The following is a 57092-nucleotide window of genomic DNA, read 5'->3' as shown; positions in this document are numbered from 1 at the left end:
CGAGCGCGTTGATGATGATCGGGGATGATTTCGGTCTGCCGCCGCGTGAAATCCCGGCGGCGACAACGGTCATCGAGGTCACGGGTGACGAAGTCCTGGCTGGCGCTCCCTAGGGGAGACTGCGGAGACCACCGGAAACGCCCGTTTTCCCGAAGGAAACTGCATCGCCTGCAGTGCATTTGATACCACCGGAGTGTACCACCGGCAATCGTCTAGATATGGGCACAAGAATTGGCGGCTATACCAAGCGCATTGCGCCGTTGAAGCTTTCGACCGTCCATGTGGGGCCACTTCCGACCACTCGCCGCATGCGGACCATGCCGGCCGCTGTTGGCAGGCGATAGGCCGCGAAGTCCTTCGTCGCCTCTCGGATCGTTTTTTCAATCTCCGGCCGGCGACGAACGTGTGTGCGTTGTGGGAGCCCCGTCGCGTACACGTTGGAGCTTTGTCCCACCAACCAATTCACCTGTTCTTCGTTAGGGATAGCGCTACCAGAGTATTCCGTCACAGCCGCGAAGCAGTCCGGAACCAGCATGTCTGTCCAAACAGCGGGATGCCGAGCGTTAGAAGAGCCGTGGTGTGAGACCTTGAAGAACAATGAAGGTTGTTGAGGGCGAACCTTCGACGCAAGCACCGCTCGCCAGCCTGTGTGGACTGAGGACGTGACTTCTAGGTCCGCGCCGAAAAGCAATAGTTCACCCCCTATGGCGACCGCTAGGACAACCGAAGCATGGTTCGGATCAACAGACGGCAGCCCAGTTGCGCTTTGGTCCAAAGGGACGAAATATCCCGCAAATGCTTCCAGCGCTCGCAGGTAGTCCTCGTCGGAGGGCGACAAGGCCTGAATAACTATCGGGCCGTTCGAACTCTTGTACGAGGCAATCAATCTATTCGCGCCGGCGAAAATGGGCGGCACGTATCCCACAAGGGAGGCCTTCTTTCGCCCGGCCAATATCTCGAAGCACTTCCTAATCTCGGATAGGGGCGGCGTAGCACCCCCGACATCTTGGCTGCTGAACCTAGCTACGATCTGCTTGAACTCAGCGGCCCGCAAAGCGGCTGAACACACGAACTGCGCCGAAGGACAGCAATGAAGAAGTTCGGCCAATCCTTCGACGTGATCCCTGTGCCAATGGGTCGCGACGATCAGCTTCACCTTGTCGAGAGGGATTCCTAGCTGGCGTAGATAAGCCAGTGGGATGCTCTGCCGTTCGGACAGCGCGCTGTCGATACACAGCCAATCACCGTCTCCGACGTGAACAAGAATACTCTCGCCTTTTCCCGGCCCGAACAGCGTAACTTCAATCTCATTCGATGCAGGCGGCGTTTTCGGTATCCCGCTCAAACTCCCCCCAGACTTCATCCACGGCTTGCAGTTCGTGCTGGAATTTTTCTCGGGACATGCGTCCACCGCGGCGCATGAATATCACCGACTGGCGCTCACGCTGACGCGAGCCGTGATCCTTGTAGCCAACCATCCAGTAGAAATTAGCGCCCGGCCGCAAGGCCGCAAGCGATTCTTCCGACAGCTCCGATTTGGAAAAGTGGGTAATCTCCAAAACATCCGGGTGCGCGGGGTCCGTTAGCTTAACTCTGAAGTCCTCCAGCCCGACAGCAAGGACTTCACCGTGCCACCGATTAAGAAGCCAAAAACGAGGCTCTACCGAACCACGGGGGGCCCGACGCACTGACCGCCTAGGGCCCCTTTTCCGATGACCTAGCTCGTGGGTCGACAAAATCGATACAGCTTCCGTATTCGCAGCCGAGTTATCCTTAGGGACGTCGACTAGCAATACGTCCTGCTTTGGATCGTCAGCCTGAACACCTCCGGTGATACTAGCAACAGACTGCTCAAGAACATTGGGCGAGCGGCTGGCAACCTTCAGAACGTGCCGACGCTTAAACTGCGCCGCGCGGCTGGCCTCGAAATCGCTAGATGTGTCAGTTAACGACATCTGCCAGACCCTTCAGATCAGCCACAATTCGGTCTAATCGCGCTTTCGAGCTATCCCACTGATCTTCCAGCACCCCAATGAGGAAGTCAGGGTCTTCGTTCGGCACGGGCGCGTCGAAGTGATCGTTCATATTCACATATACGCCGGGCTTTACGCGAACCGAGGGTTCTACGCGGACGGTGAGCGCGCCCAGCAGGTCACTGTCCAGCCGTTTTCCTTGTACTGCGACTGACGCCATGCCCGGCGCTGTCATAGTTGCGCTCCAAACATGATCCTTCGGAACTAGTGTGTTGCCAATCTTGTGCCAGCCTTGCTCGTCTGCAATTCCGAAGTGGAGGGAGTGATTGATGCCGAGAGCGGTGAAGCTCTTGTTTGTTAGCGCGTCGCAGTAGGCCAGAACAAAATCCCGCATCGGTTCGCCCAAAGGCGTTTCTAGGGTCGTTGACGCTACCAATTTGGTCGTTTCCGCGACGATCTGTATCCACGGCAAACGTAGGACGGTGATGTCAGCGCTCAAGATGTCGTACCGAAGCTGTGCTGCATCGGCTTCAGTGATTAGGCCCTGTTCCGTGAGGTTTTTGGGCTGAAACGATGCCGGATCGCAAGGACCGACGAACACAACGTTGGTACCCACGAAGTCCGCGGGAGCTGCAGACGCCGACACTGATGACACAACTATCCCCCTAGGCTCCCCCGAACAATGGCCGACAACCAGTAAAAAGCCAATGACGACCGTTAGGGTAAGCCTCAACGGACAGCCGAGATGGCTAAGAACAGATGTCCGCTAGGGTTGACTTCAGTTCAACGGACGTCATATTTACGGACACCACCCTAATGAACACAGGGCTCTTGCTATGGCCACCATCCTCTACGCCCGCGTTTCCACCGTCGAGCAGACCATTGAACACCAGCGCACTCAGGCCGAGGCCGCAGGCTTCAAGATCGACAAGGTTGTCTCTGATGACGGAGTGTCGGGAGTGAACGTCCCGCTTGCTGAGCGCTCTCAGGGCAAGCGTTTGTTCGACATGCTCCGCTCCGGGGACACTTTGGTGGTCCGGTGGGTAGACAGGCTTGGACGAAACTATCAGGACGTTTGCGACACCATCCGCACCTTTATGCGCCAAGGCGTCGTGATCCGCACCGTCATCAACAGCATGACATTCGACGGGGCCACGAAAGACCCCATGCAGATGGCCGTCAGAGACGCGCTGATTGCGTTTATGGCCGCAACGGCTCAGGCCCAGGCTGAGGCCACCAAGGCCGCTCAGAAAGCCGGGATTGCGCACGCCAAGACTTCCGCTGAGGCAAAGGCATACAAGGGGCGGAAGCCGAGCTACACACGGGACCAACTGGCGACCATTAGGGACATGCTGAGCGAGCAAGCCGGGGTCGCACAAATTGCCGCCGCCGCGAATGTCAGCCGACAGACCGTCTACAGGGTCATTGAGAACCCGGTGGCCGCTGAGGCTGCGTTGGCGACTTGGGGACTCTAACGGCCCTTACTGGGCGCATAAGGCCCACAAGTGGCGTTGTGCCCGGTTACGCCAAGGGTAACCAGCAACGGCCTGTCCTCCTACTACCGTCCGAAGTACGGTTGCCCTCGAGGAGGACAATTCAAAAATGCTCATCCGACATGGCTTCGCTCTGTTCTGTGTGCTGAGCTTCACCGCGTGCAGCAGCATCGCGTTCAGAGACCCCAACGAAGTTGCAGCCCTTCCTGAGCAGTCTACAACTACACCACACCCCAACTCTCTGGCCGCCCAAATGGCAGCGCAGTGGCATCACGTCCCCAAGCCGGTCAGCAAAGAACAATTTGAGAGGGACAAAAGCCGTTGCGCCATGTACGGCCAAATCGCCCCTGTAGGCGCAGGCACGCCCGAGATAAAGTCCATGGCTGTCTTTATCGAATGCATGAAAGCGAAAGGATATCAACCTGCTGTCGGGTCAGAATAGCGAGCAAACAGCCATTATAATCCTTGAAGGGAGTGGAGCTATGGGGGTTTGGAAGGTGTTTTTGAACAAACGAAAGTGGGACCATGACCCGGTCCAACGGCGGCTAGCCGAACTCATCATCGAAGGCGCTCAAGGACCAATGGGAAGTGTTGTGATCCGCACCTTTGTCTTGGATCAAAATTGGTCTGCTTCTGAAGAAACCGATAGGCTTGCTCATGCCGTGACACTCGTCAGAGCCCAACGTCCCGATCTGTACCACGAGGCCGCTCAAATAGCGGGCGAGTTCATTGCATGGTCATCCGCCGACTGAAACGTCTGCGGCTTCGGAAGTAGACCCTCGAGAGACCTGCATTCTCCTCCTCTGCTTGCGGACAATCTTTGACGTCGGAGTGCGAAACGTTCTGTGACGCTGTTGTGGCGCTGCGGCGAAGCGGCAACGGGTCCCTCCGAGCCGGGAGAATGCCCCAGAAATTGGCCCCACCCCACTTCGCAAAGAGAACCTAAAGCCTTGGCCAACGTCGGCTCACGGCAGCGGTGTCAGGGCCGAGAAATAGCAGCCCAACCTATAGACGAGTTGTTCTGGGTCCCCCCCTGCGGGGCCCTCCCGGCTACTCGCTCGGCTGGAGTTTTCCTGCGCGCCTTCGAAGCAGGCGCCCTCTGCTTTCGGCAGTACCGGTGGGCTCCCATAACGGCGCGCACCAGCAATTTGCATAAGGCACCCAGAGCCGAATTGTGGCGCTGTTCGACCTCTTATCTCGCGTTCACAAGGGCTTAATCCGAGTTCCCCACACCTACACACAAGACCGCGCCTGCGCCTGTGATCGGAAACGGGCGAAATAGAACCAGAGTTGTGCAGCATCAACTGTTTAGCCTGAGTTCCCCACACGTACACACAAGAGGCCGTTCGATACTCCTCAGCAGCGCCCACTCAGTCCTGTGGACCGCATCCGCAACGTAGCTTTCGCCGCTGCGCTCGCTCAGCGCCACGCACCGGGACAAGCCAGTGATGGCAGGCGTGACGCGGCGAATAAGCAAGCATCGCAAGGTTGTGGCCCGCGTCTCTCTTGGTATTCCTATGCGCTTCATAGGTGAGCGGGGGGTGCTGGGGGCACCACGGGCCGCTTCATTCCCTAGAGACATGCCGCGCGGACTCCTTCAGGACTCCACTGGTGCGCTCTTCTCGCCTGCCCGCTACCCACATAGCGGACGCCTTCTGAAATCGAACCTCAGGCCCTCTGTGAGTCACAAGGGCCTAACCTTTTGCGAATGCAGTGCCCCGTGCGCCTCGAGCGCCACCATCGCATTGCGCCCCCGCTCCAATTCACCACCACGCCAACACGGTGCTGGGCTCTGCCCGCGCCTAGGAGAATTATTGGATGCCTACGATACCCGACCGCCAAGCGCTTCGCGCGCGCTACGACGAGGCGGTCAATCAGATCAACGCCGCCCGGAGCTCGATCAATCTCAGAGACGGCTTCTACGCCAAGACCGGGGACGCGGTGTTTGATGCAGGGCTGCGCGCCCTCGCAAATTCCGCTGCCGGGGGCCCTGCTCTGGTGCACACGATTGCTGCCCCTGTCGGTGGCGGCAAAACCTCCTTCGCCTTCGCGTTGATGCTGGCACTCACACGGTACGCCGATGAGAACCCGGAGGGTCCGTATGGCTGCGCGTTCGTCTGCGATCAGATCGAGAAGGCCGATGCCGCCTTTCGCGAGCTGAACGCTCTCATGCCCGGACGTGTGGCAGTTTGGACCAGCGACCACGACAAGAATAACCCGAGGCGCGAGAAGGTCGCTCAGCCAGCCGCACAGTTCACGCGGGACGAGCTGCCGCACTACCCGGTGATCGTCATCACGCACAAGTTCTTCAGCGACAAGCAGCGCCGCCACAAGGCCCGCAACGTAGTCAGGAAGCATGATGGGAAGTTCTTAGCCAGCCGCTCGTTGTTCATTGTCGATGAGCGCCCCCAGGACGTGACACCCTACGAACTGACGTTCGCAGAAGTGCAGGCCATCAAAACCGCCATGTGCGAGAAGCGGGAGGATCTGAAGGAGCACTGGGAGGCACTGTGGACCCTTCTGTCCCGCTACGAAGTAGGTCACGACAGCAACACCATCAGCAGGCCTTCGGTGGACCTTGGAGATGCCGCGATTGCTGAATGCCTCAGCTGGTACACCTCTCTTGAGGCAGAGCATGTCTTCAAGGTCCACGCAGCCGAAATTGCAGGCCTCGATAACTTCTTCGGGATTGCGCGGGCTCTGATGACGGGCCGCTGTGCTGTGTTCCCCAGTGGCGCTTACGTCTATTTCGTCGGCTATAAGGCCAATGCGCTGGCTCTACCGGGCACAGTGTTACTCGATGCGACGGCAGACGTTGACGGCGTTGCACGGATCGCGCCAAGCCGCGAGTTGGTGCCGGTGCCCACAGCAGACTACGCGAACCTAGAGATTGTCGTGACACCGCATCACACAAGGAAGCGGCTCAAGGATTATCTCAAGACAGCCTCCAATCAGCGAGCCTACGTGGATCACATGCTCAGCGTCATCCGAGCACACATGGCCCCCGGCGAACGCGGCCTAGTTGTCTGCAAGAAGGCGCTGTTTGATGCTGAACAGGTTCCGAACTGGGGACAAGGTGACCCGTGGTTCAAGACGCCTGCCGCTTACACGGAAGGCTACGGATGGAATATCGACGGGAGAGAACTCTGCGCCGTCCACTGGGGCGCTGGCGTCGGCAGCAATGCATGGCACACAGCAGATGTAGTGTTCCTCTTTGACGAGTTCGTCATCCCCCGTAGGACCTCTGCGGTTATCACACAGGGCCTCAGGGACCAGCGAGCCGATGAAGGCGACTTAGGCGCAATGACCACACTACGCAGCAAGGCCAAGCATGTGGACATCATCCAAGATGGACACAGGATCAGCCAGACGAAGCAGCTGGCCCTAAGAGGACGTGCGCGCTGCTACGATCAACACGGCGTGTGCGGAAAGCAGCGCCTCGTTGTCAGCTGTGATCCGAAGAGCTTCCTTGAGCACAAGAACCTCCTGTTTCCTGGCGCACCAGACCCGATCATCGTTCAGGGCACACACAAGCGCACAGTGGCCGATAAGGTCCTAGACTTCCTGAGCAGCGCTAGTCCTGACACCAAAGTGATCAAAACCAAGGACCTGAAGGACAGCCTAGGGAAGCCTTGGGGCGCGGTGTCACGCAACGTGCTCACGGAGCGCTTCCACAGTGCCGCACGCGGTCTTGGATGGGCCTACAGGCAAGGCAAGGGCTGCAAGGGCTCGCAGTTCGCGCGGACCGCAGAGGCCTTCAGAAGGCCTGAGGTAGACAAACAGCCCGCCGTGTCAGCCTTTGGAGCAGCCTAGGACCTGAATGCAGTGAAAATCCTAAGACAGCCGCTAGGAAAAGCACTGCGTTCGCCTGTGGAGCCTTAGGGACCGAATACAGTGAAAATCCTACAAGGACAATTCCTATAGGAAAAACACGGCATTCAAACGCGACCACCACCGACATTTAGAAGAACTCTAGGAGCCATGAGGGCTTGTGCGTCTTCAGCGTGTTCGGTGGTGGTGACTATTATAGGTCTACTTCAAGCCCTGCGAGCCGTTCGGTATCTCTCCTCCCGCGTGAATATTCACTTTTGAGGTAGCCTAGGACTCCTTAGAACCAAGGCTCCCTCCCGGTGTGTGCCGCGTTCGCATTGTGCAGGCCCGGTACTCGCCTGCCGGTGCTCAAGCTCCTTACGAACGCTTGCGTTTGCTCTTGCTTGGCCTGCCAAATTCTCGGGGCAGCTTCAGGCCCTTATAGTTCACGCGCTCAATCGCGTCCTTGAGCGTCTCGATGCCATATCGATGCACGATGTGTTTCGCGCCGTAGCCACGCCCCACGGTCGGATTACTATGTCCCGTCAAGGCATCGCTCAGGTCCTCAGGTGTCCGTGCAGCCCTTAGGGCGTCCTTGAACGTGTGCCGGAACGAGTGGAAGACCTTGCGTGGGTCAGGCACACCGTTCGCACGCATGTAACGGTGAAACCACTTAGTCCATGCCTTGAGCTTGCTAGGAGCGCTTGGGGCAATCTCAGGAAACAGCCAAGCGTGCGTCCCGCCGCTGCGGCTCACGCTCGATACGTACTGGAGCCATCCCCTCTCAATCAGCTGTGGATGCACCGGCACCGTGCGGGCCGATGAACGGGTCTTGAGGGTCTTGCCGGTGTCTCTGTCCGCTCTGAAGGCGAACACATGGACGTCTTGCACGGTGTGGACATCCGCGACCGTGAGGCCAGCAATCTCTGCTCTACGTGCCCCGGTGAACAGCGCCACTAGCGGCAGCCAATAGGCCGCTTCGGCTGCTCCGGGTGCGGGACGTTCTCCATCCCTGAACACAGGAGACGCGAAGAGCGCATTCAGCTCCTCCAGCGTGAACGCCTCGCGTTCTGGCTCCTCACGCTCGAGACGCATGCGTGCGAACGGATCGGCCCACCGCACATCATCCGGCACCATGCCATTGTCGCGTGCCCACACCGCCACGGTCTGCACACCGCCCAGCAACTTGTTCACGGTCGTGCCGGTGATCCTTGGTGCGTCAGGATGCTTGCGGGCCCATTCGACCAACTCAGGCAACGGAGCATCCTTTAGCGCCGCGCCTCTGTGCCGTGGCAAGTCCTGAAGAGCTTCGCGAAACTCACGAGCGTGTGTACGTGTGATCTGAGCCACCGCGATTTCGCCGTGCAATTCCCTGAACAACCGTGTGGCCCGCTCGTACTCGCTGAAAACGCCAACTGATGGGCTACGGTCTTTGCGCCAACCCTCCAAGGCTTCCGTCAGTGTGCCACCGCCCTGATGATTGGCTTCAGGACGACCCAAGGCGGGCGTAGGTATCGGCTCTCCCCGGTGGCGTGCAGCCATGTCACGGATGGCGCGGACATGCGCCCTGAGCACCTCCATCCCAAGGACCCGGAAGTCTGCACAGGAACGGTCTAGCGTGACCTGAAATGCGCTGAGCGCTTCATCGATCTTGTGTTCGGAATACAGGACGTCGCCACGGCCTAGGGCAGCTTCAGCTTCGGCAACAATCGCCGCCTCGTTGTCGCGGATATCGGCCAACTGCCCTCTAGAGAGGCCAAACGCGGGTATCGGGGCCGTCCAACTATGAGGGCCTTCGTCCTCCTCAACCAATTTCCGATAGTCCGCCTCCTCCTCCGGTGCCTCCGCGATGAAGCGGTCGTGCGCGGCCAGCGCTTCGGCGTAGGTGTATTCCGCCATCCGCCTTATCTCGATTGAGCTGAGGCTATTGCGGACGGGCCGCGCCTTCAGCAGCGCCTTGGCGTCTGAGATGATGCGATCCAACTGGACCAGCACAGGCTTCACGAGCACATTCGCTCGACGCAGGTCCTTGGTTCCCAGCGACCGCTTCAGGAAAACCTGGCGCGCTTTGTCATTCCCGAGAACCTGTGCGACCGCTTCTTGCAGCGGCTTCGGCACCTTCACGCGGGCGTAGTAGGTCCCGTGCCGATCCTTGTACATTCCTGTGTATGCCCGCATAGAAAAGCCCACCGAAGGATACCACCGGCAGGCGAATAAACCCTTGTGGGGCGCGTTCTTTCGGAATTATGGGGCTAATCTGAGGCTCTGGCGCTCCCTAGGGGACTCGAACCCCTGTTTTCGCCGTGAGAGGGCGACGTCCTGGGCCGCTAGACGAAGGGAGCTTGGCCAGCGGCCCCGGAGATAGCCTCGATCGCCTGCCCATGCAAGCGCGGTGGACAGCCGGGATCAGGGCGCTGCCGACAGGCGCAGGTGGCCAAGCGGCTTGAGCGTCTGCGCATCGAAGATCATCAGCTCGATCGCGCCGGAAACGTCCAGCGTCAGGACGATGCGGCCGTCGCCGACCGCGGTCGAGACGACCTTGGCGCCGGCCGGCAGTGCGGCGGCAAGATTGGCCGGCGCCGGCGCGGATGCCGGCGACGGCGCGCTTCCCTGCCAGTGAAAAACGCGATAGCCGATCACGGCAATCACGGCGCCGAAGGCGATCGCCGTCGTCAGGCTGGCGATCAGCATCAGCCTGCGCACGCGACCGATCACGGCGGCATCGTCTGGAGCAAGCGGTTTGTCTGGTTCAGCCATGAGTGACGGTACAAGCGAAACGGTGACGGTGCCGGCGGAGGCCGCCGGCGGGCGGCTCGACCGCGTACTGGCCGCGCAGCTGCCGGCGCTGTCGCGTTCGCGCCTGAAGGCGCTGATCCTCGCGGGCCAGGTGGCGGTCGAGGCGCGCACAGTCCGCGATCCGGCCGCGGCCGTCAATTCGGGCGCCGTCATTACCGTCACGCTGCCGGAAGCGGAACCGGCGAAACCGGCGGCGGAAGCGATCCCGCTCGACATCGTCTATGAGGACGATGCGCTGATCGTCATCGACAAGCCCGCCGGGCTCGTCGTACATCCGGCTGCGGGACACGCGAGCGGCACTTTGGTCAACGCGCTGATCGCGCATTGCGGCGACAGTCTCTCCGGCATTGGCGGCGTCAAGCGGCCCGGCATCGTGCACCGGCTCGACAAGGACACCACTGGCCTCATGGTGGTGGCGAAGACGGACCGTGCGCACCGGCGGCTGAGCAACCAATTTGCCAACAAGCGCGAGAGCGCCATCGAACGCGATTATCTCGCGCTGGTCTGGGGCGCGCCGGAGCGGCCGCGCGGCACGATCGATGCGCCCCTCGACCGCCATCCGCATGCGCGCGAGAAGCGCGCCGTACGCGCGGGCGGCCGCGAGGCGGTGACGCATTGGGAGGTGGTCGAGCGCTTCGTCGATGCCGACGGCAAGCCGCTGGCCGCCCTGCTCGCCTGCCGGCTGGAGACCGGCCGCACGCACCAGATCCGCGTGCATCTCGCCCATATCGGCCACCCGATCATGGGCGACGAGACCTACGCCACCGGCTTCCGCACCAAGGCGGCGAAGCTGTCGCCGGCCGCACAGGAAGCGCTCGCCGCCCTTCGCCGTCAGGCCCTGCATGCCGAGCGCCTCGTCTTCGAGCATCCGGTCAGCGGCGACGTCCTCGAATTCCAGGCGCCCCTGCCCGGCGACATCGCCCGGCTGGCCGAGGCCCTGCGGCGCCCTTGAATCGCTGCCACGGGTTCCTATATCCGTCCCATCTCTCCGATCCGCAGCCATTACAATCCTGTCACCCTGGAACGCCGGGCGTTCTCGCATGTTGACGTCCCGAATCCCGGCCCAACGGGCCGGACGGCGCAACCGGGCAAAATAGGCCAATACTCCCAAAGGCTTGGTGTTTTCCCGCAGGGGATACGCCCGGCACACGGCGACGTGACTGGCGAAACTCTTCCGTTCGCTGGGGGGGACCTGTATGCTGCACCTGCGTTCCGCATGTTGCGGGCGCTCACGGAAGGCGCCGTCGGCTCGGGGAGCGGCGGCGTGGTCGCCTGCCGTACACCGGGGGCATTTTGAAGGAGGGCGCTATCATGGCCCGTACCGCCGCACTGCCGGCACTCAAGGCCGAATCCGGCCTGTCGCACTATCTCGAAGAAATCCGCCGGTTCCCGATGCTGGAGCCGCAGCAAGAATACATGCTGGCGAAGAGCTGGCGTGAGCACGGCGATACGCAAGCCGCGCACAAGCTCGTCACCAGCCATCTGCGTCTCGTCGCCAAGATCGCCATGGGTTATCGCGGCTACGGCCTGCCGATCTCCGAGGTCGTCTCGGAGGGCAATGTCGGCCTGATGCAGGCGGTCAAGCGCTTCGAGCCCGACAAGGGCTTCCGCCTCGCCACGTACGCGATGTGGTGGATCAAGGCCGCGATCCAGGAGTACATCCTGCGCTCGTGGTCGCTGGTGAAGATGGGCACCACCGCGAACCAGAAGAAGCTGTTCTTCAACCTGCGCAAGGCGAAGAGCAAAATCTCGGCGCTTGAAGAAGGCGATCTGCGCCCCGACCAGGTCGACATCATCGCCAAGCGTCTGGGCGTCACCACGCAGGACGTCATCGACATGAACCGCCGCCTCGGCGGCGATGCCTCGCTCAACGCGCCGATCCGCGACGACGGCGAGTCGGGCGAATGGCAGGACTGGCTGGTCGACGACGCGCCGACGCAGGAGCGCATCCTCGCCGACAGCGAGGAGAGCGAGAACCGCCATACCGCGTTGATCGGCGCACTCGACGTGCTCAACGATCGTGAGCGGCGCATCTTCGAGGCGCGCCGTCTCGCCGACGATCCGGTCACCCTCGAGGACCTCGCCGCCGAGTTCGGTGTGTCCCGCGAGCGCGTGCGCCAGATCGAAGTGCGCGCGTTCGAGAAGGTGCAGAAGGCGGTGAAGAACCGCATGGCGGCGATGGAGCAGCCGACGCACCAGCCGGAGGCGCTTGCCGCGCACTAAGGTCAGGGCGTATCAGAATTGCGAATGGCCGGGCATTGCCCGGCCATTTTCGTTTCGTGCTCACCACTAAAAGGAGTAGCCGTTTTTCCTTGTGAAATACAAAGAAGCATCTGAATGTAAATATGAATTCCGCTGGCTGATTTTATGACGCCATAGACGCGACAGATATTGTGCAATCTGGGGTGGCACGATATAACTGTTCCACAGCGGGGGCTGGGGAATTGGTTGCGTCATGTGGTTGCTGCTGTGGATCTTTATTTTGGTCTTTGTGATCGCTTGCGGACTATTTTGGTTCCGCGTGGTCCGGCCAAGCCTCGGCTACAGGATGGAAGGCCCTCCGTAAGAGACAGGGCTCACTCGCCCCAGGCGCGGAACGCTTCTGCGAAGGCACGCTCTCCGGGCGTGCCTTTTTCCATGGCCAGGATCGCGCGCTTGCCGTTCGTGTAGACGATCGGGATGTCGAACCAGTCGCGGTTCTTCAACAGGTCGATGTTGCGCTGGACGTCGATGTCGACCGCGGACAGGCCGATGAGAAAATAGCCGTCGGTGACCTTGACCGCGAGGCCGGCCAGCGGAACGCCGCGGGCCTCCTCGCTGGTCTTCATCAGCACGCCGGGCACATTGCCGACGCCGCCCTGGTCGAAGTCCGCGGGCAGCGTGAACATAATCTCGATCGTATGGCTGGCCGGCAGCGCCTTGTCGCTGTTCCGCCGCAGTGACCAGGTCATGCGCAGGTGCCGTTCCGGAATCTCGACGTCGGCGCGCACCGCGAGTTCAGGCGCAAGTCCCGGTCCAGGCGACACGGTCTCGGTGTGCCACACCGCCGAGCCGACATAGCGCTTGCCCTGCGGATTGCTCGGATCTTCCTCGTAGAGCACGACCTTCTGCGCCACCGCCGCCGCGGGCGCGGCCGCCGGCGCCGGGTTGCCGTTGCTCGAGGGACCGATGCGGTCGGCGATCTTCGGCGTCGACGCCGGTTGCGCGGGCGCGGCCGGCTTGGCCGATTGCGACGAGCGCAGGCTGGCGACCATCGTGCCGATGGCGTTACGCTTCCAGTAGACACCGCCGGCAACGGCAAGCGCCACGATCACGAGCACCGCGATCGTCACGATGCGGCGCCAGTCGCGCGGAGTGCGCTTGTAGTAGCTCTCGTCCTCGGGAATTTCGCTGGCCGGCGGCGGCCACGTCGCCTCGGCTTCCGGCGGCGCGAAGGGAGCCGGCTCGGCGAGATCGGGCGGCGGCGGCTCTTCGGCCGGTGGCTCGAAATAATGCGGCGGCGGTTCGCTGACCGGAGGCCGCGGCGCCGGCGGATGCTCCTGTCCCGGCACCTTGTCGTAGACCGACCGCGCCGAGCGGTTGGCTTCGGCAGCGCCGTCGCCGAGACCTTCGGCTTCCGCCATGGTCTCGCGGAAATTGCGCAGAGCGTGGTCGCGCAGCGAAGGCTTGGCTTGCGGAGCGGGTTCGGGGGCCGGCAGCGGCGAAGCTGGCTGCTCGCGCTCGGCCGCGTCCGTTTCGATGCGGCGGATGGCGTCTTCGAGCGCCAGGCGCTCGCGCGTGATCTCTTCCTCATCGAGCGGCGGGTCGACGCCGCGCAATTGGTTGACCAGAGCCGCTCGTGCGCGCTCGTACAAAGCGCGGCGGTTCTCGCCGGTATTGTCGTCGAGACCGCCGACCGCACGGGCGATCAAAGGGTAATAGTCAGCCATTGCGCATCATTATGCTTGAGCCAGAGCGTTCCGGAAACCGTTTCCCCCCAACGGAATCCCTCACTGGCTTCGATTCATGTCTTTTTTCGGCGCTCACTCGAACGGGTTCTTCATCAGGATCGTGTCCTCGCGCTCCGGGCTGGTCGAAAGCAGCGCCACCGGGCAGCCGACGAGTTCCTCGACACGACGCACGTATTTGATGGCCTGGGCCGGCAGTTGCGCCCATGAACGGGCGCGCGCGGTCGGTTCCTTCCAGCCGGCAATGCTCTCGTAGATCGGCTCGACGCGGGCCTGCGCGTGTTCGCCCGCCGGCAGATAGTCGATCTCGCGGCCATCGAGGCGATAGCCGACGCACACCTTGATCTCGTCGAAGCCGTCGAGGATGTCGAGCTTGGTGAGCGCTAGACCGTCGATGCCTGAAGTGCGGACGGTCTGTCGCACCAGCACGGCGTCGAACCAGCCGCAGCGGCGCGGCCGCCCGGTGACCACGCCAAACTCGCGGCCGCGCTCGCCGAGCGTCTTGCCGATGTCGTTGTGCATCTGGTCGGTCGGGAACGGCCCCTCGCCGACCCGCGTCGTGTAGGCCTTGCAGATGCCGAGCACGTAATCGATGGCGCTGGGCCCAAGGCCCGAGCCGGTTGCCGCCTGTGCCGCCACCGTGTTGGACGATGTCACATACGGATAGGTGCCGTGGTCTATGTCGAGCAGCGCACCTTGCGCGCCTTCGAACAGGATGCGCTTGCCCTCGCGCCGCTTGGTATCGAGCAGCGACCACACCGTGTCCATATAGGGCAGTACCTTCGGAGCCAACTCGGCCAGGTAGTCGTACACCGACTGCGGATCGACCTCGGTCATTCCGAAGCCGCGCCGCAGCGCATTGTGGTGCATCAGCAGCCGCTCGATCTTGGTGCCGAGCGACGGCAGGTCGGCGAGGTCCATGAAGCGGATCGCACGCCGGCCGACCTTGTCCTCGTAGGCCGGGCCGATGCCGCGCTTGGTGGTGCCGATGCGGCTCTTGGAATTGTCGGCCTCGCGGATCGCCTCGAGCTCGCGATGCAGCGGCAGGATCAGCGTGGCGTTCTCGGCGATGCGCAGGCTTTCGGGCGTCACCGCCACGCCCTGCCGGGCGATGGCCGCGATCTCGTCGAGCAGCGCCTTCGGATCGATGACGACGCCGTTGCCGATGATCGACAGCTTGCCTTCGCGCACGGCGCCGGACGGCAAGAGCGACAGCTTGTAGACGGTATTGCCGATGACCAGGGTGTGGCCGGCGTTATGGCCGCCCTGGAAGCGGACCACGATGTCGGCCTGCTCGGAGAGCCAGTCGACGATCTTGCCCTTGCCTTCGTCTCCCCACTGGGAGCCGACCACCACCACGTTGGCCATGAATAAATCCCTGCACCGCGCGCCCGGACACTTCAAGCCGGGTGCCACCGGCCAGGTCCGCCCCCCGATAAAGGAAGGAGACCGCGGAGGCAAGCGAAGAGCGCCGCCCGGGCGGACCCGGGCGGCGCCTTCAACAGATTGATGCCATTTGGCTTTTTCAGAAATGCAGCGGCTTGGCCGACTGCACCTGCGGCAGTGCGCGCACTTTGGCGAGCACCGGCTCCGGCAGTTCGCCGTCGATCTCGATCAGCGCCACGGCGTTGGCGCCAGGCGCCTCGCGGCCGACGTGGAAGGTCGCGATGTTGATCCCCGCCTCGCCCAAGGTGCCGGAGAACTTGCCGATGAAGCCCGGCTTGTCGAGGTTGGTGATGTAGATCATCGACGGGCCGAACTCCGCATCCATGCGGATGCCCTTGATGTTGACGATGCGCGGCCGTCCGTCGGCGAACACCGTGCCGGAGACGTGGCGCGTCTGCTGCTCGGTGGTGACGGTGACGGTGATCAGGCTCTCGTAGTCTCCGGCCATTTCGCGCGTGACCTCCTCGACGATCATGCCGCGCTCCTTGGCGATGACCGGGGCCGAGACGACGTTGACGTCGCCCAGCATCGGCCGCAAGAGACCGGCGAGCGCCGCCGAGGTGAGCGCGCGCGTGTTCATCTGCGCCACCGCACCGTCATAGGCGATCTGCACCTTGCTCAAGCCCGTCTCGGTGAGTTGGCCGGCGAAGGAGCCGAGCTTCTCGGCCAATTCGACGAAGGGCTTCAGCTTTGGCGCTTCCTCGGCGCTGATCGACGGGAAGTTAATGGCGTTCGAGATCGCGCCGGTCATCAGGTAGTCCGACATCTGCTCCGCGACCTGCAGCGCGACGTTCTCCTGCGCTTCCGTGGTCGATGCGCCGAGATGCGGCGTGCAGATCACGTTGGGATGGCCGAACAGCACGTTCTCGGCCGCCGGCTCGGTGACGAAGACGTCGAAGGCGGCGCCGGCGACGTGACCGGAATCGAGCGCCACGCGCAGCGCCTGCTCGTCGACGAGGCCACCACGGGCGCAGTTGATGATACGCACGCCCTTCTTGGTTTTGTTGATCGCCGTCGCGTCGATGATGTTTTTCGTCTTCTCGGTCAGCGGCGTGTGCAGGGTGATAAAGTCGGCCCGCTTCAGCAGCTCGTCGAGTTCGACCTTTTCTACGCCGATGTCGACGGCGCGCTCCGGCGACAAATACGGGTCGAAGGCGACCACCTTCATCTTCAGGCCGAGCGCGCGGTCGGCGACGATGGAGCCGATATTGCCGCAGCCGATGATCCCCAGCGTCTTGGCCGTGATCTCGACGCCCATGAACTTGTTCTTTTCCCACTTGCCGGCCTGGGTCGACCGATCGGCCTCCGGGATCTGGCGGGCGAGCGCGAACATCAGCGAGATCGCGTGCTCGGCGGTGGTGATCGAATTGCCGAAGGGCGTGTTCATCACGATGATGCCCTTGGCGGTCGCCGCCGGGATGTCGACGTTGTCGACGCCGATGCCGGCGCGGCCGATCACCTTCAGGTTCTTGGCATTGGCCAGGATCTTCGGCGTCACCTTGGTGGCCGAGCGGATGGCCAGGCCGTCGTAATTGCCGATGATCTCGGCGAGCTTGTCCTTGTCCTTGCCGAGATTGGGCTGGAAGTCGACCTCGACGCCGCGATCCTTGAAGATCTGAACGGCGGCGGGCGACAGCGCGTCGGAAATGAGAACTTTGGGCATGGGTCCCTCGGATTGTCATTCCGGCCGAGCGCGTGAGCCGCGAGAGCCGGAATCCAGTAAAAGAAAACGTTGTCTGTTGAGTGCTGCTCTGGATTCCGGGTGCGTAGGCCTTCAGCCCGCGCCCCGGAATGACCGGCTTGTTACGCCGCCTTGGCGAGCGCGGCTTTCGCCTCGGTGAAGGCCCAGTCGAGCCACGGCGTCAGCGCCTCGACATCCGCCGCTTCGACCGTGGCGCCGCACCAGATGCGCAGGCCCGCCGGCGCATCGCGGTAATGGCCGAGGTCGTAGCCCGCGTTTTCCTTCTCGACGAGGGAGACGAGCGACTTGGCGAAGGCCAACTGCTGATCCGACGACAGTTTCGTCACCGCCGGATCGACCACCTTCAGGCAGACCGAGGTGTTCGAGCGAATCGCCGCATCGGCAGCAAGGAAATCGACCCACGGCGTCTTCGCAACCCAGTCCGCGAGCACCTTGGTGTTGGCGTCGGCGCGTGCGATCAGCGCCTTCAGGCCGCCGATCGATTTCGCCCAGATCAGCGTGTCGAGATAATCCTCGACGCAGAGCATTGACGGCGTGTTGATCGTCTCGCCGACGAAGATGCCCTCGTTGATCTTGCCGCCCTTGGTCATGCGGAAGATCTTCGGCAGCGGCCAAGCGGGCTTGTAGGTCTCGAGGCGTTCGACTGCGCGCGGGCTCAGGACGAGCATGCCGTGCGCGCCCTCGCCGCCTAGGGCTTTCTGCCAGGAGAAGGTGACGACATCGAGCTTCGCCCAATCGAGCTTCTGCGCGAACGCAGCCGAGGTCGCGTCGCAGATCGTCAGCCCCTTGCGGGAGGCGGCGATCCAGTCGCCGTTCGGCACGCGCACGCCGGATGTGGTGCCGTTCCAGGTGAAGACGACGTCCGAGTCGAAATTGACGCTCGACAAGTCGGGCAGCTCGCCGTACGGCGCCTTGAGCACCGTCACATCCTTGAGCTTGAGCTGCTTCTCGACGTCGGTGACCCAGCCTTCGCCGAACGATTCCCAGGTGAGCATCGTGACCGGGCGGGCGCCGAGCAGCGACCACAGCACCATCTCGACGGCGCCGGTATCGGATGCCGGCACGATGCCGATGCGATAATCGGCAGGGACCTCGAGCACTTCACGGGTCAGATCGATGGCGCGTTTGAGCTTCGCCTTGCCGATCTTGGCGCGGTGCGAGCGTCCGAGTGCTGCGTCGGTGAGGTTTTGCAGGGACCAGCCGGGGCGCTTGGCGCACGGGCCGGATGAAAAGTGCGGAGTCACCGGCCGCACGCCGGGCTTGGTCGCAGTCATAAGCCTATCCTTCCAGATAGAAGCCCCTCGTTGGGGAGGGGTGTCCCACTGGCGGAGATAGGCGAAGCCGCGGGCGCGGTCAACAGCGAAAACGAAACGCGACCGATGAAATAATGAGCGCTAGAAGCGCACGCCGATGCCGACGCGGCCGGTGTTGAGCCACGAACGAATGCCGTTGACCGGCGCGAAAACGGTGTATTCCCACTCGCCACGCAGGAACACGTTCGGCAACAACGCCACGTCGAGGCCGAGGCCGGTGACGAAGCCCGCAGCGAAAACGTTGTTGCGCCCGTCGGTGGCCGATTGCTGGAACGTGCCGGTTTGCGCGCCGCTCATCTGGTCCGTCACAGTCGCGGAGCTTGTGTAATTGAAGCGACCGACGGCAACGCCGATCATGGCGTAGGGAAGAAACTGTCCGAACGCATAGCCGGCACGGCCCCGGAAGGTCGCGTAGTCCACCAATCTGAGCGAGGCGGAGGATTGGATTGTCACATCGTGCTGCACGCCATCGCTGGTATTGACGATACGGGCGATCGAGTCCGCCGCCGAGTTCTGCAGCGACTGCATTCGGTTATAAGCGATATCACCGCCCAGCACGAGCTGGTCCCATTGCATGTTGTAGCCGATGAACCCGCCGAACTGCCCGCCGTTGGTGGTGCCTTTCGGCAGCGTCGTCCAACTCGAGGGGGCGAATTCGTTTTCGAGCGTCGTATTGCGGAGGATGTAGGCGACCTGCGAGCTGTCGGAATTGCTGAAGTCGGCGTTGAGATTCGAGATGCCGATCTGCGCTCCCAATTGCAGGCCGTCCCAGCGCATCGTGGTCGGCGTGTCGGCGACCGTCCCGCGTAACCACGACGTATCGCTCAGGTCGGCCGCGCGCGCGCTCAGCGCGGAGGCGGCCAACAGCATGGCCGCAATCGCCGAGACCGCGGAAAGTCTTCTATCGGTAGCTCGTACTGTCATCGAAACTCCACCGCACGCCGACGCGCACTTCATGTGCCGCGAGATTCTTCAAAATCATCGCGCCGGACGCGTCCGACGCGGTCGTGACATCGCCGAAATCCATGTAGCGGTAGCCGAGATCGACGAGGATGTTGGGCGCGACCGTGTAGCCGACGCCGCCCATCAGTGCCCACGCGAACTTCCATTGCGTGTGCGACAGGCCGCCGGCGAACGGCGGCGCCGCCGTGCTCGTATAGTCGTAGGTGCGCAGATCGGAGACGCCGGCGCCCGCGCCGACATAAGGCGTGAGCCCGTACCAGCTGCCGAGATCGAGATAGCCGTTGAACAGGGCGGTGATCGCCGACACCTTGGCGGTCGTGTCGCCGGGCGTGGCGACCGTGCCGGTGTATTTCATGGCGGTATAATCGAGCGTGACGTCGGTGCGCAGCCAGCGCGTCTTCACACCGACGCCAACGCCGCCGGTGATGCTGTTGCCGAGGTCATTGCCGCTCGGATTTGCAAATCCCGGAGCCGATTGCGCTCCGTCCATGCGGCCCCAGTAGTAGCCGAGGTCGCCGCGGAGATACCACGCGGCGTTCGCGGGCGAGGGCAGGATATGCGCGGGCGGCGCGGCCACCGGCGGCGGCACCAGGCCTGGCATGTCGGCGGCCATCGCGGCTCCCGGCAGCAGCAGCCCGGCGATCACGCTCAGCCTCAACCAACGCATGTCCTGCAGTCCCTTGCTTCGCTGCGAGGACGCGATCAGCGTCATCGCCTACGCAGGGTTGAAGTCTTGCCGGAAAGAAGTTAAGGGCCGATTAACCAACATTTTTCACCATGCTCGTTAACCGGCGCCCTTCGATTAGCCGCGGCTGCGCAGCGGCGGCTGATAGGCTGGTGGCGGCGTGTACACCTGCGGCGGCGGCGCATAGACGGGCGGCGGTGCGTAGACCTCTTGCGGAGGACGCGCGGGTGGCGGGCCCATGTCGCAACAGGTCCAGCGCAGGCCGAGCATGATGTCGTTGGAGTGCAGATTCTTGTATTGCAGATCGACGCACCCTGCCCCGGGGTTGTCGCAAACGATGCTGTCCTTCGCCGTGCCGTAGTTCAGGTAGCGATAGGTCAGATCGATGTTGAAGTTCTTGGTCACGGCGTAGGAGACGCCCGCGTAAAGAGCCCACGCCAGGCTCCAGCTGCTGGTGCCCTTGCCGAGGCCGAACGAGCTGCCGGTCGCGCCGAAAGCGCTGACGTCGGGCGTCACGTCCGTGAAGTCGCTGACCATATTGTAAGCGCCGCCGATGCCCGCGCCGACGAACGGTGTCCAGCAATTCCAGGTGCCGAGATCGACGAAAGCGTTGGCCAGAACCACCCAGGAACTCAGATTGCCCTGATACTGGTCGAGTGCGACCGCTCCGCCACCGGCATCCTGAAAGCGAGTCATTGCAGTCAGCTGCGTCTTGGCGCGATATTCACCGCTCAGATCGAAGCGCAACCAGCTGTTCCAATTGTAGCCGACAGCGGCGCCGACGAAATAGCTATCGCCGATCGAGCTCGATACGAGGGACGTGTCCGCGACTGCCGTGACGTCAACGCTTCCCGTCGTATTCCGGCCTGCGCCGACGAAGCCGCGCAAATACCAGCTGTCGCAGCAGGGTTCGGCCGGCGGCGGCTGCACATAGACCGGCGGCGGTGGCGGCGGCGTATAGTCGGCGGCGCGAGCGCCCGTGGCTGCGATCAGCGCGACACCCGCGGCTGTCAAAATGCGCAAACGCTGAACGAACATGCTTGGTCCTTCCTGAGCGCCGCTTGCCCCCGAAAGCGACGCCACAGTCCGGACGATGGCAGCGAAATCTTAAGCGCCTCTTAACCCTGTTTTTTAACCACGAAATTTAGGGATTGAACGCGCTGCGGCGTCACGGCGCGGCCGTGCGCGCACCACGCGAATCACGCGTAACGTTTCGTTAAGGGAGATGGCGGAGGCGGCGGAGCGCGATGCGCACCGCGCGAAAACAATTCCAGGAGGCGGAGAAGCCGCTCAGGCCGCCGCGGTCTGCGTCAGCGCGTCGATGACGTCGTCGACGACCGCTTCCACCAGCGCCTTGTCGTCGCCCTCGCCCATCACGCGGATGACCGGCTCGGTGCCCGACGGACGCACGAGCAGACGGCCGCCTTGCCCCAACCGGCTTTCGGCGCTGGCGATCGCCGAGCGCACATTGGCGTTCTCCAGCGGCTTGCCGCTCTTGAAGCGCACGTTCTTCAAGACCTGCGGCAACGCCTCGAAGCGGTGGCACACTTCCGACACCGGCTTGTTCTTGCGCTTGACCACCGCGAGCACCTGCAAGGCTGCGACGAAGCCGTCGCCGGTGGTGGCGTAGTCGGACAGGATGATGTGGCCGGACGGCTCGCCGCCGATGTTGTAGCCCTGCGCGCGCATCTGCTCGATCACGTAACGGTCGCCGACCGGCGTGCGCACGAGGCTCAGGCCCTGCGTGGCGAGATGCCGCTCGAAACCGAGATTCGACATCACGGTCGAGACGACGCCCGGATTCTGCAGGCGGCCGTCTTCCTTCCAGCTCTCGGCGATGACGGCGAGCAGCTGGTCGCCGTCGACGACATGGCCGCGCTCGTCGACGATGAGCACGCGGTCGGCGTCGCCGTCGAGCGCAATGCCGATGTCGGCGCGCATCTCGCGCACCTTGCGCGTCAGCGCGTCGAGATCGGTCGAGCCGCAGTCCTTGTTGATGTTGAAGCCGTCCGGATCGACGCCGATCGAAATGACCTCGGCGCCGAGCTCCCACAGCGCGCCTGGCGCGACCTTGTAGGCGGCGCCGTTGGCGCAATCGATGACGATACGCAGATCTTCGAAAGTGATGCCGCGCGGCAGCGTGCGCTTGGCGAATTCGATGTAACGGTCCTGCACGCCGTCGATGCGGCGGGCGCGGCCGAGGTCCTTGCCGCCGGCCAGTTGCTTGCTGAGATCGGAATCGAGCAGCGCCTCGATCTTCAACTCCACCTCGTCGCTGAGCTTGTAGCCGTCCGGCCCGAAGATCTTGATGCCGTTGTCGTCGAACGGATTGTGCGAGGCGGAGATCATGACGCCGAGGTCGGCGCGCATCGTGTGCGCGAGCATGGCGACGCCGGGCGTCGGCATCGGGCCGGTCAGGAGCACGTCCATACCGACCGAGGTGAAGCCGGCGACCAGCGCGTTCTCGATCATGTAGCCGGAGAGGCGGGTGTCTTTGCCGATCAGCACGCGATGGCGGTGATCGCCATTGCGGAAGATCAGCCCGGCCGCCTGCCCGACCTTGAGCGCGAGTTCCGGCGTGATGACGCGGTTGGCACGGCCACGAATGCCGTCGGTGCCGAAATAGCGACGAACCATGTATACGCCCCTTACCACCACACGGTCGGCTGAATAGCCCGGTGGAGCCCCTGTTCTTGGCGGCCGTTTCTGACCGGCAGCGGCTCCTTATACTAGGTCCAAGCGAATGGAATTACTTCAAAATTTGTAAGTAATCATTACGGCACAGCGTAAACGAGACCTGTCCACCGTTTTCCAGCCTCCGGAACCTCGCCGAACAGCCGCCATTCCGGCCCCTCCGGCCCTGTGCTACCCGATAAAGCCTGCCCGGGGAGTGGTTAATGTCATTGAAGTCGATCACCTGCATCGAGGACCTGCGCGTGCTGGCGCGGAGGCGCGTGCCGAAGGCCTTCTTCGATTATGCCGACGGGGGCTCCTATACCGAGAGCACCTTGCGCGCCAACCGCGCCGACCTCGAGGCCATCAGGCTCAGGCAGCGGGTCATGGTCGACGTCTCCAAACGCAGCCTCGAGACCAGCATTCTCGGCGAGACCGCGGCGGCGCCGATCATCCTGGCGCCGGTCGGCCTGACCGGCATGCAGCATGGCGACGGCGAGATCCTGGCGGCGCAGGCCGCCGAGGCCGCGGGCATTCCCTACACTTTGTCGACGATGTCGATCTGCTCGATCGAGGACGTCGCCGCCGCGACGGCAAAGCCCTTCTGGTTTCAGCTCTACGTCATCCGCGACCGCGGCTTCACCAAGGACATCCTGGCGCGCGCGCAGGCGGCCAAATGCAGCGCGCTGGTCCTGACCGTCGATTTGCAGGTGCTCGGGCAGCGCCATCGCGATCTGAAAAACGGCATGACCGTGCCGCCGGAAATCCGGCTCAACAACATCATCGACATGGCGACGAAGCCGGCCTGGGCGCTGAGCATCCTGCGCGGCAAGCGCAAGACATTCGGCAATCTCGCCGGCCACGTCAAAGGCATGGACGACGTCACGTCGCTGGCGGAATGGACCAACAGCCAGTTCGATCCGGCGCTGAACTGGAACGACGTCGCCTGGATCAAGAGCCATTGGCCGGGCAAGTTGATCATCAAGGGCATCCTCGATGTCGAGGACGCGCGCATCGTGGCCGATCTCGGCGCCGATGCGCTCGTCGTGTCGAACCACGGCGGCCGGCAGCTCGACGGCACATCGTCGTCGATCAGCGCGCTGCCGAAAATCGCCGATGCGGTCGGCTCGCGGATCGAGATCATGATGGACGGCGGCATCCGCACCGGCGCCGACATCATGCGCGCGCTGGCGCTCGGCGCGCGCTCTTGCATGATCGGCCGCGCCTACGCCTGGGGGCTGGGCGCCGGCGGCAAGGCCGGCGTCGCCAAGACGATCGACATCCTGAAGAAGGAGCTCGACATCACGATGGCGCTCACCGGCGTCAGCCGCACGGCCGATATCGGCCCGCAGGTGCTGGTCAATCCGCAGGCGATGCGCGCCGGCTGATCCGGCGCGCGCGCCCACTGCAATCACCAGATCTTCACGCGCTTGTCCGGCGGGAGATACAGCGGATCGCCCGGCTTGATGTCGAAGGCGGCGTACCAGGCCGCGATGTTGCGCAAGGGGCCGTCGACGCGGAACTCAGGCGGCGAGTGCGGATCGGACTTGATGAGCATGGTCGCGTAATCCGGGCGACGCTTGGCCTGCCAGCCCTGCGACCAGGCGAGAAACAGCCGTTGGTCGCCGGTGAGCCCGTCGAGGATCGGCGCCGGCTTGCCATGCAATGCGGTGTGATAGGCATCCAGCGCCAACAGCAAGCCACCGAGGTCGGCGATGTTCTCGCCCATCGTCAACTGGCCGTTGACGAAGTAGCCCTTCACGGGCTCGAACTTGTCGAACTGCGCGGCCAACAGATCGGCGCGCGACTTGAACTTGGCCGCGTCCTCCGCACTCCACCATGTCTTGAGCGCGCCGTTGCCGTCATATTTGCGGCCCTGATCGTCGAAGCCATGGGTGATCTCGTGGCCGATGACGGCGCCGATGCCGCCGTAGTTGACCGCCATGTCGGCCTTCGGATCGAAGAACGGCGGCTGCAGGATGGCGGCCAGGAAGGTGAGATCGTTATTGTTGGGCGAATAGGCGGCGTTGACCGTCTGCGGCATCTGATCCCATTCGTCGCGGTCGACCGGCTTGTTCAAGCGCGCAAGCTGGAAGTTCCACTCATAGGCCTGCGACCGCACGGCGTCCCCGACGGGATCGTCGGCCGTCACAACGAGTACGCCGTAGTCGCGCCATTTGGCCGGATAGCCGATCTTGATGCGGAGCTTGGACAGCTTTTCCTGCGCCTTCGCCTTGGTGGCGTCGCTCATCCAGTCGACGGTGGCGATGCGCCGGTGCATGGCGGCGATCACCTGCGCCACAAGATCGTCGATCTTGGCCTTGGCCTCGGGCGGGAAATACCTGGCGACATAGATCCGACCGATCGACTCGCGAACCATGCCGTTCACGAAACCGACCGCACGCTTCCAGCGCGGCTCGTTCTCAGATTGGCCGGAGATCGTCTTGCCGTAGAAATCGAAGTTCGCATCGACGAAGCGCTTGGACAGCGTGCCGCTTGCGCCGTTGACGAGATGAAAGGCCTGCCAGGCCTTGAGCGTGTCGAGCGGCGTCACGTCGAAGATCTTGGCGTATTTTGGAAAGGCCGTATTGGTGCCGACGATGACCCGCGTTACGTCGCCGAGACCTGCATTGGCGAGGAAAGCGCGGAAATCGAAGCCGGGCGCGTAGGCCACGAGGTCGGCCGGCGACATCGGATTGTAAAGCTTGTCCGGATTGCGCATCTCCGCGCGTGCCCAGCGCGCCTCGGCGAGCTGGGTTTCGAAGTCGACGACCGCCTTGGCGTTGATCGCCGGGTCGGGCCAGTCGATCATGCCCAGCATCTTGGCGACATAGGCTTGATAGGCGGCCTTCTTGTCCGCCAAATCCGCCTTCAAATAATAATCGCGGTCGGGCAGTCCGGAGCCGGCGGTGCCCAGAGAAACGACATAACGGTCGGGCGCTTTGTCGTCAGCGCTGATGCCGACGCCGAAGATGGAAGACTGGGCGCCCTTCGGCGCCGTGCCCATCAAAGCGACGACGTCCGCCTTGGTCTTTTCGGCGCGGATGGCGGCGAGATACGGGGCGAGCGGCTTGGCGTCGAGCTGTTCGATGCGCGCTTCGTCCATGAAGGCGCGATAGGCAGCGCCGATCTTGCCGGCATCCTTGTCGTCGGACCGCCCGGCGGCGGCGGCCTCGATCAGGCTGCGGATCTGGCCTTCGGCGAGATCGCCCAGCTTGACGAAGTGGTCGTAGCCGGGCTTGTCGGCGGGAATCTCGGTGCGCTTGAGCCAGTTGCCGTTGGCGTAGCGATAGAAGTCGACGCCCGGCTTGACCGACAGATCGCGCGCGCTGAGGTCGATGCCCCATGTGCCGTAATGCAATGGTGCGGCCGCATCCTCGGCCAGCGCCGAACGGGCAGACACGACCGCAAGCGCGGCAACGATGGCTGCCGCGCCGCGCACTGTATTCCGCATTTTGATTATTCCTTTGTGCCCCACCGCCCCGCGCGGCGAATTTTGAACGTTCGGCTTTCAATTTACAACATGGAACTTGGATTTATCGCATGACTCATCGCCCGTGTTGTTTGAACGGCCCCGGGTGAGCCGGCCTTCCCCTTCGGCCCCCGGCCAACAGGGGCTCGGGGCGTCCTTCCCCGGCCAACAGGGGCTCGGGGAGTCCTTCCCCGGCAAGAATGCCGAGGGTGTGGCGCGCCGATTGGCGCGACACTCTGCCTTGTGCCGCATGCTTCTCTCGAAACATGCGGGCGCCTCTCGGCGCGCCACGGCGGTGTCATTACGGCGTACGGGCCACGCTTTCGAGAACGTGGACCAGCCACGCCTGTCAGCCAGCTCCTGGCGGCAGGTCCTAGTGCCTGCGAGTGGAGCCCCGTCGCCGCCCGGAAGTCCGACATGCGTTTTGCCGAACCCGCGGGCACCGCATCCGCTCCCGTCAATCGAGACGCCTCGCGACGACGCCCCCGGCTGAAGCGGACGATGGGATCATAGGCCAGCGGATAGGACCGGTCAATAGTCCTAATTAAAAGAATCTATGCTGCGCCGCGTTCTATCCCTCCCCTGCAAGGGGAGGGTGGCGAGCGACAAAAGCGCGTTCACGCGCGTCTTCGACGCGCTATGGCGAGCCGGACCCTCCCCTTTTCAAGCGAGGGATAAGCTCACGCCTCCTTCAGTCCGTAGGCCAGATCGTTGCCGCTGGCGCCGTAGTATTTGAACGGCAGGAATTTGCCCGTCATGGCGATGGCGACGCGGTCGCCCTTCGGGTCGGCCTTGCGCGTGATGTCCATATCGAAGTCGATCGCCGACATGATGCCGTCGCCGAACTCCTCCTCGATCAGCGCCTTCAGCGCCGGGCCGTTGACCATGATCAGTTCGTAGAAGCGGTAGATCAGCGGATCGGTCGGCGGCATCGGCGTGCCGGTGCCGCGCATCGGCACCTCGTTCAAGAGCGTCTCCTCGCTCTTCGACAGGCCGAACAATTTCGCGGCAGCGGCTGCCTGCGGCTTGGTCAGCTTCATCTGGCCGAGGATCGCACCCGTGACCAGGATCGGCGACATGCCGCCGATCTCGCCGCAGATGTATTTCCAGGTCCAGCCCTTCTCCCGCTTGATATCCAAAAGCTTTTCCGTGAGATCGCCCCGGGTCATGACGGCTCCTTGTTCGCAAAATGGTCACGGCTTTGCGCAAGCAAGTCCCGCGCCAGCCGCTGCGCCGCTTGCCAATTTTCGCGTCGCATGCCACCCGAAGAGGCATGGACGTCAGCATCGGCGACAAGCAGTTCAGCGCACATGCCCTGCGGGCGGCGGTGCTCGGCGAAGTGCACGCCCGCCCGTTCACGCCGCTGGAAAGCCCGCGGCGCATCCTGCACTTCGCCTTCGACACCGCCGGCGAGCGCGCCAAGGGCGACCGCGCCGCCTTCACCAACTTCTGCCGTGCGCGCGGGCTCGAGCCGCTGAAGGACGGCGCCAAGCAGCACCGCGTCCTGCTCGGCGGCGCGACCCTGCGCTGGGAGCAGCATTCGGAATTCACCACCTACACCTGGGAGCTGCCGTCCGACGGCAAGACGCCGTTCTATCCGGCCGGGGCGAGCCTCGCGGAGCCGATGGCGGCGCTGCCGCAGCCCGGACCGCTCATTGTCGCCCTCGACCTGCACCTGATGCCGGAGCAGGAGCCGCGCATCGCGCCCGAGCGGCTGTTCGACCGCGCCAGTCTCGCAGTCGCGGAAAATGCCGAAGGCGACGCCGTCTTCGCCACCGATTTCAAGGCCGACGCCTCCGGCTTCGTGCGCATCCTCGTCATCGACCGCCGGCTCGGCGCCGAGCGCGCCGGCGCGCTGGTGCAGCGGCTGATCGAGGTCGAGACCTACCGTACCTTGGCGCTGCTTGGCCTGCCCGAGGCGCAGCGGCTGGCGCCGTCGATCGCCCGCATCGAGCAGCGGCTGATGGAAGTCACCGAGGAGATGCGCGGCACCGAGAAGCTCATCGACAATCACCGCTTGCTCGATGAGTTGACGGCGCTCGCCGCCGAGCTGGAAGCCGGCGCGGCGGCGAGCCTGTTCCGCTTCGGCGCCAGCCGCGCCTACAACGAGATCGTGCAGCTCAGGCTCCAGACCATCGGCGAGCGCGCGGTGGAGGGCTTCCCGACCTGGACCTCGTTCCTCGCCCGCCGCATGGCGCCGGCGATGCGCACCTGCATCACCACCGAGGAGCGGCAGGCGAACCTGTCGCAGAAGCTGGCGCGCGCCGCCAACCTGTTGCGCACGCGCGTCGACGTCGAGCTCGAGCGGCAGAACCGCGATCTGCTGAAATCGATGAATGCGCGCACGCGGCTGCAGATCAGGTTGCAGACGACGGTCGAAGGCCTGTCGGTCGCGGCGATCAGCTATTACGTGGTCGGTCTGTTCGGCCACGTTCTCGACGGGCTCCACGGCGCCGGCGTCAGGTTCAACACCAACATCGCCACCGCGCTGTTCGTGCCGGTGGCCGTGCTCGCGATCTGGTGGACGTTGCGCCGCATCCGCCGCCGGCACATCAGCGGCGGCGGCGGCGACTGATCGCGGCGGCGCGCCGGCGCAGCGGCGTCGCTCATTGCCGTGCGGACGTTACGACAACAACCACAAGTCCGTAGGCTGCGAGAAATCCCAAAGTTAATGCCTCGAAGACCATCGCAGACAACTGATAGTCGAACAGGCCGCCGTATATCGGCATCACATCTTGACCGTTTGCTGGCTAGGTGCTCGCGTGGCTGCTCCCTCCAAGCGTGCGGTTGCCCGCGCGCAGACGCGTCCACACGGTCGAGATCAGCGGCCAGAACAACATCACTAAACTCAAGGCGGTGATTGTCCCGACCAGACCGTTCGACCAGAACACCGACAGGTCGCCACGCGAGCCGACAAGCGCCTGCCGGAACGAACTCTCGGCGCGTCCGCCCAGCACGATCGCCAGCACCATCGGCGCCAGCGGATAATCGAGCTTCTTAAACAGGTAGCCGATGACCCCGAACATCACCATGAAGAGCAGATCGGCGGGCGCGTTCGAGAGGGTGTATGACCCGATAGCGCAGACAGCGATGATGATGGGGGCGATGATCGAGAACGGCACGCGCATGATGGACGCCCAGAGCGGAACGGTCGACAGCACGATCGCCAGTCCGATGACGTTGGCGAGATAGATCGACGCGATTAGGCCCCAGACGAAATCCTTCTGTTCGACGAACAGTAGCGGCCCGGGCTCGATGCCCCAAATCAAGAGACCGCCCAGCAGCACGGCCGCCGTCGGCGAGCCCGGAATGCCGAGCGTGAGCATCGGCAAAAGGGCGCTGGTGCCGGCCGAATGCGCCGCCGTCTCGGGCGCGACCACGCCTTCTAGTTCGCCGGTGCCAAACTTGGCACCGTTTTTGGAAAACCGTTTGGCAAGGCCATAGCTCATGAACGAGGCGGGTGTCGCACCGCCCGGCGTCACGCCGAGCCAGATACCGACGCCGATACCGCGCAAGATGGTCATCCAATACTTTGGAAGCTGCTTCCAGGTCTGCCAGACGACATAGGGATTCATCTTGGCGCTGCGGCCCTCGAAGTGCAGCCCCTTTTCGACCGTCACCAGGATCTCGCCGATGCCGAACAGACCGATGACCGCGATCAGAAAGTGGAAGCCGGTGAGCAGCACCTCGGTGCCGAACGTGAGCCGTACGCCACCTGTGATCTCATCCGTGCCGACGGTGGCGAAGGCAAAACCGAGCATCATGCTCGCTATGACTTTCCAGGGCGATTGCCGGCCCATGCCGACGAAGCTGCAGAACGTCAGCAGATACACCGAAAAGAATTCCGGCGGACCGAAGGCAAGCGCGAAATTGGCCACGATCGGCGCCAGGAACGTGAGCACGATGGTGGCGATGAACGCGCCGAAGAAGGACGAGGACATCGACGCCGTGAGGGCCTCACCGGCGCGGCCCTGCTGCGCCAGCGGATGACCGTCGAAGGTCGTGGCTACCGACCACGGTTCGCCTGGAATATTGAACAGGATGGCGCTGATGCAGCCGCCGAACAGCGCGCCCCAGTAGATTGCCGCCAGCATGATGATGGCGGTGGTGTGGTCCATCGAGAACGTGAGCGGCAACAGGATGGCGATACCATTGGCACCGCCGACGCCCGGCAGGAATCCGAGCAGGATGCCGAAGAGCAGCCCGATGACCATGTAGGCCATGTTCATGGGCGTCAGCAGCACTGTGAAGCCGTGCATCAGTGAAAAGAAAGCGTCCAAGCATTGCCTCCCGTTAGCACGTCCGGCGCTCAGAGCGCCTTGTGTTTTTTGTTTCGTTTGGGCAAAGGCCCGCTCAGTACCCGAGCCAATGCTCGAAGGGCCCCTTTGGCAACGGCACAAGGAACCAGATTTCAAAAATGACGAACAGCGCGACCGGCACCAGCGCTGCGACCGGAAATGTTTTCCAGATCGGATAGCGTCCATGCCAGGTCATGAAGAAGCCGATGAACAGAAAGGTCGAGATGTAGATGCCGATATAGATCGAGAGCACGACGAAAATGATCGTCGGGATCAGGACCTGAAGCACCATCTTCATCTCGCCGTGGGCTATGAAGGACCCGTCGCCGCCGGGCGTGCGCGCCAAGACGTTCTGCGCCAACGTGATGCCGCTGGTAATGAAGAGGATCAGCGAAACATAGAAGGGGAAATAGCCTGAATCCGGGCCCACATCCTTGGCCCAGCCGGCGCCTAGTCGCGCGCTCGACACCATCACGATGGCCGCAACGCTCATCAGCGCGAGCGCGACGACGATGTTCATCGTCCGGTTCGAGACGGCAGAACTCTCCGGATCGGAGTTATCCAAGCGGTCTGACATTGCAAGGCACTCACAGTTTGTTCGGCACCGCCGCGGCTTCAGGACAGCGCAGGACGGTCCTGGCCCGGCGAACAGAAATCGCGGGAGCGCCGGGCTGCCGGCACTCCCGCAATCGTGGCTTTACGAGCCTTTGTGTATGAGGCCGGCCTTTTCCATCAATTGGCGATGGGTTTCGGCAGTACTGCTCAGCCACTTCTTGAATTCGTCGCCCGTCATCCAGCTTTGATTGAAGGCGCCCTTGTTCATGTAGTCCTTCCACTCCTGGGTCGCCCGCACCTTCTGCATCAGGTCGGAATAGTAGTCGACGGCATCTTGAGAAACACCGGGCGCCGTCATGATGCCGCGCAACATCGTGTAGTGGATGTCCAGGCCCTTCGACTGACAGGTCGGAATATCCTGCCAAGACATGTCCTTGGTGATTTTTGCGGGATACGGCATCGGCTTGGTGTCGAAGACGCAGAGCGGCCGCACGTTGCCGGCCCGCCAATGCGCCACGCATTCGATCGGGTTGTTCACGCTGTTGGTGATGTGGCCACCGACCAGCTGTGTGCAAACCGTGCCGCCACCGTGGTAAGGCACGTAGGTGAGCTGGATGCCGGTCTTCTGCTCGATCTCAACGTTGATGATCTGGTCTTCCTGCTTGGAGCCGGTGCCGCCCATCTTGAAATCGTTCGGGTTCTTCTTCACCGCGTCGATATAGTCCTGCGGCGTCTTGTACGGCGACTTGGCGTTGACCCAGAGCACGAACTCGTCCAGCGCCATCATCGCGATCGGCGTATAGTCGCTCCACTTGAACGGCGAGCCGGTCGCGAGCGGCGTCGTAAACAGGTTGGACAGCGTGATGATGAGCTTGTGGGCGTCGCCCTTGGCGTTCTTCACGTAAAGGAAGCCCTCGGCGCCCGAACCGCCCTTCTTGCTGATGACGACCATCGAAGTCGGCATCAGTTTGTGCTTTTGGATGATGCCCTGGATGAGCTGCGCCATCTGACCGGCGCCGCCGCCGATGCCCGCCGGGACGATGAGCTCGACGTTGTGCGTCGGCTTCCACGCCGCTTGGGCCGGCAACGCAGACAGCGCGACTGCGCCGCTCAGGCAAGCGAAGCCCAGTGCCTGTATCTTCCTGGAAATGGACATGAAACTCCTCCCTATTTTTATTCCAATCCGGCGACGTGGCCGGTTGGCGCTTGGCGTACCTTCCTTATAAACGGAGATAGCGGACGCATAAACATGTCATAAATATCCGCTACCCACAATTGCGGTTTGACGCCGCGCCCGTGGATGCTTGCCCCCGTCACACCGACCCTCGAATCGGGTGTATCGCGCTGCACAATGAAATTGAACGTTGCGTCCGGCACCGAAACGGTCGCCGTCGTCGAGTTCAATGACGTGTCCTGGAAGGGCAATCCGCTCTACGCGAAGCTCGGAAGGGGCTGTAGCGACCTCGGCCGCGGGAACAGCGACTCAATGGCAAGGCCGACACGACCCCCTGCGAGTTCCGCTGTTCGCTCTGCTCGGACTTCAGGCAGCGTTTGGTCCGGGCCCTAAAAGCGCCGGATAGTGAACATCGATCAAGCCGCCCTCGCGACCTTCGATTCATTCGCGGCCTAACGAGAGGCCCGGGAGAAAAGCCATGCGCACCGAACGCTTCGAATTCCCCAATGCCAGCGGACACCGGCTTGCGGCGCTGCTCGACTGGCCGATCGGCAAGCCGACCGCCTTCGCGCTGATCGCGCACTGCTTCACCTGCGGCAAGGACAACCTCGCCGCCAAGCGCATCTCCGAGCGGCTGGCGATGATCGGCATCGCATCGCTGCGCTTCGACTTCACGGGCTTGGGCCAGAGCGAAGGCGATTTCGCCGGCACGCATTTCTCCTCGAACATCGACGATCTCGTCGCCGCCGCCGACCACCTGCGCAAGGCGCATCGTGCGCCGGCGATCCTCGTCGGCCACAGTCTCGGCGGCGCGGCGGTGCTCGCCGCTGCGCATCGCATCCCGGAGTCGCGCTGCGTGGTGACGATCGCCGCGCCGTCCGATCCCGCGCACGTCACCGGGCTGTTCAAGGACCAGGTCGACACGATCCGCAAGGACGGCGAGGCCGAGGTGACGCTCGCCGGCCGGCCGTTCACCGTGCGCCGCGACTTCCTCGACGACATCGCCGAGCAGATGCTGCTCGATCGCATCGCGCATCTGCACAAGGCGCTGCTCGTGTTTCATTCGCCGACCGACGAACTGGTCGGCATCGACAACGCCACGCGCATCTTCGTCACGGCGAAGCATCCGAAGAGCTTCGTGTCGCTGTCCGGCGCCGATCATCTCGTGTCGAAGAAGAGCGATGCCGTCTACGTCGCCAATGTTATCGTCGCCTGGGCCGAGCGCTATTTCGATCTGCCTGAGACGATGAGCGAGGCGGAGATCGAGATCGGCACCGTGCTGGTGCGCGAGACCGGCGAAGGCAAATTCCAGCAGGAGATCCTGAGCGGGCCGCATCGCTTCCTCGCCGACGAGCCGGTAAAGGTCGGCGGCATGGATTCCGGACCGGGGCCGTACGACCTGCTGCTCGCAGGGCTCGGGGCCTGCACGGCGATGACGCTGCGGCTCTATGCCGAGCAGAAGAAATTGCCGCTCAAGCGCGTCAGCGTGCGGCTCGCGCACAACAAGATCCACGCGCAGGATTGCGCGCACTGCGAGACGGCGGAGGGGCTGATCGACCATATCGACCGCGCCGTCACGCTCGAAGGCGATCTCGACGCCGCGCAGCGCCGGCGGCTCCTGGAAATCGCCGACAAGTGCCCGGTGCACCGGACCCTGGAGTCGGAGATCGACATCCGGACGGTCGAACGGCCGGCGTGAGGTCCCCCTGTTCCCCTCCCCCCGCGAGCGCTTGCGAGCGGTGGGGAGGGAAAAGAAAGCGCGCGGCTGCTCTCATTCCACTGCGGAAAAGCTGTCTCTGCGGAAAGCAGATTCCGCGCGTGCGTGGACCGGTGTAAATTCCGGCCATGTCCGCCGCCGCCGCACACGCACTGACGCAGCAGTTTCTCGCCTGGGTGGATGAGGCGCCGCGCTCTTACGCCGACGCGGAAGCCTGGCGGCGCAGTTGCCCGCATCTGTCGCCCTGGGAAGACGCCATCGCCGGCGGCCTCGTCCGCTTCGAGAACGGCGGCACGCGCGATGGGTCGCGGCTCAAGCTGACGCCGCGCGGGCGCAAGCGGCTCCTTCTGACCTCCCCCTGAAAGGGGAGGGAGAAGCGAACCGCAACACCGCGGGCGGGTTTCTGGCACGTCCCTTGTATGGGAGGGCCGCATGAAGCCCCGCAGCACCAGGCATCGCGCCGATCCCCGTTTAGTCTGGCTGGCGACCGTGCTCGCCGCCGCGACATTGGTCGTCTTCCTCGCCCAGCAGGCCTGAGGCTTGCGGCCGGCCCGGCAAAGGCCGCAGCCGCTTGTGGCTTGACGCCGCCGCGCGTCTTCGCCAGACTAGAACAAATAGAGAACATGAACGTTGGGAAGAGCGGGCGCGCACGCCGCGTCCGACGGAAATCTCGTCGCAACGTCAGAGGCTTGATCCGATGCTCGAGGAACTTCGCCAGCGCCTGCGGCGGCTTGAAAAGCCGCCCGGGCTCGTGGACGGCCCGGCCACCCTGCCGCTGGGGGCGCCGGCGGTCGACGCCGTCCTCGGCGGCGGGCTGATGCGCGGCGCCCTGCACGAGATCGCCGCCACCGGCGAGGCACATATGGCGGCGGCGACCGGGTTCGCGCTGGGGGTGACGACGCTTGCTTCGCAGTGCGCCGTCTGGATCGCCGAGGACATGGCCGCGCTGGAGAGCGGCGCGCCCTACGGGCCCGGCCTCGACGGCTTCGGCCTCGCGCCCGAACGGCTGGTGACGGTCGCGGTCGCACAACGGCGCGACCTGTTGTGGGCGATGGAAGAGGCGCTGCGCTGCCGCGCCACAGGCTGCGTCATCGGCGAAATGCGGCATGGCGCGCTCGACGCGGTCGCGGTGCGGCGACTGTCGCTCGCCGCCGCCGAAACCGGTGCGCTGGCGCTCATCCTGCGCGCGGCGCCGGAGGACGACGCCTCCACCGCCGCGACGCGGTGGCTCGTCGATGCCGCCGCATCGATGCACGCGCATCCGCACTTCCTGACGCGGCTCGTGCGCAACCGACGCGGCCCGCGCGGACAATGGATTCTCCGATGGAGTGACAGCGATGGCCGTTTCACGCTCGCAGCGCATGCTCAGCCTGTGGCTACACTGCCTGTCCACCGACCGCATCGCCAGGTCGCGTGAGGCTTCACCGGCGCCGCTCGTTGTCTACGGCAAGCGCGGCAATGCCGACGTGCTCGTCGCCGTCGACGATGCCGCAGCGCGCATCGGCCTCACGCCCGGCCTCGCGCTGACGCAGGCGCGGGCGATGCATCCGGCGCTCGACGCCGTGCCGGAAGACGCCGACGCCGACGCGCAACTGCTCGAGCAGATCGCCGACTGGTGCCTGCGCTACACGCCGCTGGTCGCCTGCGACGCGCCGAACGGCTTGCTGCTCGACATCACCGGCTGCGCGCATCTCTACGGCGGCGAAAAGGCGTTGATCGCCGATCTGTCCGCGCGTCTCGCGCAGGCGAACCTCGCCTTCTCCATCGCCGTGGCCGGCTCGATCGGCGCTGCGCATGCCGCCGCACGCTATGGCGCGACGGGTCATCACACCAACGGCGACGAGCGCAGACTATTGACGCCGCTGCCGCTCGCGGCGCTGCGGCTCGAGGCGGCGACGGTCGCGTCGCTCGCGCGCGTCGGCTTGAAGCGCGTCGGCGACATCATCGACCTGCCGCGTGCGCCATTGACCGCCCGCTTCGGCGGCGACGTCATCCGCCAGCTCGACCGCGCGCTGGCGCTCGAGGACGAGCCGCTGACGCCGCGCCTGCCGGTCGCGCCTTACATCGCCGAGCAGCGCTTTCCCGAGCCGATCGCGCGCGAGGAGGACGTGCTGGCGGTCACCGAACGGCTGGCGCAACGCTTGAAGACGGCGCTGGAGCGGCGCGGCGACGGCGCGCGCCGCATCGAGCTGACCTTGTTCCGCACCGACGGCGCCGTCCGCCGCATCGCCGCCGGCACGTCGCGGCCGCTGCGCGACGCGGCCGAGATCCGCGCGCTGTTTACCGAGCGGCTCGCCGCGCTCGCCGACGCGCTCGATCCCGGCTTCGGTTTCGACATGGCGCGGCTGTCGGTGCTCATCGCCGAAGCGCGCGCGCCCGAGCAGATCGGCATTGACGGCGGCGACGAGACGAAAGAGATCAACCGCCTCGTCGATCGCCTCTCTGCGCGGCTGGGCGCGCAGCGCGTGCGGCGGCTGGTGGCGCAGGACAGCCATCTGCCGGAGATCGCGGCGGTGAGCCAGCCGGCGCAGCGCACCGGCACCGACGACGGCTGGGCATCGTTCCGCGCCTATCGCAGCGAGGTGGAACTGGCGCCGCGGCCGCTGCGGCTGCTGACGCGGCCGGAGCCGATCGAGGCGGTGGCGGAAGTGCCGGACGGACCGCCGTTGCGCTTCAGGTGGCGGCGCGCGCTGCACGAGGTGATCTTCGCCGACGGCCCCGAGCGCATCGAAGGCGTCTGGTGGAGCGAGCACGGCGGAGCCGCGCGCGACTATTTCCGCGTCGAGGACAAGACGGGCCTGCGCTTCTGGCTGTTCCGCGCCGGGCTTTATCGCGATCTCGCGCCCGGCGGCGCGGCGCCGACGTGGTTCGTGCACGGGATGTTTGCGTGAGCTTCTAACCCTCTCCCCCTGTGGGAGAGGGTGGCGCGCGCACGCGCGCCGGGTGAGGGGGAAATGCCAAAGTATCGCGTTGAAGAACTCAAAAGGACACAAGCAAAAACGCTTCGTCACGCCCTGACCGAAGCGGAGCTTGACCTTTGGCAGGTGCTGCGGTCGCGGCAACTTTCGGATATGAAATTCCGACGGCAAGTGCCGGTCGGCCCCTGGATCGCCGACTTCGTCTGCTTCGAGCAGATGTTGATCATCGAGGCCGACGGCAGCCAGCACGTTGAGAGCCGGCACGACGAGAGTCGCGATGCCGATCTGCGCCGCCGCGGATTCCGCATCCTGCGGTTTTGGAACAACGACATCCTCGCCAATCCGAACGGCGTGCTTGAGCGAATCCTGAGCGAAATCGAAGAAGCCCCCTCACCCCGCGGCCTGCGGCCGCGACCCTCTCCCACAGGGGGAGAGGGTTAAGCGGCGGCGAGGCTCTGTGTCATGCGTTACATCGAATTCGCCGTCGCCTCGAACTTCTCGTTCCTGCGCGGCGCGTCGCATCCGGAAGAGCTGATGGTGCAGGCCGCGCATGCGGGCCTCGCCGGCATCGGACTCTGCGACCGCAATTCGGTCGCCGGCGTCGTGCGCGCGCATCTGACGAAGCGCGAGCATGAACTGCCGCTGCGCTATCATCCCGGCGCGCGGCTCGTCTTTGCCGACGGCACGCCGGACATCCTCGCTTTTCCGCGCGACCGTGCCGGCTGGGGGCGGCTGACGCGCCTCCTCACGCTCGGCAACCTGCGCGGCAAGAAGGGCGAGTGTTTGCTGACGCGCGAGGATCTCATCGCGCATGTGTTCGGGCTGGAGCTGGTGGTGCTTCCTTCTCCCCGCTTGCGGGGAGAAGGAAGCGAGCGCCAAAGGCGCGAGCCGGATGAGGGGCCGTTTCGACAGGCTCAGGCAAGCGGCAACGCCCCCTCACCCGCCCCGCCTTCGCTGACGCTTCGGCGTGGCGACCTCTCCCCGCCCGCGGGGAGAGGTGACCGTGCGCGCGGCACGTCGGAGATACACGATACACTCTCTCGTCTGCGCGCCGCGGCGCCGGGCCGTGTGCGCCTCGCCGCGACCATGCTCTATCGCGGCAATGACCGCGCGCGGCTCGCGCGCCTGAAAGAGATCGCGCGTGAGGCGGGCGTGCCGCTGATCGCCGTCAACGACGTGCACATGCACCATCCGGAGCGACGGCCGCTCGCCGACGTGCTCACCTGCATCCGCGAGAAGACGACCATCGACCGCGCCGGCCGCCTGCTTGCCGCCAATGCCGAGCGCCACCTCAAGCCGCCGGCGGAGATGGCGCGGCTGTTCCGCGACGCGCCGGAGGCGATCGCGGAGACGCTCGCGCTCTCGGACGCACTCGGCTTCTCGCTCGACGAACTGAAATACGAATATCCCGACGAGCAGATCGAGGGCTTCGCCTCGCCGCAGGCGGCGCTCGAGCATCTCACCTGGCAAGGCGCGGCGCGGCGCTATCCCGACGGCATCGACGACGCCATCCGCGCCAGCATCGCGCACGAGTTCGCCCTCATCGCGCAGATGAATTATGCGCCCTACTTCCTCACCGTCCACGACATCGTCACATACGCGCGCAGCCAGGGCATCCTCTGCCAGGGCCGCGGCTCGGCGGCCAATTCGACGGTCTGCTACTGCCTCGGCATCACCGAGGTCGATCCGGTGCGCGGCGGTCTCCTGTTCGAGCGCTTCATCTCGCCGGAGCGGCGCGAGCCGCCGGACATCGACGTCGACTTCGAGCACGAACGACGCGAGGAGGTGATCCAGTACATCTATCGCAAATACGGCCGCGAGCGCGCCGGCATCGCCGCCACCGTCATCTCCTATCGCGGCCGCTCGGCGATCCGCGAGGTCGGCAAGGCCTTCGGCCTGTCGGAGGACGCGATCGGCGCCCTGTCGTCGTCGATCTGGGGCGGCGGCGGCGGCGCGGTGCGGCAGGACGCGGTGACGCGCACTGGCCTCGATCCCACGAGTCCGCGCATGCAGAAGGTCTTGGCGCTCGCCGCCGAGATCAACGGCTTCCCGCGGCATCTGTCGCAGCATGTCGGCGGCTTCGTCATCACGCGCAGCCGGCTCGACGAGGTCATGCCGATCGGCAATGGGGCGATGGCGGAGCGCACCTTCGTCGAATGGGACAAGGACGACCTCGACGCGCTGGGCATTCTCAAGATCGACGTGCTGGGCCTGGGGATGCTGAGTTGCGTGAGGAAGGCGCTGGATCTGGTCGACAAACATTACAGCCTCTCCGCCACCTCTCCCCGCATGCGGGGAGAGGTCGGCGAGCAGCAAAGCTGCGAGCCGGGTGAGGGGGCGTCGAGAGAAGCTCAGACTCGCGGCAAGGCCCCCTCACCCGCCCCGCCTTCGCTAACGCTCAGGCGTGGCGACCTCTCCCCGCACGCGGGGAGAGGTGAAAGCGGCGCGCTCGACCTCTCCTCGATCCCGCCCGAAGACCCCGCTGTCTATCGCATGCTTTGCCGCGCGGATTCGCTCGGTGTGTTCCAGGTCGAGAGCCGCGCGCAGATGACCATGCTGCCGCGGCTCAAGCCGCAGATGTTCTACGACCTCGTCATCGAGGTGGCGATCGTGCGACCAGGCCCGATCCAGGGCGACATGGTGCATCCCTATTTGCGCCGGCGGCAGAAGATCGAGCCGGTGTCCTATCCGTCGAAGGAACTGGAAGCCGTGCTGGCGAAGACGCTCGGCGTGCCGTTGTTCCAGGAGCAGGCGATGAAGATCGCCATCGTCGCCGCCGGCTTCACGCCGGCCGAAGCCGACAAATTGCGCCGCGCCATGGCGACGTTCAAGCGTGTCGGCACGATCGGCACGTTCCAGCGCAAGATGATCGACGGCATGCTGAAGAACGGCTACGCCCGCGACTTCGCCGAGCGCTGCTTCCAGCAGATCGAGGGGTTCGGCGAATACGGCTTTCCGGAAAGCCATGCGGCGAGCTTCGCGCTCTTGGTCTACGCCTCGGCCTGGTTGAAGTGCCGCTATCCGGACGCCTTCGCCGCCGCGCTTTTGAATGCGCAACCGATGGGCTTCTACGCGCCGGCGCAGATCGTGCGCGACGCGCGCGAGCATGGCGTCGAGGTGCGGCCGCCGGATATCAATTTCTCGAATTGGGATTCGACTTTGGAGCAGGGGCAGAGCGCGGCCGGGCATGTGCACGACCTGCATCGCGACATGCAAGGCGACATCCGCACCACGCACGCGATCCGCCTCGGCCTGCGCGAGATCAAGGGACTGAAGGAGGAGGATGGGAGGAAGATTGTGGAGAGGCGGATGTCTATTGCCCAACCCGACGCGCTCTCGACTCCCCTCCCCCCGCTCCGCGAAGCGGAGTGGTGGGGAGGGGTCGGGGGTGGGGGGCCGTCATCAAGCGATGTGCAAATTGCAATAGAGCCCCCCACCCCGGCAGCTTCGCTGCCGACCCTCCCCACCGCTCGCAAGCGCTCGCGGGGGGAGGGTAACTACGACTCCGTGCGCGACGTCTGGCTGCGCACCGGGCTGCCACCGCGCGTGCTGGAGCGGCTCGCCGATGCCGATGCGTTCTCGTCGCTCGGGCTCAATCGCCGCGACGCGTTGTGGGCGGCGAAGGCGCTCGGCCGCGTCGGCGACCGCGACGACGATCTGCCGTTGTTTGCGGCGCCCCGTGTCCCGGGCGTAGCGCAGCCGCAGGCACTCTTCACCTCGCCCCGCTCCTCTTCTTCACCCTCCCCCTTGTGGGGAGGGTCGACCGCCGAAGGCGGTCGGGGTGGGGGTCCTTCTGCAACTGCTACCCCCCTCCCCAACCCTCCCCCACAAGGGGGGAGGGAGCGCTCCGTGCATGTGGAGAGGGAGGAAGAAGTCCACCTGCCCCCGATGCCGGTCGGCGAGGAAGTGGTCAACGACTATCGCTTCCTGCGCCTGTCGCTGCGCGCGCATCCGTGCCAATTCCTGCGCGGCGAACTCACCCAGCGCGGCATCCTGCGCAACGACGCCTTGCGCAGCACCGCCTCCGGCGTGCGCGCCACCGTGTCCGGCCTCGTCACCTGCCGGCAGCGGCCGGGCTCGGCCAACGGCGTCATCTTCATGACCATCGAGGACGAGACGGCGATGGCCAACATCATCGTCTGGCCGAAGGTGTTCGAGCGGTTGCGCCCGGTCGTGCTCGGCGCGCGCTACGTATCGGTGCGCGGCAAGGTGCAGGAGGAATGCGGCGTCATCCACGTGGTCGCCGAACACATTGAGGACCTGACGCATCTGCTCGGCCGCCTCACCGAGCACGGCGCCGAGATCGACGCGCTCGCCCGCTGCGACGAAGTGCGCCGGCCGATCGAGGAGATGCGCAAGGCAAGGCTCAATGGCGGGCGCGAGAGCAGGCTCGAGCGGCTGATGCACGAGGTGCCGGAGCTTGCCGCCGACCTCGACACGCCGGCGCGCGGCTCGGCGCATGCGCCGTCCAGGAAGGCGGGGTAATTCTCCCCTCCCCCCACGAGCGAAGCGAGTGGTGGGGAGGGGTCGGGGGTGGGGGCATTGTCCAATGCGCGAGTTACAGAACAGCCCCCCAGCCCGGCAGCTTCGCTGCCGACCCTCCTCACCACGCGTAAGAGCGCGTGTGGGGAGGGATAAAGAAGTTCAATCCGGAATGACGCTGCCGCGGCCGACATTGACGCGGTCGGCTTCCCAACTGCCGTCGAGCTTGCGCTTGGCGCGCAGGATCGCGACGTGCGCGCCGACCTTCAGTTCGCTGCGGTCGCCGACCGAATAAGCGAGGATGCGCGCGTCCGGCGGCACGACGATGCGCTTGTCGCCGCCTTTGTATTTGACCGTGAGCACCTGCCCGTCGACGCCCTTCACCGTCTCGGCGACGGTGGCGTTGGTCATGGTGCCGTGCGGCGCGCGATCCCACGGCCGAAAGCCTTCGCCGAGGCCGCGCTGGCTCTCGGCGAACACGGTGACGCGGATGGCGCGCTGGCTGCCGTCCGCGTTCGGCGTGGCGCCGACGCCGATGAAGGCGCCCGGCTTGACCTCGGCGAGCGTCGTCGTGCTCACACCAAACACTTTGGCATCAGGCGTCAGGAACACCTTGTTGGTGCCGCCGCCCTCGAGCGCGCGCACGGTGATCGAATTGGCGTCGGCCGCCTCGATCGTGCCGGTGACGCGCATGGTCGTCGGCGCGAAGGGCTGCGCCAGGACGGGGGTGGAGAAGAGCGCAAGCGCAAAAATCAGCGGCCGCATCGGCACCTCACATCGCGGGCGTCAGCCCGCGTCCAACATACATTGTTTTTGCCAGGATCGACCCGTCCGCCTGCTTGTCCCAGCCGAAGATGATGACCTGCGCGCCGGACTTCAGTTCGCTGGCGTCGCCCTTGGCCGCGGCCGCGATCGCCGTCTGCGGCGAGACGACGATCGTCTTCTCCCCGTCCTTGTATTTGACCTTGAGCGTTTCGCCGTCCTTGGCGGTGACGGCGCTCTCGACATAGGCGTTGGTCATGGTGCTGCCCGGCCGCGCATCCCACGGGCCGGTGCGGTCCGGCACGACGCCGCGCTGCGCCGGCAGGAAGATATGAATGGAAAAGGCCTCGATGCCGCCGTCCGGCCGCGGCATGCCGGCGATGCCGATGAAGGTGTCCGTCTTGATATCGGCGAGCGAGGCCTTGACCAGGGCGGAGACGCGCGTTTTGGCGTCGATCTTCACGTTAAGCGTCGCGCCGTCACGCGTCTTCACCGCGAGAACGTCGGCATCCCGCTTCACGATCTCGCCGCGGATGCGGCCCGGCTGCTGCGCCGCGGCCGCCGAAACGATGAATGCCAGACCAAACGCCGCCGCGACGACGCGGCCACACCACCCGACCGAACGCATGAGCGCCTCCCTCACGGCCGGCGCCGAGCCGGCCCGTCAGGCGGAGAACCCCTCGCCGCGCTTCTTATTCCGCGGTTTCTTGCGCTCCGGCTCCGCCTTCGGCGGTTCCATGTGCTGGGCGAGATCGGCTTCGACCAGCGCGCGCAGCTCCGGTGTCACCTCGGGACGGATGCCGAACCACAATTCAAAGCCGCGAACGGCCTGGTGCAGCAGCATGCCGAGGCCGTCGGCGGTGCGCAGGCCGCGCTCGCGCGCCATCGCCAGCAGGCGCGTGGTCAGCGGCACGTAGACGAGGTCGGCGACCACCAGCGAGGCCGGGCAGCGCAGATTGATTTCGAGCGGCGGCTGTCCATTCATGCCGAGCGTCGTCGTATTGACGAAGATGCCGGCGCCGCCGAGCAGGCCGGTGGTCTCGTCCCATCCCGCCGCGCGCACGCGGGCGCCGAACTGCTTCTGCAGCACCTCGGCGCGCCCCGGCGTGCGGTTGATCACGTAGACGCGCTGCACTTCGCGCTGCAGCAGCGCATAGACGACCGCGCGCGCGCCGCCGCCGGCGCCGAGCACCACGGCGGTCTCCAGGCCCCGGTCCCATCCGGGCGTCGCGCTGTCGAGATTGGCGAGGAATCCTTCGACGTCGGTATTGGTCGAGCGCAGCGACCCGTCATTATACCACAGCGTGTTGGCGGCGCCGACCGCGCGGGCGCGCTCGTCGGGCTCGCTCAGCGTCATCGCCGCCTGCTTGTGCGGCACCGTGACATTGGCGCCGACGTAACCGCGCTCGCGCAGATTCTTCACGAAATCCGGGAACGCCTCCGGCGGCACCTCCTCGATGCGGTAGTCGGCATCGAGGCCGTGCTTCTTGATCCAGTAATTGTGGATCAAAGGCGATCGCGAATGCTTCACCGGCCAGCCGATGACGCAGGCAGCTTTACGACCGTCACTCATTGTTCGGCAACCACCATATTCCGTAGCGTGCCGATCTGCGGGCACGTGATCTCGATCGTGTCTCCCGGCTTCAGCCCGACCGGCGGGTCGGAGCGCCTGAGCTTGACCGGGGTGCCGGTGACGATGATGTCGCCCGGCTTGAGCGTCATGAACGTGCTGACATAGGCAATGATTTCGGTGAAGCTTTTTATCAAATTCGCGGTCGTGTCGTCCTGCGTCACGTCATCGTTCAGCTTCACCGTCAGATGCAAAGGCTGCGCCAGGTCGATCTCGTCGCTCGTCACGATCCAGGGGCCGATGCTGCCGGTCGCGTCCCAGTTCTTGCCCTGCGTCACGTTGAACTTGCCGTGACGAATCCAGTCGCGGATCGTACCCTCGTTGCACAATGTCACTCCTGCGACATGATGCAGCGCATCGCTCTGTGAAATTCGCCGGCCGCCCTTGCCGATCACCAGCGCGATCTCGCCCTCGTAGTCGAGTTCGATCGACTCGCGCGGACGCACGATCGGCTGCATGTGCGCGACCAGCGAACTCGGCGCGCGATAGAACATGCTCGGATATTTCGGAACGTCCTGGTCGCCGTAGTCGGCGTTGCGATTGGCGTAGTTGATGCCGATGCACAGGATCTTCTCCGGCGCGAGCACCGGCGGCAGCAGTTCGACCTCGCGCAACGTGAAGTCCGGCCGCGCGCCGCGGATCGCCGCATTGGCCTTGTCGAGCGCGCCCGCGCGCAAGAGATCGAGCACGCCGTCATAGCCGGCGCCGAGCCTGAGCTTGAGGTCGACGACGCCCTCGCCGACCACCGCGCCGTAGCTTTCCCGGCCGCGCACTTTATAGCTCGCCAGCTTCATCGACTATCCGGTTGTCACGGCAAACCGGCTCCTGCCGGCATGGAACGAACTGCGGCTCGGCAGGCATCGCCGCCGAAGCGCCGCACGCATGTATTCCGGGCAGCTGGGGCCGTCAACGGCGACCCCGAGAACGGCGCCGGGTTGCGCGGCGGAAGTTATCAACACAATGCGCTATTATCGGGTCGCCGTCTTCGGCGGCTTCTTCGGATGCGGTATTCAATGAGTGGCTTCGAACTTCAGCCGGAGGAAGCGCGAAGCGCCATAACGAAGACGAGGCGCGATGCCGGGCATGAAATCCATCTTCATCGACTGCAACGACCAGCTCGCCCCGGTGTGGAACAAGGTCGTCCGCCCGGACGATCCGGCGATCGCCGTCAACCGCACCGTGCGCGTCGGGGCCGAGCTGCCGCAGGTCATCGCCGGTTACGATGTCGCGCTCGACGACCACTCCTACATGCCGACGGAACTCGTGGCGCAGTGCCCGCAACTGAAGCACATCGTCTTCCTCGGCACCGGCGCCGCCAGCTACATGAACATCGCCGAGCTGAAGGAACGCGGCGTCACCGTGCACACAATCAAGGGCTATGGCGACACGGCCGTGGCCGAGCACACGATCGCGCTGATGTTCGCCGCCGCGCGCGACGTCGCGCGCATGGACCGCGACGTCCGCGCCGGCACCTGGACGCCGCAAGAGGGCATGCAGCTCTTCGGCAAGACGCTGGGCATCATCGGCCTCGGCGGCATCGGCGGCGAGGTGGCGCGCATAGGCAAGGGCCTCGGCATGGAGGTGATCGGCTGGAATCGCACGCCACGTGCCGATGCGCCCTGCCCGCTCGTCGACATCGACACGCTGCTGGCGCGTGCCGATGTCGTCTCGCTCAACCTCGTGCTCAACGACGAGACGCGCGGCTTTCTTGGGCGGGACCGCATCGCGCGCATGAAGCCGGGGGCATTGCTCATCAACACCGCGCGCGGCGCCCTCGTCGACGAGCAGGCGCTGATCGACGCGCTAAAATCAGGCCAGATCCGCCATGCCGGGCTCGACGTGTTCCATAGCGAGCCGCTCGCGGCCGACAACCCGCTGGCGCAATTGCCCAACGTCACGCTGACGGCGCACGCCGCCTTCCGCACGCTGGAGGCGTCGATGACGCTGCTGCGCCGGGCAATCGACATTGTCAGGGGCCTGCAGGGCTAGATCGAACGCCGGATTGACCTGCCGTCCGGCGGCGTCACAATGCTCGCAAAAATCCGGGAGGGGACGTGAAGCCGGCGCCGTTTGTCTACAGGAAGGCCCGCTCGCTCGACGAGGCGGTGGCGCTGCTCGGTTCGCACGCCGACGCGCGGTTGCTCGCCGGCGGGCAAAGCCTGGTCGCCACGCTCAACATGCGCCTGTCGGCGCCGGCGCTGCTGATCGATATCAACGGCCTGCCGGGACTCGACCGCATCGAGACGAAGGACGGCACGGTCTCGATCGGCGCGCTGACACGGCACGTCGCCGCCGAACGCTCGGAGGCGATCGCGCGCCACGCGCCGCTGATCGCCAAGGCCATACCGCACATCGCGCATCCGGCCATCCGCAACCGCGGCACCATCGGCGGATCGATCGCCTTCGCCGATCCGGCCGCGGAACTGCCCGCCTGCCTGCTGGCGCTCGGCGGCGAAGTCGAGGCGCAGGGGCCGAAGGGCATGCGGCGCATCAAGGCCGATGACTTCTTCAAGGATCTGTACGAGACCGCGCTCGCGCCGGGCGAGGTGCTGACCCGTGTGCATCTGCCGGCGGCGACCGCCGACACCCGCACCGGATTTGCCGAGCTGGCGCGCCGGCATGGCGATTACGCCATGGTCGGGCTGGCCGCGACCGCGCGCGCCAAGGGCAAAGGCTTGTCGGACGTGCGCCTCGCCTTCTTCGGTGTCGGCAACACGCCGCTGCGCGCGCGCCGATCGGAAGAAGCGTTGGCCGACGGCGACATCGACGCCGCCGTCTCCGCGCTTGATCTCACGCCGCATGACGACATCCAGGCGACCGGCGCCGAGAAGAAGCACCTCGCCGGCGTACTGTTGCGCCGCGTGGCGGCGCAGTTGATGGAGCCGCGCGCATGACGGACACCGCCCTCGACATCACCTTGACCGTCAACGGCGAGCGCGTCAGCGAACGGGTCGACGCGCGCAAGACGCTGGTCGATTTCCTCCGCGACGATCTCGTGCTCACCGGCAGCCATGTCGGCTGCGAGCATGGCGTCTGCGGCACCTGCACCGTGCGGGTCGACGGCATCATCGTGCGCGGCTGCCTGATGCTGGCCGTGCAATGCGACGGCGCCGTGGTGGAGACGATCGAGGGCTTGTCCGACTCCGGCGAGGCCGCCGACCTGCAAGCCGCCTTCGTCGAACGCAACGCGCTGCAGTGCGGCTTTTGCACGCCGGGCATGGTCGTTGCCGCGCAGGATCTGCTCGCCCGCGCAAAGGAGACAAACAGCGTGCCGTCGCGCGATGCGATCCGCGAGCATCTGTCGGGCAACTACTGCCGCTGCACCGGCTATCAAGCGATCGTCGACGCGGTCGAGGCGGTGGCAAAGCAGCGGGCGGGAGTGAAAGCATGACTTTCCCCGCTCGTCCCCGCGAAAGCGGGGACCCAGTACTTTACAGGGCTAATTGGTCGCAAAGGTCGCGCCAAACCGGATTGGCGCGCTCGATCATTTCCAGCTTCCACGCCCGATTCCATTTCTTAATCTGCCGCTCGCGCTGGAATGCGCTTTCTCTGGTTTCGTGCACTTCGAACCAAACGAGAGTTTTCACACCGTATGCCCTGATAAAGCCGGGCACGGCGTCGGCTCGATGCTGCTCAACGCGACGCGCAAGATCATCGGTCATGCCGGTATTCAGCGTGCCGTTCCGACGACTCGCTAAGATATACACAAAGAAGCTCATCACCTGCTGTCCTGGGTCCCCGCTTTCGCGGGGACGAGCGGATTATAGCGTCTCATCATGAAAATCGTCGACGACTCCCCGCCCGTGCTGACCGCGCTCGACCGGCCGAACTCCTATATCGGCCGATCCGTGCCGCGGCCGAATCTCACGCGGCTGACGCAAGGGCGCGGGCAATATGTCAGCGACGTCGTGCTGCCGCGCATGGCGCATGTCGCCTTCGTGCGCTCGCCGCACGCGCATGCGCGCATCGTCAAGATCGACAAGGCCGCGGCCGAGAAAGCGCCGGGCGTGATCGCCGTCGTCACCGGCACCGAACTCGCCGAGGTGATGACGCCGTGGGTCGGCGTGCTGACGCATCTGAAGGGCCTGAAATCGGCGCCGCAGCATGCCATCGCCGTCGAGCGCGCCTGCTGGCAGGGCGAAGCCGTGTGCGCCGTGGTCGCGCGCACGCGCGCGCAGGCCGAGGATGCCTGCGAGCTGGTCGACATGACATATGAAGAGCTGCCGGCGGTGACCGATGCCGAAACGGCGCTCGATCCGAAGACGCCGGTGATCCAGCCATCGCTCGGCGACAATCTCTGCTTCGAGCGCAAGCTCGATGTCGGCGCCGTCGACAAGGCCTTCGCCGATTCCGATGCCGTGGTCGAGGCCACCTTCGTCACCGGGCGTCACACCGGCGTCACCAACGAGCCGCGCTCGATCGTCGCCGACTGGAACCAGGGCGAAGCGCGCCTTACGGTCTACCAGGGCACGCAAGCCCCGCACATGATGCAGGATCTGTTCGCCAAGCATCTCTGTCTGCAGCATCAGCAGGTGCGCGTCGTGACCAAGGACGTCGGCGGCTCCTTCGGCATCAAGGTGCACACCTATGCCGACGAGATGGCGGCGGTGGCGCTGTCGAAGCTGCTAAAGCGGCCGGTGAAGTTCGTCGCCGACCGCCTGGAAAGCTTCGTCACCGACATCCACGCCCGCGACCACCGCATCAAGGCGAAGATCGGGGTCAAAACCGACGGCACCATCACCGCCTTCGAGATCGACGACCTCACCGGCATCGGCCCCTACTCCGTCTACCCGCGTACGTCGGGCATCGAGGCAAACCAGGTGGTGAGCCTGGTCGGCGGCCCCTACACCTGCCCGAACTACCGGGCGCAGGCGCGCGTCGTCTTCACCAATAAAAACGTGATGTGCCAGTACCGCGCCGTCGGCCATCCGATCGCGGTGGCGGTGACGGAAGGCCTGGTCGAGCTCGCCGCCGCGAAGATCGGCATGGATCCGCTCGAATTACGCCGGCGTAACATGATCGCCGACGACGGCTATCCGACGCAGTCGGCGGCGGGCCTGAAGCTCGAGAAGCTTTCACACCACGAGGCGATGGCGCATCTCGACGCGATGATGAACTACGCCGGCCTGCGCGCTGAGCAGGCGCGCTTGCGCAAACAGGGCATCTACCGCGGCATCGGCTTCGCGAGCTTCATCGAGGTGACCAATCCTTCGGCGGCCTTCTACGGCGTCGGCGGCGCGCGCATCACCTCGCAAGACGGCGCTACGGTCAAGCTCGACGCGCAGGGTAATATCTCGATTCACACCGGGGTGTCCGAGCAGGGCCAGGGCGCGGAGGCCGTGGTGGCGCAATGCGTGGCCAGCGCCTTCGGAGTGCCGCTCGACCGCGTTCGCGTCGTCATGGGCGACACCGACAACACGCCCTATGGCGGCGGCACCTGGGCCTCGCGCGCGGCCGGCATCGGCGGCGAAGCGGCGTGGCAGGCCGGCAAGGCGCTGCGCGAGAATGTGCTGTCGGTGGCGGGGGCGATGCTGCAGGCCAAGCCCGGCGACCTCGACATCAGCAACGGTGTCGTGATCGACAAGGCGACCGGCGCCGAGCGGCTCGGCCTCGACGAGCTGACGCGCGTCGTCTATTTCCGGCCCGACACGCTGCCCGCCGGCGTGCAGCCTGAGCTGGTGGTGACGAAGCACTATGTGCCGAAGGGCTGGCCCTTCGCCTTCACCAACGGCATCCAGGCGAGCTGGCTGGAAGTCGATGTCGACACCGGCTTCGTCAAGCTGTTGAAACACTGGTGCGTCGAGGACTGCGGCACGATCATCAACCCGCAGCTCGTCGACGAGCAGATCCGCGGCGGCATCGTGCAGGGCATCGGCGCCGCGCTGTACGAACAATGCCTCTACGACGAGCGCGGACAGATGCTCAACGGCAGCATGGCCGACTATCTGGTGCCGATGGCGGCGGAGATGCCGGATATCGAGTGCGCCCACGTCGTCTCGCCGACGGCGGATTCGGAGCTTGGCGCCAAGGGCGCGGGCGAAGCCGGCACCGCCGGCGCGCCGGCTTCGGTGATGAACGCGATCAATGATGCGCTGCGCCCGCTCGGCGCCGCGCCATTGACCGACATGCCGTTCACGCCGGGGAAGATCTTGCGGGCCCTGGGGAAGGTGTGAGGCAGTTTATCCCTCCCCTGAAAGGGGAGGGTCCGGCGCGCAGCGCCGGGGGTGGGGTCACGTCACAATTGAGAATGCCCCCCGCCCGGCTCGCTTCGCTCGCCACCCTCCCCCGCAAGCGGGGGAGGGATAAGAGCTAAAACTTGATCATGTCGCTGCGCGTCAGCGTCGTCTTTGCCGAAACACTTGGCGCGTTCATGAACGTGAAGACCGTGGTCTTGTCCGCATAGGGACTGACCGCCGACATGCCATCGACCGGGATGACCACGTTCATGCCGCGGAAGGCGGCGCCGCTTGCCGTATAGAGCACCGCGCCGTTCGACGACGTGCCGACGGCGATCACGGTCTTGATGCCCTTGTCCTTGAGGATCTTGTCGAGGTCGGTGTTGACGAACTTGTCGGGCCCGGACTTGACGTGCGGCTCGTTCGCCTCCGGCGCCACGTCCTTGATCACGTCGGCCGGCGTGGTGTTGGCGGTGATCGAATAGACCACCGTCGCCTTGGCCGTACGCGCGGCGGCGAGCAGCTTCTTCATTGCCGGGATCGTCGCCAGGCAGGACGGCCGCTTGCCGCAATTCTGGTTCATGAAATCGAGCATCAGCAACGCCGTCGTCTTCGGATCGACGGTGACCGGCTTGAGCGCGGGGGCTGCCGGCGCCGAAACCTTGGTCCAGTCGGCCACCGGATCAGCCGCCTGCGCCGGAACAGCGCCGGCCATAGCCGCCGCCACGGCGGCAACGATCAGTATGCGTTTCATCGTTTTCTCCCCGGGGTTGGCCCGCTTGGTGGGCCGCACGATGGGCAAGCCATGCATATAGTGTAAAGCGCTTTCCGCCGCACCCGCTTGAAGTAACACCGCCGCCCGTCGCAATATTGCCCCCGACTGCCGGCCCCGGCTGCGCAAAACGAGAACAATGAGGGAAGGAAGCGCGATGAACATCAAGGTCAACAAGGCGGCCATCGCCGAGGCCTCGAAAAAGCTGTCGAACTGGGGCCGCTGGGGCAAGGACGACCAGAGCGGCACGCTGAACCACGTCACGCCCGACGACATCGTGAAAGCCGCCAAGCTGATCCGCAAAGGCAAGGTGTTCGCCCTCGGTATCCCGCTCGACCGCGACGGCCCGCAAAACGGCCTCTTCGGTGGGCGCTTCAATCCCATCCACCAGATGCTGGCGACCGGCACCGACGCCGTCGCCGGCCAGCAGGACTGGAACAAGATCCGCTACGCCGACGACACGCTGATGTTGTGCGTGCAAGGCGCCACCCACTGGGACGCGCTCGGCCACCTGTTCTACGAGGACAAGGCCTATAACGGCTTCGACGCCAAGCTGATCGACTCGCGCGGTCTCTCGGTGCTCGGCATCGAGCATTCGAAGGACAAGATGGTCGGCCGCGGCGTGCTGCTCGACATCGCCCGCCATCGCGGCGTGCCGTGGATGCAGGACGGCGAGAGCATTTCCAACGACGAGCTCGACGCCTGCGCCAAGAAGCAGGGCGTCGAGATCGGCAAAGGCGATTTCGTCATCGTGCGCACCGGCCAGATGGAGCGCTGCCTGTCCGAGAAGGAATGGGGCGGCTACGCCGGCGGCGACGCGCCGGGCGTGAAGTTCGAGAACTGCTACTGGTGCCAGGACAAGCAGATCGCCGCGATCTGCACCGACACCTGGGGCGTCGAGGTGCGGCCGAACGAGACCACCGAGGCGAACCAGCCATGGCACTGGGTGGTGATCCCGGCGATGGGCCTGTGCATGGGCGAGATCTTCTATCTCAAGGAACTCGCCGAGGACTGCGACCAGGACAAGGTCTACGACTTCTTCTTCTGCGGTCCGCCGCTGATCATCACCGGCGCCACCGGCTCGCCGATCAATCCGCAGGCGATTAAGTAGGGCCTCGTGTCCCGCACGCGGTGCAGCGCGCGAGCGGTGCACCGCAGATGCGGGACCCCGGTTCTTTCAACGCTATAATCACCGGGGTCCCGGGTCTGCAGCGCATCACTTCGTGCTGCGCTGCGCCCGGGACAAGTCAGGAGTTACATCATGCCCCGCTATCTCAAGCGCGGACTGGACGCGAGCGCGATCAAGGCCGCCGACGCCAAGGTGCGCGAGACGGTCGAGGACATCCTCGGCCAGATCGAGGCGCGCGGCGACGCCGCGGTGCGCGAGCTGTCCGAGAAATTCGACAAGTGGTCGCCGCAGGAGTTCAAGCTCTCGCCGCAGGACATCGAGCGCGCCATCGCGCAGGTGTCGAAGCGCGACCTCGAGGACATCAAGTTCGCGCAGGCGCAAGTGCGCAACTTCGCGCAGAAACAGAAGGACACGATGCTCGACCTCGAGGTCGAGACGCTGCCCGGCGTGATCCTCGGACACAAGCATATCCCGGTGAACTCGATCGGCTGCTATGTGCCCGGCGGGCGCTATCCGATGGTCGCCTCCGCGCACATGTCGATCGTTACCGCCAGGGTCGCCGGCGTGAAGCGCATCATCGCCTGCGCCCCGCCCTACAAAGGCGGCCCGCATCCGGCGATCGTCGCCGCGCAGCACTTCGGCGGCGCCGACGAGATCTATGTGCTCGGCGGCGTGCAGGCCGTGGCGGCGATGGCGCTCGGCACCGGCACGATCCAGGCGGTCGACATGATCGTCGGCCCCGGCAACGCCTATGTCGCCGAAGCCAAGCGCCAGCTCTTCGGCCGCGTCGGCATCGACCTGCTCGCCGGCCCAACCGAGACGCTGGTCATCGCCGACGAGAGCGTCGACGCCGAGATGTGCGCCACCGACCTGCTCGGCCAGGCCGAGCATGGGCCCACCTCGCCCGCGGTCCTGCTCACCAATTCGGAAAAACTCGCGCGCGCGACCATGGCCGAAGTGGAGCGGCTGCTGACCATCCTGCCGACCGCCGATGCGGCCAGCCAGGCATGGAAGGACTTCGGCGAGGTCATCGCCTGCGACAGCGAGGCCGAAATGATCGCCGAGGCCGACCGCATCGCCTCCGAGCACGTGCAGGTCATGACGCGCGACCCGGACGTGTTCCTCAACGGTATGACCAATTACGGCGCTCTCTTCCTCGGCCCGCGCACCAACGTCGCCTATGGCGACAAGGTGATCGGCACCAATCACACGCTGCCGACGAAGAAGAATGCGCGCTTCACCGGCGGCCTCTGGGTGGGCAAGTTCATCAAGACCTGCACCTACCAGAGGGTGCTCACCGACGCGGCCAGCGCCAAGATCGGAGAAGTGTGCTCGCGGCTGTGCGTGCTGGAAGGCTTCCTCGGCCACGCCGAGCAGGCCAACATCCGCGTCCGCCGCTACGGCGGCCGCAACGTGCCTTACGCCACGGCGGCGGAGTGATGACGCGGCCGCAGACACGGCGCGACTCCCCTCCCCCTTGTGGGGAGGGGTCGGGGGTGGGAGGCGAAGTTTTCGTCGGCCTCCAAATTGTCCCCCACCCCAACCCTCCCCGCCACGCTTCGCGTGGGGGGAGGGAGCGCGCCTGCATTTGAGGCGAGGCACATGAGTCAAGTCACCCTCACCGCCACCCCCTCCTTCCGCCTCGACGGCCGCCGTGCGCTGGTGACCGGCGGCGGCCGCGGCATCGGGCTCGCCGCCGCCTCGGCGCTGGCCGAGGCCGGCGCGCATGTGACGCTCGCGGCGCGCACGGCGCAGGAAATCGAGGACGCCGCGGCGGCGATCCGCGCGCGCGGGCAACAGGCGGACGCCCTGCCCCTCGATGTCACCGACATCGACGCGACCCGCGCGGCGCTGGCCGCACGCGAGCCATTTCAAATCCTCGTCAACAATGCCGGCATGAATCGCCCGGCCATGTTGCCGGACGTCAAGGTCGAGGACTTCGACGCCATCTTCTCGCTCAACGTGCGCGCCGCCTTCTTCATGGCGCAGACCGTGGCGACACGGCTGACCGCGGCGAAGCTGCCCGGCTCGATCATCAACATCTCATCGCAGATGGGGCACGTCGGCGCCGCGCGCCGCACCGTCTATTGCGCCTCCAAGCATGCAATGGAAGGCTTCACCAAGGCGATGGCGATCGAGCTTGCGCCGCACAACATCCGCGTCAACTCGCTCGGGCCGACCTTCCTCGAGACGCCGATGACGAAGCCGTTCTTCGAAAACAAGGCATTCCGCGACGAGGTGCTCGGCAAGATCAAGCTCGGCCGCCTCGGGCAGCTCGAGGAGCTGACCGGCGCCATCGTATTTCTTGCCAGCGACGCCTCGTCGCTGATGACCGGCTCGGCGCTGGTGCTGGACGGCGGCTGGACCGCGGAATAGCGACCTTGTGCCCCCGGACGCGGCGCAGCATGAGCAAAGCGAACGATGCGCCGCAGCTCCGGGGTCCCGCTTTCTCCACGAAATAACCGGGGTCCCGGGTCTGCGCCCGGGACACAATCACTTCTTCAACACATCGGGATTGACGCAGCCCGGCGGCGTGCGGCCGGCAAGCACCGCCTCGATATTGTCGACCACGATGTTGGCCATCTCCTCGCGCACCTCGACAGTGGCGCTGCCGAGATGCGGCGCGAGTACGACGTTCTTCAGCTTCTTGAGCTCGGCCGAAACCTTCGGCTCGTGCTCGAACACGTCGAGGCCTGCGCCGGCGATCTTCTTCGCCTTCAGCGCGCGCACCAGCGCCTCTTCGTCGATGATCGGCCCGCGCGCGGTGTTGACGATGAAGGCTGTCTTCTTCATTAGCCCGAACTCGCGCTTGCCGATCTGGTGGCGCGTCTGCGCGTTGAGCGGCGAATGCAGCGAGACGAAATCGGATTCGCGCAGCAAGTCGTCGAGCGGCACGTAAGTCAGGCCCGCTGCGCGTTCCTCGGCTTCCGGCTTACGCCGCGGCGTCCAGTAGAGAACGCGCATGGAGAAGCCGTGCGCGCGCTTGGCCACGGCCTTGCCGATGAGGCCGCCGCCGCCGATCAGGCCGAGGGTCTTGCCCCAGACGTAGGAGCCGAGCAGATGCCGCGACTGCCCGCCGGGGAATTTGCCGGCGCGCACCAGCCGGTCGCCTTCCATCATGCGCCGCGCAGCAGCGAGCATCAGCCCAAAGGTCAGGTCGGCGGTCGCCTCTGTCGTCACCGGCGGCACCACCGTCACCGGGATTCCACGCGCGGTCGCCTCGGCGACGTCGACGTTCGACGGCGAGATGGACTGCGCTGCGATGTGGCGCAGCTTCGGATTGGCGGCAATCACCGCGCGATCGATCTTGTCGTGCAGCAGGCAGAAGAGAATGTCGGCCTTGCGCACCGCCTCGACCAGCGTCTTGTGCGGGATGATGCGGCTGTCGTCGGCGAAAACCTTGACGCTGCCGAGCTTGCGCAGCCGCTCGACCGCGCTGGCGGCGATGGGCTGGGTAACGAAGATGCGCGGCTTGCTCACCGCTGCCACCGCACCACGCCCGAGACGCCGTCGACCGCGCACATCACGCCGTCGGGAATCTTGCGCGTCGCATCGAGCACGCCGAGCACCATCGGGATGCCGCGCTCACGCGCGAGCGAGGCCATGTGCGAGGTCGAGCCGCCGAGTTCGGCGACGACGCCCGACACCTGCGACAGGATATGGCTGAGCGCCGGGCCCGCAACTTTTGTCACCAGCACGTCGCCGGGGGCGACGCGCGCGAGCTCGCATTCGCAATTCACCACAACGGCGCGGCCGGAACCCCAGCCGATACCGGCGGGATGGCCGTTGAGACCAGGATGGCGCAGCCAGATCTCGTCCGGCACGATCGGCGCCTCGACATGCAGAGGCCGCGACTGCAACAGCTTGAAGCCGTTTTCGTCCATCGCCCATTCGATCTCGACCGGGCCGCCGGCGAGCTGTTCGCACTTGCGCAGTAGACGGCCGAGCGTGACCGCTTCGCCGGGCGTCAGGCACGGCTCGCTCACCATCTCCTTCGGCACCCGCTCCGGCGCCGAGACGCCGTGCGCGCAGGTGTCACGATGGTTCTTGCGGCCGGCATCGACCGTGCGCAGGAAGCCGGTCTTCGACAGCACGATGCGGTCGGGGACGACCTCGCCCTGCGCGATCGCCGAGCCGAGACCCCAGGTTGCCGAAATAAGCATGTTGCCCTCGGCGGTCTCGCTGAGCCCGCCGCCGGAGGCGCGCGCAGCGACCACCGGCTGGATCAGCACGCCCATCGCGGTCTCGGCCGGCGACAGGTCGTTATTGTCCATGTAGCGGCGCGCATGCGACGTCCACAGCGCCGCCCAGCAGGCGCGCACCGCGGTGAGGAATTCTGTTTCGTCGGTGAGGCCGAGGAAGCTCTCGAACTGGCCGGCGAAATTGGCGCCGCGGCGATCCTCGATCAGCGCCGAGGAGCGCACCGCGCCGCTCGAGCCGTCGGCGCGCTGCGCGTGCCAGGCCGCGAGCAGCGGCTCGGCGATCTCCGGCGCGATCGGCTTCTCGTAAATGGCGAGCCGAATGGCGATCGACAGCCGGCGCGAGGTCGGGATGTCCGACGGCGCATAATCCTTGATCATCTGCTCGATGCCGAGCGAACGCACCTGATGCCAGTAAGCGTCCGCGGTCAGCGCGAAGCCGCCCGGCGTCGGCAGGCCTGCCTGCGTCAGCGACGCGAGATTCGCCGCCTTCGGCCCGACCTGCTCAGGGTCGACGGCGCGCGGATCGCTGAGCGGGAGGATGAAGGCGGGCATGCTGATTTGGATTCTCTGCGTTACCGATGGTTCGGCATGCTCCCTCTCCCCGCTTGCGGGGAGAGGGTCGGGGTGAGGGGCAATTGAGAATCTCGGAATTGCCGAAGCGCCCCCTCACCCGACCCGCCTGCGCTCACGCGCAGACAGGTCGACCTCTCCCCGCAAGCGGGGAGAGGTGAAGCTTACTTCACGTGGTCGCCGTAGCCCGGCAGCGGATCGACGACGGTGATCTGCTTCACCGGGAAGTTCGAGACGATTTCGATCTCGTTCTTCTTGACGATCAGCATCTCCTCGATGCGCACGCCGTAGCGGAAGCGCTTGCCGTGCTGCGTCTCGAGCGCGAAGGTCATGCCTTCCTGGATCTCGATCGGATGATCGAGCGACCAGATGCGCGAGATCACTGGCGGGTCGTACTGCGCAAGGCCGAGGCCGTGGCCCCAGAGGTTCGCCGC

At 65.0% G+C, this 57092-nt stretch carries 49 protein-coding genes, 1 tRNA gene and 1 pseudogene (2 of these 51 cut by a window edge); 22 read left to right on the top strand and 29 right to left on the bottom strand.

Features of this window, described 5'->3' with window-relative positions; translation table 11 throughout:
• A protein-coding gene (locus tag VGV41_RS22120) for a hypothetical protein (protein WP_326866382.1) crosses the window boundary here: on the top strand, positions 1-113 show its final stretch. It extends 640 nt beyond the left edge of the window; only the last 113 of its 753 coding nucleotides appear in the window; its start codon lies off the left edge, out of view; it ends in the stop codon at positions 111-113.
• Between the two features lie 125 nt (positions 114-238).
• On the opposite strand, the gene VGV41_RS22115 is transcribed toward VGV41_RS22120, so the two are convergent.
• The 3 genes from VGV41_RS22115 to VGV41_RS22105 form a co-directional block, all read right to left on the bottom strand.
• On the bottom strand, positions 239-1345 hold the full coding sequence (locus VGV41_RS22115) for an MBL fold metallo-hydrolase (protein ID WP_326866381.1): 1107 nt from the start codon (positions 1343-1345) through the stop codon (positions 239-241).
• Positions 1308-1559, bottom strand: coding sequence for a hypothetical protein (locus VGV41_RS22110; protein ID WP_326866379.1), 252 nt, complete (start codon positions 1557-1559; stop codon positions 1308-1310). The genes VGV41_RS22115 and VGV41_RS22110 overlap by 38 nt, the downstream gene beginning before the upstream one ends.
• A gap of 382 nt (positions 1560-1941) precedes the next feature.
• Positions 1942-2589 (bottom strand): hypothetical protein, encoded by a 648-nt coding sequence (locus VGV41_RS22105; protein ID WP_326866378.1) that lies wholly within the window; start codon positions 2587-2589, stop codon positions 1942-1944.
• A gap of 220 nt (positions 2590-2809) precedes the next feature.
• On the opposite strand from VGV41_RS22105, the gene VGV41_RS22100 reads away from it, so the two are divergent.
• The 4 genes from VGV41_RS22100 to VGV41_RS22085 all read left to right on the top strand — a co-directional run bounded on the left by VGV41_RS22100 (position 2810) and on the right by VGV41_RS22085 (position 7279).
• A complete protein-coding gene (locus VGV41_RS22100) occupies positions 2810-3448 on the top strand; it encodes a recombinase family protein (protein WP_326866376.1) in 639 nt (212 codons plus the stop codon).
• Between the two features lie 127 nt (positions 3449-3575).
• Positions 3576-3908 (top strand): hypothetical protein, encoded by a 333-nt coding sequence (locus tag VGV41_RS22095; RefSeq protein ID WP_326866375.1) that lies wholly within the window; start codon positions 3576-3578, stop codon positions 3906-3908.
• 40 nt (positions 3909-3948) lie between these two features.
• Positions 3949-4218: a hypothetical protein gene (locus tag VGV41_RS22090; RefSeq protein WP_326866374.1), complete on the top strand. Its 270-nt coding sequence runs from the start codon at positions 3949-3951 to the stop codon at positions 4216-4218.
• A gap of 1066 nt (positions 4219-5284) precedes the next feature.
• Positions 5285-7279: a hypothetical protein gene (locus tag VGV41_RS22085; protein WP_326866372.1), complete on the top strand. Its 1995-nt coding sequence runs from the start codon at positions 5285-5287 to the stop codon at positions 7277-7279.
• A 375-nt stretch (positions 7280-7654) separates the two neighbouring features.
• Here VGV41_RS22085 and VGV41_RS22080 read toward each other — a convergent pair whose 3' ends face one another.
• The 3 genes from VGV41_RS22080 to VGV41_RS22070 all read right to left on the bottom strand — a co-directional run bounded on the left by VGV41_RS22080 (position 7655) and on the right by VGV41_RS22070 (position 9991).
• Positions 7655-9436 carry a site-specific integrase gene (locus tag VGV41_RS22080; protein WP_326866370.1) on the bottom strand — a complete coding sequence of 594 codons (1782 nt, stop codon included), beginning with the start codon at positions 9434-9436 and terminating at the stop codon, positions 7655-7657.
• 106 nt (positions 9437-9542) lie between these two features.
• Positions 9543-9618 (bottom strand) — tRNA-Glu (locus VGV41_RS22075).
• A gap of 64 nt (positions 9619-9682) precedes the next feature.
• Positions 9683-9991 (bottom strand): hypothetical protein, encoded by a 309-nt coding sequence (locus VGV41_RS22070; RefSeq protein ID WP_326866369.1) that lies wholly within the window; start codon positions 9989-9991, stop codon positions 9683-9685.
• Positions 9992-10031: 40 nt separating this feature from the next.
• Between VGV41_RS22070 and VGV41_RS22065 the strand changes: the two genes are divergently transcribed.
• Both VGV41_RS22065 and rpoH read left to right on the top strand, forming a co-directional pair.
• Entirely contained in the window at positions 10032-11024 is a 993-nt protein-coding gene (locus tag VGV41_RS22065) for an RluA family pseudouridine synthase (protein ID WP_326866367.1), read from the top strand.
• Between the two features lie 359 nt (positions 11025-11383).
• The gene (gene rpoH / locus VGV41_RS22060) at positions 11384-12295 is read left to right on the top strand and encodes an RNA polymerase sigma factor RpoH (protein ID WP_326866364.1); all 912 of its coding nucleotides are present in this window, start codon (positions 11384-11386) and stop codon (positions 12293-12295) included.
• Positions 12296-12648: 353 nt separating this feature from the next.
• Here rpoH and VGV41_RS22055 read toward each other — a convergent pair whose 3' ends face one another.
• The 8 genes from VGV41_RS22055 to glmM all read right to left on the bottom strand — a co-directional run bounded on the left by VGV41_RS22055 (position 12649) and on the right by glmM (position 22765).
• Positions 12649-14001 carry a hypothetical protein gene (locus VGV41_RS22055; protein ID WP_326866362.1) on the bottom strand — a complete coding sequence of 451 codons (1353 nt, stop codon included), beginning with the start codon at positions 13999-14001 and terminating at the stop codon, positions 12649-12651.
• Between the two features lie 93 nt (positions 14002-14094).
• A complete protein-coding gene (locus tag VGV41_RS22050; protein WP_326866360.1) occupies positions 14095-15387 on the bottom strand; it encodes an adenylosuccinate synthase in 1293 nt (430 codons plus the stop codon).
• Between the two features lie 157 nt (positions 15388-15544).
• The gene (serA, locus tag VGV41_RS22045) at positions 15545-17128 is read right to left on the bottom strand and encodes a phosphoglycerate dehydrogenase (protein ID WP_326866357.1); all 1584 of its coding nucleotides are present in this window, start codon (positions 17126-17128) and stop codon (positions 15545-15547) included.
• Positions 17129-17268: 140 nt separating this feature from the next.
• The gene (locus tag VGV41_RS22040) at positions 17269-18441 is read right to left on the bottom strand and encodes a phosphoserine transaminase (protein ID WP_326866355.1); all 1173 of its coding nucleotides are present in this window, start codon (positions 18439-18441) and stop codon (positions 17269-17271) included.
• A gap of 120 nt (positions 18442-18561) precedes the next feature.
• Entirely contained in the window at positions 18562-19350 is a 789-nt protein-coding gene (locus VGV41_RS22035; protein WP_326866353.1) for an outer membrane protein, read from the bottom strand.
• A 31-nt stretch (positions 19351-19381) separates the two neighbouring features.
• Complete coding sequence (locus tag VGV41_RS22030; RefSeq protein ID WP_326866352.1) at positions 19382-20110, bottom strand: outer membrane protein; 729 nt, start codon at positions 20108-20110, stop codon at positions 19382-19384.
• 135 nt (positions 20111-20245) lie between these two features.
• Positions 20246-21166 carry an outer membrane protein gene (locus tag VGV41_RS22025; RefSeq protein WP_326866349.1) on the bottom strand — a complete coding sequence of 307 codons (921 nt, stop codon included), beginning with the start codon at positions 21164-21166 and terminating at the stop codon, positions 20246-20248.
• Positions 21167-21418: 252 nt separating this feature from the next.
• Positions 21419-22765: a phosphoglucosamine mutase gene (gene glmM / locus VGV41_RS22020; RefSeq protein WP_326866347.1), complete on the bottom strand. Its 1347-nt coding sequence runs from the start codon at positions 22763-22765 to the stop codon at positions 21419-21421.
• Positions 22766-23031: 266 nt separating this feature from the next.
• On the opposite strand from glmM, the gene VGV41_RS22015 reads away from it, so the two are divergent.
• The gene (locus tag VGV41_RS22015) at positions 23032-24189 is read left to right on the top strand and encodes an alpha-hydroxy acid oxidase (RefSeq protein WP_326866509.1); all 1158 of its coding nucleotides are present in this window, start codon (positions 23032-23034) and stop codon (positions 24187-24189) included.
• 23 nt (positions 24190-24212) lie between these two features.
• Here VGV41_RS22015 and VGV41_RS22010 read toward each other — a convergent pair whose 3' ends face one another.
• Together VGV41_RS22010 and cynS are read right to left on the bottom strand one after the other, a co-directional pair.
• Positions 24213-26255 carry a M13 family metallopeptidase gene (locus VGV41_RS22010; protein WP_326866344.1) on the bottom strand — a complete coding sequence of 681 codons (2043 nt, stop codon included), beginning with the start codon at positions 26253-26255 and terminating at the stop codon, positions 24213-24215.
• 698 nt (positions 26256-26953) lie between these two features.
• Positions 26954-27442 carry a cyanase gene (gene cynS / locus VGV41_RS22005; protein WP_326866342.1) on the bottom strand — a complete coding sequence of 163 codons (489 nt, stop codon included), beginning with the start codon at positions 27440-27442 and terminating at the stop codon, positions 26954-26956.
• Between the two features lie 104 nt (positions 27443-27546).
• Between cynS and VGV41_RS22000 the strand changes: the two genes are divergently transcribed.
• Entirely contained in the window at positions 27547-28848 is a 1302-nt protein-coding gene (locus tag VGV41_RS22000) for a DUF3422 domain-containing protein (protein ID WP_326866340.1), read from the top strand.
• A gap of 175 nt (positions 28849-29023) precedes the next feature.
• On the opposite strand, the gene VGV41_RS21995 is transcribed toward VGV41_RS22000, so the two are convergent.
• The 4 genes from VGV41_RS21995 to VGV41_RS21980 all read right to left on the bottom strand — a co-directional run bounded on the left by VGV41_RS21995 (position 29024) and on the right by VGV41_RS21980 (position 32530).
• Positions 29024-30553: a tripartite tricarboxylate transporter permease gene (locus VGV41_RS21995; protein ID WP_326866338.1), complete on the bottom strand. Its 1530-nt coding sequence runs from the start codon at positions 30551-30553 to the stop codon at positions 29024-29026.
• A 73-nt stretch (positions 30554-30626) separates the two neighbouring features.
• Positions 30627-31148, bottom strand: a complete 522-nt coding sequence (locus VGV41_RS21990; RefSeq protein ID WP_326866337.1) for a tripartite tricarboxylate transporter TctB family protein — start codon at positions 31146-31148, stop codon at positions 30627-30629.
• A 120-nt stretch (positions 31149-31268) separates the two neighbouring features.
• Entirely contained in the window at positions 31269-32282 is a 1014-nt protein-coding gene (locus VGV41_RS21985) for a Bug family tripartite tricarboxylate transporter substrate binding protein (protein ID WP_326866335.1), read from the bottom strand.
• A gap of 17 nt (positions 32283-32299) precedes the next feature.
• Positions 32300-32530, bottom strand: a complete 231-nt coding sequence (locus tag VGV41_RS21980) for a hypothetical protein (RefSeq protein ID WP_326866334.1) — start codon at positions 32528-32530, stop codon at positions 32300-32302.
• Positions 32531-32778: 248 nt separating this feature from the next.
• Between VGV41_RS21980 and VGV41_RS21975 the strand changes: the two genes are divergently transcribed.
• The 6 genes from VGV41_RS21975 (at position 32779) to dnaE (ending at position 41420) form a co-directional block, all read left to right on the top strand.
• On the top strand, positions 32779-33999 hold the full coding sequence (locus VGV41_RS21975; RefSeq protein ID WP_326866333.1) for a bifunctional alpha/beta hydrolase/OsmC family protein: 1221 nt from the start codon (positions 32779-32781) through the stop codon (positions 33997-33999).
• A 146-nt stretch (positions 34000-34145) separates the two neighbouring features.
• On the top strand, positions 34146-34379 hold the full coding sequence (locus VGV41_RS21970; protein ID WP_326866332.1) for a hypothetical protein: 234 nt from the start codon (positions 34146-34148) through the stop codon (positions 34377-34379).
• A 335-nt stretch (positions 34380-34714) separates the two neighbouring features.
• Positions 34715-35434 (top strand): DNA repair protein, encoded by a 720-nt coding sequence (locus VGV41_RS21965; protein ID WP_326866331.1) that lies wholly within the window; start codon positions 34715-34717, stop codon positions 35432-35434.
• Positions 35355-36908, top strand: coding sequence for a DNA polymerase Y family protein (locus VGV41_RS21960; protein ID WP_326866330.1), 1554 nt, complete (start codon positions 35355-35357; stop codon positions 36906-36908). Before VGV41_RS21965 ends, VGV41_RS21960 begins: the two co-directional genes overlap by 80 nt.
• A gap of 63 nt (positions 36909-36971) precedes the next feature.
• Positions 36972-37376, top strand: coding sequence for an endonuclease domain-containing protein (locus VGV41_RS21955; protein ID WP_326866329.1), 405 nt, complete (start codon positions 36972-36974; stop codon positions 37374-37376).
• Positions 37377-37397: 21 nt separating this feature from the next.
• Positions 37398-41420: a DNA polymerase III subunit alpha gene (dnaE, locus tag VGV41_RS21950; RefSeq protein ID WP_326866328.1), complete on the top strand. Its 4023-nt coding sequence runs from the start codon at positions 37398-37400 to the stop codon at positions 41418-41420.
• A gap of 159 nt (positions 41421-41579) precedes the next feature.
• Here the strand turns inward: dnaE and VGV41_RS21945 are convergent, their stop codons facing one another.
• From VGV41_RS21945 to VGV41_RS21930, 4 genes and pseudogenes are all read right to left on the bottom strand, one after another.
• Positions 41580-42182: a hypothetical protein gene (locus VGV41_RS21945; RefSeq protein WP_326866327.1), complete on the bottom strand. Its 603-nt coding sequence runs from the start codon at positions 42180-42182 to the stop codon at positions 41580-41582.
• A gap of 7 nt (positions 42183-42189) precedes the next feature.
• Positions 42190-42807 carry a hypothetical protein gene (locus VGV41_RS21940; RefSeq protein ID WP_326866326.1) on the bottom strand — a complete coding sequence of 206 codons (618 nt, stop codon included), beginning with the start codon at positions 42805-42807 and terminating at the stop codon, positions 42190-42192.
• 117 nt (positions 42808-42924) lie between these two features.
• Positions 42925-43752, bottom strand: a pseudogene (locus VGV41_RS21935) (shikimate dehydrogenase); the annotation flags it as partial.
• Positions 43749-44603: a fumarylacetoacetate hydrolase family protein gene (locus VGV41_RS21930; RefSeq protein WP_326866325.1), complete on the bottom strand. Its 855-nt coding sequence runs from the start codon at positions 44601-44603 to the stop codon at positions 43749-43751. The gene VGV41_RS21930 and the pseudogene VGV41_RS21935, both read right to left, overlap by 4 nt.
• 289 nt (positions 44604-44892) lie before the next feature.
• Here VGV41_RS21930 and VGV41_RS21925 point away from each other — a divergent pair, with 289 nt between their 5' ends.
• The 3 genes from VGV41_RS21925 (at position 44893) to VGV41_RS21915 (ending at position 47200) form a co-directional block, all read left to right on the top strand.
• Entirely contained in the window at positions 44893-45798 is a 906-nt protein-coding gene (locus VGV41_RS21925) for an NAD(P)-dependent oxidoreductase (protein ID WP_326866324.1), read from the top strand.
• 65 nt (positions 45799-45863) lie between these two features.
• Positions 45864-46703, top strand: a complete 840-nt coding sequence (locus VGV41_RS21920; RefSeq protein WP_326866323.1) for a xanthine dehydrogenase family protein subunit M — start codon at positions 45864-45866, stop codon at positions 46701-46703.
• The gene (locus VGV41_RS21915; protein WP_326866322.1) at positions 46700-47200 is read left to right on the top strand and encodes a (2Fe-2S)-binding protein; all 501 of its coding nucleotides are present in this window, start codon (positions 46700-46702) and stop codon (positions 47198-47200) included. Before VGV41_RS21920 ends, VGV41_RS21915 begins: the two co-directional genes overlap by 4 nt.
• Before the next feature lie 40 nt (positions 47201-47240).
• Here the strand turns inward: VGV41_RS21915 and VGV41_RS21910 are convergent, their stop codons facing one another.
• Complete coding sequence (locus tag VGV41_RS21910) at positions 47241-47528, bottom strand: GIY-YIG nuclease family protein (RefSeq protein ID WP_326866321.1); 288 nt, start codon at positions 47526-47528, stop codon at positions 47241-47243.
• Between the two features lie 57 nt (positions 47529-47585).
• Here VGV41_RS21910 and VGV41_RS21905 point away from each other — a divergent pair, with 57 nt between their 5' ends.
• On the top strand, positions 47586-49982 hold the full coding sequence (locus tag VGV41_RS21905; protein WP_326866319.1) for a xanthine dehydrogenase family protein molybdopterin-binding subunit: 2397 nt from the start codon (positions 47586-47588) through the stop codon (positions 49980-49982).
• A gap of 136 nt (positions 49983-50118) precedes the next feature.
• Here the strand turns inward: VGV41_RS21905 and VGV41_RS21900 are convergent, their stop codons facing one another.
• Entirely contained in the window at positions 50119-50739 is a 621-nt protein-coding gene (locus VGV41_RS21900; protein ID WP_326866318.1) for a cysteine hydrolase, read from the bottom strand.
• A gap of 175 nt (positions 50740-50914) precedes the next feature.
• On the opposite strand from VGV41_RS21900, the gene VGV41_RS21895 reads away from it, so the two are divergent.
• The 3 genes from VGV41_RS21895 (at position 50915) to VGV41_RS21885 (ending at position 54262) form a co-directional block, all read left to right on the top strand.
• Positions 50915-51868 (top strand): cyclase family protein, encoded by a 954-nt coding sequence (locus tag VGV41_RS21895; protein WP_326866317.1) that lies wholly within the window; start codon positions 50915-50917, stop codon positions 51866-51868.
• Between the two features lie 150 nt (positions 51869-52018).
• Positions 52019-53326 (top strand): histidinol dehydrogenase, encoded by a 1308-nt coding sequence (hisD, locus tag VGV41_RS21890; protein ID WP_326866315.1) that lies wholly within the window; start codon positions 52019-52021, stop codon positions 53324-53326.
• A 162-nt stretch (positions 53327-53488) separates the two neighbouring features.
• The gene (locus VGV41_RS21885; protein ID WP_326866313.1) at positions 53489-54262 is read left to right on the top strand and encodes an SDR family NAD(P)-dependent oxidoreductase; all 774 of its coding nucleotides are present in this window, start codon (positions 53489-53491) and stop codon (positions 54260-54262) included.
• A 117-nt stretch (positions 54263-54379) separates the two neighbouring features.
• Here the strand turns inward: VGV41_RS21885 and VGV41_RS21880 are convergent, their stop codons facing one another.
• From VGV41_RS21880 to VGV41_RS21870, 3 genes are all read right to left on the bottom strand, one after another.
• Entirely contained in the window at positions 54380-55366 is a 987-nt protein-coding gene (locus VGV41_RS21880) for a D-glycerate dehydrogenase (RefSeq protein WP_326866312.1), read from the bottom strand.
• Positions 55363-56640: a PEP/pyruvate-binding domain-containing protein gene (locus VGV41_RS21875; RefSeq protein ID WP_326866311.1), complete on the bottom strand. Its 1278-nt coding sequence runs from the start codon at positions 56638-56640 to the stop codon at positions 55363-55365. Before VGV41_RS21875 ends, VGV41_RS21880 begins: the two co-directional genes overlap by 4 nt.
• Before the next feature lie 182 nt (positions 56641-56822).
• Positions 56823-57092, bottom strand: the 3' portion of a protein-coding gene (locus tag VGV41_RS21870; protein ID WP_326866310.1) for a Xaa-Pro peptidase family protein. The gene runs 999 nt beyond the window's last position; the window shows 270 of its 1269 coding nt (coding positions 1000-1269); its start codon lies beyond the right edge, outside the window; its stop codon occupies positions 56823-56825.

Source organism: Pseudolabrys sp. (assembly GCF_035943735.1).
Classification (GTDB): domain Bacteria; phylum Pseudomonadota; class Alphaproteobacteria; order Rhizobiales; family Xanthobacteraceae; genus Pseudolabrys.
This window is presented reverse-complemented; position numbering and strand designations above follow the sequence as displayed.

What these genes read in the sequence shown, in the direction of transcription:
- VGV41_RS21990 (WP_326866337.1), bottom strand. Translation starts at nt 31,148, where the DNA reads ATGTCAGACCGCTTGGATAACTCCGATCCGGAGAGTTCTGCCGTCTCG.
- VGV41_RS22090 (WP_326866374.1), top strand. Translation starts at nt 3,949, where the DNA reads ATGGGGGTTTGGAAGGTGTTTTTGAACAAACGAAAGTGGGACCATGAC.
- VGV41_RS22065 (WP_326866367.1), top strand. Translation starts at nt 10,032, where the DNA reads ATGAGTGACGGTACAAGCGAAACGGTGACGGTGCCGGCGGAGGCCGCC.
- rpoH (WP_326866364.1), top strand. Translation starts at nt 11,384, where the DNA reads ATGGCCCGTACCGCCGCACTGCCGGCACTCAAGGCCGAATCCGGCCTG.
- VGV41_RS21895 (WP_326866317.1), top strand. Translation starts at nt 50,915, where the DNA reads ATGAACATCAAGGTCAACAAGGCGGCCATCGCCGAGGCCTCGAAAAAG.
- VGV41_RS22025 (WP_326866349.1), bottom strand. Translation starts at nt 21,166, where the DNA reads ATGTTCGTTCAGCGTTTGCGCATTTTGACAGCCGCGGGTGTCGCGCTG.
- VGV41_RS22030 (WP_326866352.1), bottom strand. Translation starts at nt 20,110, where the DNA reads ATGCGTTGGTTGAGGCTGAGCGTGATCGCCGGGCTGCTGCTGCCGGGA.
- VGV41_RS21940 (WP_326866326.1), bottom strand. Translation starts at nt 42,807, where the DNA reads ATGCGTTCGGTCGGGTGGTGTGGCCGCGTCGTCGCGGCGGCGTTTGGT.
- VGV41_RS22100 (WP_326866376.1), top strand. Translation starts at nt 2,810, where the DNA reads ATGGCCACCATCCTCTACGCCCGCGTTTCCACCGTCGAGCAGACCATT.
- VGV41_RS21960 (WP_326866330.1), top strand. Translation starts at nt 35,355, where the DNA reads ATGGCCGTTTCACGCTCGCAGCGCATGCTCAGCCTGTGGCTACACTGC.
- VGV41_RS21910 (WP_326866321.1), bottom strand. Translation starts at nt 47,528, where the DNA reads ATGAGCTTCTTTGTGTATATCTTAGCGAGTCGTCGGAACGGCACGCTG.
- glmM (WP_326866347.1), bottom strand. Translation starts at nt 22,765, where the DNA reads ATGGTTCGTCGCTATTTCGGCACCGACGGCATTCGTGGCCGTGCCAAC.
- VGV41_RS22010 (WP_326866344.1), bottom strand. Translation starts at nt 26,255, where the DNA reads ATGCGGAATACAGTGCGCGGCGCGGCAGCCATCGTTGCCGCGCTTGCG.
- VGV41_RS22080 (WP_326866370.1), bottom strand. Translation starts at nt 9,436, where the DNA reads ATGTACAAGGATCGGCACGGGACCTACTACGCCCGCGTGAAGGTGCCG.
- hisD (WP_326866315.1), top strand. Translation starts at nt 52,019, where the DNA reads ATGCCCCGCTATCTCAAGCGCGGACTGGACGCGAGCGCGATCAAGGCC.
- VGV41_RS22095 (WP_326866375.1), top strand. Translation starts at nt 3,576, where the DNA reads ATGCTCATCCGACATGGCTTCGCTCTGTTCTGTGTGCTGAGCTTCACC.
- VGV41_RS21965 (WP_326866331.1), top strand. Translation starts at nt 34,715, where the DNA reads ATGCTCGAGGAACTTCGCCAGCGCCTGCGGCGGCTTGAAAAGCCGCCC.
- VGV41_RS22085 (WP_326866372.1), top strand. Translation starts at nt 5,285, where the DNA reads ATGCCTACGATACCCGACCGCCAAGCGCTTCGCGCGCGCTACGACGAG.
- VGV41_RS21915 (WP_326866322.1), top strand. Translation starts at nt 46,700, where the DNA reads ATGACGGACACCGCCCTCGACATCACCTTGACCGTCAACGGCGAGCGC.
- VGV41_RS21985 (WP_326866335.1), bottom strand. Translation starts at nt 32,282, where the DNA reads ATGTCCATTTCCAGGAAGATACAGGCACTGGGCTTCGCTTGCCTGAGC.
- VGV41_RS22000 (WP_326866340.1), top strand. Translation starts at nt 27,547, where the DNA reads ATGGACGTCAGCATCGGCGACAAGCAGTTCAGCGCACATGCCCTGCGG.
- dnaE (WP_326866328.1), top strand. Translation starts at nt 37,398, where the DNA reads ATGCGTTACATCGAATTCGCCGTCGCCTCGAACTTCTCGTTCCTGCGC.
- VGV41_RS22040 (WP_326866355.1), bottom strand. Translation starts at nt 18,441, where the DNA reads ATGACTGCGACCAAGCCCGGCGTGCGGCCGGTGACTCCGCACTTTTCA.
- VGV41_RS21925 (WP_326866324.1), top strand. Translation starts at nt 44,893, where the DNA reads ATGAAATCCATCTTCATCGACTGCAACGACCAGCTCGCCCCGGTGTGG.
- VGV41_RS21930 (WP_326866325.1), bottom strand. Translation starts at nt 44,603, where the DNA reads ATGAAGCTGGCGAGCTATAAAGTGCGCGGCCGGGAAAGCTACGGCGCG.
- VGV41_RS22035 (WP_326866353.1), bottom strand. Translation starts at nt 19,350, where the DNA reads ATGCTGTTGGCCGCCTCCGCGCTGAGCGCGCGCGCGGCCGACCTGAGC.
- VGV41_RS21975 (WP_326866333.1), top strand. Translation starts at nt 32,779, where the DNA reads ATGCGCACCGAACGCTTCGAATTCCCCAATGCCAGCGGACACCGGCTT.
- VGV41_RS21900 (WP_326866318.1), bottom strand. Translation starts at nt 50,739, where the DNA reads ATGAAACGCATACTGATCGTTGCCGCCGTGGCGGCGGCTATGGCCGGC.
- serA (WP_326866357.1), bottom strand. Translation starts at nt 17,128, where the DNA reads ATGCCCAAAGTTCTCATTTCCGACGCGCTGTCGCCCGCCGCCGTTCAG.
- cynS (WP_326866342.1), bottom strand. Translation starts at nt 27,442, where the DNA reads ATGACCCGGGGCGATCTCACGGAAAAGCTTTTGGATATCAAGCGGGAG.
- VGV41_RS22055 (WP_326866362.1), bottom strand. Translation starts at nt 14,001, where the DNA reads ATGGCTGACTATTACCCTTTGATCGCCCGTGCGGTCGGCGGTCTCGAC.
- VGV41_RS21875 (WP_326866311.1), bottom strand. Translation starts at nt 56,640, where the DNA reads ATGCCCGCCTTCATCCTCCCGCTCAGCGATCCGCGCGCCGTCGACCCT.
- VGV41_RS21970 (WP_326866332.1), top strand. Translation starts at nt 34,146, where the DNA reads ATGTCCGCCGCCGCCGCACACGCACTGACGCAGCAGTTTCTCGCCTGG.
- VGV41_RS21945 (WP_326866327.1), bottom strand. Translation starts at nt 42,182, where the DNA reads ATGCGGCCGCTGATTTTTGCGCTTGCGCTCTTCTCCACCCCCGTCCTG.
- VGV41_RS21955 (WP_326866329.1), top strand. Translation starts at nt 36,972, where the DNA reads ATGCCAAAGTATCGCGTTGAAGAACTCAAAAGGACACAAGCAAAAACG.
- VGV41_RS21905 (WP_326866319.1), top strand. Translation starts at nt 47,586, where the DNA reads ATGAAAATCGTCGACGACTCCCCGCCCGTGCTGACCGCGCTCGACCGG.
- VGV41_RS21885 (WP_326866313.1), top strand. Translation starts at nt 53,489, where the DNA reads ATGAGTCAAGTCACCCTCACCGCCACCCCCTCCTTCCGCCTCGACGGC.
- VGV41_RS22050 (WP_326866360.1), bottom strand. Translation starts at nt 15,387, where the DNA reads ATGGCCAACGTGGTGGTGGTCGGCTCCCAGTGGGGAGACGAAGGCAAG.